41 protein-coding genes (2 of these 41 cut by a window edge) are annotated in these 57,671 nt (G+C 72.3%); 9 read left to right on the forward strand and 32 right to left on the reverse strand.

Features of this window, described 5'->3' with window-relative positions; genetic code table 11:
* From ACZ6S8_RS27315 to ACZ6S8_RS27340, 6 genes are all read right to left on the reverse strand, one after another.
* Positions 1-152 carry the start of a glycoside hydrolase family 13 protein gene (locus ACZ6S8_RS27315; protein WP_469460045.1) on the reverse strand. It extends 1,456 nt beyond the left edge of the window, so the window shows 152 of its 1,608 coding nt (coding positions 1-152); it begins with the start codon at positions 150-152; its stop codon lies off the left edge, out of view.
* Positions 153-210: 58 nt separating this feature from the next.
* Positions 211-1,086 carry a carbohydrate ABC transporter permease gene (locus ACZ6S8_RS27320; protein ID WP_386530598.1) on the reverse strand — a complete coding sequence of 292 codons (876 nt, stop codon included), beginning with the start codon at positions 1,084-1,086 and terminating at the stop codon, positions 211-213.
* Between the two features lie 28 nt (positions 1,087-1,114).
* Complete coding sequence (locus ACZ6S8_RS27325; protein ID WP_469460046.1) at positions 1,115-2,023, reverse strand: carbohydrate ABC transporter permease; 909 nt, start codon at positions 2,021-2,023, stop codon at positions 1,115-1,117.
* Positions 2,024-2,126: 103 nt separating this feature from the next.
* A complete protein-coding gene (locus tag ACZ6S8_RS27330; RefSeq protein ID WP_469460047.1) occupies positions 2,127-3,527 on the reverse strand; it encodes an ABC transporter substrate-binding protein in 1,401 nt (466 codons plus the stop codon).
* A 214-nt stretch (positions 3,528-3,741) separates the two neighbouring features.
* A complete protein-coding gene (locus ACZ6S8_RS27335; RefSeq protein ID WP_469460048.1) occupies positions 3,742-4,752 on the reverse strand; it encodes a LacI family DNA-binding transcriptional regulator in 1,011 nt (336 codons plus the stop codon).
* 204 nt (positions 4,753-4,956) lie between these two features.
* The gene (locus ACZ6S8_RS27340) at positions 4,957-9,243 is read right to left on the reverse strand and encodes a galactose-binding domain-containing protein (protein WP_469460049.1); all 4,287 of its coding nucleotides are present in this window, start codon (positions 9,241-9,243) and stop codon (positions 4,957-4,959) included.
* A gap of 216 nt (positions 9,244-9,459) precedes the next feature.
* On the opposite strand from ACZ6S8_RS27340, the gene ACZ6S8_RS27345 reads away from it, so the two are divergent.
* Entirely contained in the window at positions 9,460-11,076 is a 1,617-nt protein-coding gene (locus tag ACZ6S8_RS27345; protein WP_469460050.1) for a sensor histidine kinase, read from the forward strand.
* Positions 11,073-11,780 (forward strand): response regulator, encoded by a 708-nt coding sequence (locus ACZ6S8_RS27350; protein WP_469460051.1) that lies wholly within the window; start codon positions 11,073-11,075, stop codon positions 11,778-11,780. Before ACZ6S8_RS27345 ends, ACZ6S8_RS27350 begins: the two co-directional genes overlap by 4 nt.
* A 60-nt stretch (positions 11,781-11,840) precedes the next feature.
* On the opposite strand, the gene ACZ6S8_RS27355 is transcribed toward ACZ6S8_RS27350, so the two are convergent.
* The 3 genes from ACZ6S8_RS27355 to ACZ6S8_RS27365 form a co-directional block, all read right to left on the reverse strand.
* The gene (locus ACZ6S8_RS27355) at positions 11,841-13,433 is read right to left on the reverse strand and encodes a solute symporter family protein (RefSeq protein WP_469460052.1); all 1,593 of its coding nucleotides are present in this window, start codon (positions 13,431-13,433) and stop codon (positions 11,841-11,843) included.
* Positions 13,430-13,915: a DUF485 domain-containing protein gene (locus ACZ6S8_RS27360; RefSeq protein WP_469460053.1), complete on the reverse strand. Its 486-nt coding sequence runs from the start codon at positions 13,913-13,915 to the stop codon at positions 13,430-13,432. Before ACZ6S8_RS27360 ends, ACZ6S8_RS27355 begins: the two co-directional genes overlap by 4 nt.
* A 160-nt stretch (positions 13,916-14,075) precedes the next feature.
* The gene (locus ACZ6S8_RS27365; protein WP_469460054.1) at positions 14,076-16,196 is read right to left on the reverse strand and encodes a DNA gyrase/topoisomerase IV subunit B; all 2,121 of its coding nucleotides are present in this window, start codon (positions 16,194-16,196) and stop codon (positions 14,076-14,078) included.
* Positions 16,197-16,643: 447 nt separating this feature from the next.
* Here ACZ6S8_RS27365 and ACZ6S8_RS27370 point away from each other — a divergent pair, with 447 nt between their 5' ends.
* Positions 16,644-16,880, forward strand: a complete 237-nt coding sequence (locus ACZ6S8_RS27370) for a DUF7455 domain-containing protein (protein WP_351273481.1) — start codon at positions 16,644-16,646, stop codon at positions 16,878-16,880.
* 216 nt (positions 16,881-17,096) lie between these two features.
* Here the strand turns inward: ACZ6S8_RS27370 and ACZ6S8_RS27375 are convergent, their stop codons facing one another.
* The 7 genes from ACZ6S8_RS27375 to ACZ6S8_RS27405 all read right to left on the reverse strand — a co-directional run bounded on the left by ACZ6S8_RS27375 (position 17,097) and on the right by ACZ6S8_RS27405 (position 27,753).
* Positions 17,097-18,032, reverse strand: coding sequence for a serine protease (locus ACZ6S8_RS27375; protein ID WP_469460055.1), 936 nt, complete (start codon positions 18,030-18,032; stop codon positions 17,097-17,099).
* A 96-nt stretch (positions 18,033-18,128) separates the two neighbouring features.
* Positions 18,129-19,715 (reverse strand): RNA polymerase sigma factor, encoded by a 1,587-nt coding sequence (locus ACZ6S8_RS27380; RefSeq protein ID WP_469460056.1) that lies wholly within the window; start codon positions 19,713-19,715, stop codon positions 18,129-18,131.
* Positions 19,716-20,179: 464 nt separating this feature from the next.
* Positions 20,180-21,121 (reverse strand): FadR/GntR family transcriptional regulator, encoded by a 942-nt coding sequence (locus ACZ6S8_RS27385; protein WP_469460057.1) that lies wholly within the window; start codon positions 21,119-21,121, stop codon positions 20,180-20,182.
* Positions 21,122-21,258: 137 nt separating this feature from the next.
* Positions 21,259-23,052, reverse strand: coding sequence for an ATP-binding cassette domain-containing protein (locus ACZ6S8_RS27390; RefSeq protein WP_469460058.1), 1,794 nt, complete (start codon positions 23,050-23,052; stop codon positions 21,259-21,261).
* 134 nt (positions 23,053-23,186) lie between these two features.
* Complete coding sequence (locus tag ACZ6S8_RS27395) at positions 23,187-23,930, reverse strand: NUDIX hydrolase (protein WP_469460059.1); 744 nt, start codon at positions 23,928-23,930, stop codon at positions 23,187-23,189.
* 359 nt (positions 23,931-24,289) lie between these two features.
* On the reverse strand, positions 24,290-26,275 hold the full coding sequence (locus ACZ6S8_RS27400) for an amylo-alpha-1,6-glucosidase (RefSeq protein ID WP_469460060.1): 1,986 nt from the start codon (positions 26,273-26,275) through the stop codon (positions 24,290-24,292).
* A 209-nt stretch (positions 26,276-26,484) separates the two neighbouring features.
* The gene (locus ACZ6S8_RS27405) at positions 26,485-27,753 is read right to left on the reverse strand and encodes a DUF4192 domain-containing protein (RefSeq protein ID WP_469460061.1); all 1,269 of its coding nucleotides are present in this window, start codon (positions 27,751-27,753) and stop codon (positions 26,485-26,487) included.
* Positions 27,754-27,983: 230 nt separating this feature from the next.
* On the opposite strand from ACZ6S8_RS27405, the gene ACZ6S8_RS27410 reads away from it, so the two are divergent.
* Both ACZ6S8_RS27410 and ACZ6S8_RS27415 read left to right on the forward strand, forming a co-directional pair.
* Positions 27,984-29,186, forward strand: a complete 1,203-nt coding sequence (locus ACZ6S8_RS27410) for a cytochrome P450 (RefSeq protein ID WP_469460062.1) — start codon at positions 27,984-27,986, stop codon at positions 29,184-29,186.
* A 13-nt stretch (positions 29,187-29,199) separates the two neighbouring features.
* Complete coding sequence (locus ACZ6S8_RS27415; RefSeq protein ID WP_469460063.1) at positions 29,200-30,822, forward strand: (2,3-dihydroxybenzoyl)adenylate synthase; 1,623 nt, start codon at positions 29,200-29,202, stop codon at positions 30,820-30,822.
* A 176-nt stretch (positions 30,823-30,998) separates the two neighbouring features.
* Here ACZ6S8_RS27415 and ACZ6S8_RS27420 read toward each other — a convergent pair whose 3' ends face one another.
* A complete protein-coding gene (locus ACZ6S8_RS27420; protein WP_469460064.1) occupies positions 30,999-31,745 on the reverse strand; it encodes a tryptophan 2,3-dioxygenase in 747 nt (248 codons plus the stop codon).
* Between the two features lie 262 nt (positions 31,746-32,007).
* Here ACZ6S8_RS27420 and ACZ6S8_RS27425 point away from each other — a divergent pair, with 262 nt between their 5' ends.
* Positions 32,008-33,798 carry a non-ribosomal peptide synthetase gene (locus ACZ6S8_RS27425; protein WP_469460065.1) on the forward strand — a complete coding sequence of 597 codons (1,791 nt, stop codon included), beginning with the start codon at positions 32,008-32,010 and terminating at the stop codon, positions 33,796-33,798.
* A 91-nt stretch (positions 33,799-33,889) separates the two neighbouring features.
* Here ACZ6S8_RS27425 and ACZ6S8_RS27430 read toward each other — a convergent pair whose 3' ends face one another.
* A complete protein-coding gene (locus tag ACZ6S8_RS27430) occupies positions 33,890-36,049 on the reverse strand; it encodes a RecQ family ATP-dependent DNA helicase (protein ID WP_469460066.1) in 2,160 nt (719 codons plus the stop codon).
* 359 nt (positions 36,050-36,408) lie between these two features.
* Here ACZ6S8_RS27430 and ACZ6S8_RS27435 point away from each other — a divergent pair, with 359 nt between their 5' ends.
* The gene (locus ACZ6S8_RS27435) at positions 36,409-37,038 is read left to right on the forward strand and encodes a hypothetical protein (RefSeq protein WP_469460067.1); all 630 of its coding nucleotides are present in this window, start codon (positions 36,409-36,411) and stop codon (positions 37,036-37,038) included.
* A gap of 223 nt (positions 37,039-37,261) precedes the next feature.
* On the opposite strand, the gene ACZ6S8_RS27440 is transcribed toward ACZ6S8_RS27435, so the two are convergent.
* From ACZ6S8_RS27440 to ACZ6S8_RS27470, 7 genes are all read right to left on the reverse strand, one after another.
* A complete protein-coding gene (locus ACZ6S8_RS27440) occupies positions 37,262-37,891 on the reverse strand; it encodes a hypothetical protein (protein WP_469460122.1) in 630 nt (209 codons plus the stop codon).
* Between the two features lie 76 nt (positions 37,892-37,967).
* Positions 37,968-38,678, reverse strand: coding sequence for a ribonuclease HII (locus tag ACZ6S8_RS27445; RefSeq protein WP_469460068.1), 711 nt, complete (start codon positions 38,676-38,678; stop codon positions 37,968-37,970).
* A gap of 608 nt (positions 38,679-39,286) precedes the next feature.
* A complete protein-coding gene (locus tag ACZ6S8_RS27450) occupies positions 39,287-41,293 on the reverse strand; it encodes a DUF4153 domain-containing protein (RefSeq protein ID WP_469460069.1) in 2,007 nt (668 codons plus the stop codon).
* Positions 41,294-41,501: 208 nt separating this feature from the next.
* Positions 41,502-42,419 (reverse strand): ADP-ribosylglycohydrolase family protein, encoded by a 918-nt coding sequence (locus ACZ6S8_RS27455; protein ID WP_469460070.1) that lies wholly within the window; start codon positions 42,417-42,419, stop codon positions 41,502-41,504.
* 11 nt (positions 42,420-42,430) lie between these two features.
* Positions 42,431-43,090, reverse strand: coding sequence for a histidine phosphatase family protein (locus tag ACZ6S8_RS27460; RefSeq protein WP_469460071.1), 660 nt, complete (start codon positions 43,088-43,090; stop codon positions 42,431-42,433).
* 72 nt (positions 43,091-43,162) lie between these two features.
* On the reverse strand, positions 43,163-43,768 hold the full coding sequence (locus ACZ6S8_RS27465; RefSeq protein WP_384535621.1) for a YdbC family protein: 606 nt from the start codon (positions 43,766-43,768) through the stop codon (positions 43,163-43,165).
* A gap of 32 nt (positions 43,769-43,800) precedes the next feature.
* Positions 43,801-44,637, reverse strand: a complete 837-nt coding sequence (locus ACZ6S8_RS27470; RefSeq protein ID WP_469460072.1) for an arylamine N-acetyltransferase family protein — start codon at positions 44,635-44,637, stop codon at positions 43,801-43,803.
* Between the two features lie 69 nt (positions 44,638-44,706).
* On the opposite strand from ACZ6S8_RS27470, the gene ACZ6S8_RS27475 reads away from it, so the two are divergent.
* Positions 44,707-45,666 carry a DUF1152 domain-containing protein gene (locus tag ACZ6S8_RS27475; protein ID WP_469460073.1) on the forward strand — a complete coding sequence of 320 codons (960 nt, stop codon included), beginning with the start codon at positions 44,707-44,709 and terminating at the stop codon, positions 45,664-45,666.
* On the opposite strand, the gene ACZ6S8_RS27480 is transcribed toward ACZ6S8_RS27475, so the two are convergent.
* The 3 genes from ACZ6S8_RS27480 to nrdR form a co-directional block, all read right to left on the reverse strand.
* A complete protein-coding gene (locus ACZ6S8_RS27480) occupies positions 45,635-46,771 on the reverse strand; it encodes a hypothetical protein (protein ID WP_469460074.1) in 1,137 nt (378 codons plus the stop codon). The two genes, ACZ6S8_RS27475 and ACZ6S8_RS27480, sit on opposite strands and share 32 nt — an antisense overlap.
* A gap of 191 nt (positions 46,772-46,962) precedes the next feature.
* On the reverse strand, positions 46,963-49,851 hold the full coding sequence (locus ACZ6S8_RS27485) for a vitamin B12-dependent ribonucleotide reductase (RefSeq protein ID WP_469460075.1): 2,889 nt from the start codon (positions 49,849-49,851) through the stop codon (positions 46,963-46,965).
* Between the two features lie 144 nt (positions 49,852-49,995).
* A complete protein-coding gene (gene nrdR / locus ACZ6S8_RS27490; protein ID WP_469460076.1) occupies positions 49,996-50,508 on the reverse strand; it encodes a transcriptional regulator NrdR in 513 nt (170 codons plus the stop codon).
* Between the two features lie 468 nt (positions 50,509-50,976).
* Here nrdR and lexA point away from each other — a divergent pair, with 468 nt between their 5' ends.
* Positions 50,977-51,768: a transcriptional repressor LexA gene (gene lexA, locus ACZ6S8_RS27495; RefSeq protein ID WP_469460077.1), complete on the forward strand. Its 792-nt coding sequence runs from the start codon at positions 50,977-50,979 to the stop codon at positions 51,766-51,768.
* 83 nt (positions 51,769-51,851) lie between these two features.
* Here lexA and ACZ6S8_RS27500 read toward each other — a convergent pair whose 3' ends face one another.
* The 4 genes from ACZ6S8_RS27500 to ACZ6S8_RS27515 form a co-directional block, all read right to left on the reverse strand.
* Positions 51,852-53,822 carry an ATP-dependent DNA helicase gene (locus ACZ6S8_RS27500; RefSeq protein WP_469460078.1) on the reverse strand — a complete coding sequence of 657 codons (1,971 nt, stop codon included), beginning with the start codon at positions 53,820-53,822 and terminating at the stop codon, positions 51,852-51,854.
* Between the two features lie 52 nt (positions 53,823-53,874).
* The gene (locus ACZ6S8_RS27505) at positions 53,875-55,860 is read right to left on the reverse strand and encodes an IucA/IucC family protein (protein WP_469460079.1); all 1,986 of its coding nucleotides are present in this window, start codon (positions 55,858-55,860) and stop codon (positions 53,875-53,877) included.
* 101 nt (positions 55,861-55,961) lie between these two features.
* Entirely contained in the window at positions 55,962-56,645 is a 684-nt protein-coding gene (locus ACZ6S8_RS27510; protein ID WP_469460080.1) for a GNAT family N-acetyltransferase, read from the reverse strand.
* Positions 56,646-56,676: 31 nt separating this feature from the next.
* Positions 56,677-57,671, reverse strand: the 3' portion of a protein-coding gene (locus ACZ6S8_RS27515; protein ID WP_469460123.1) for an IucA/IucC family protein. The gene runs 931 nt beyond the window's last position; only the last 995 of its 1,926 coding nucleotides appear in the window; its start codon lies off the right edge, out of view; the stop codon is at positions 56,677-56,679.

The following is a 57,671-nucleotide window of genomic DNA, read 5'->3' on the forward strand; positions in this document are numbered from 1 at the left end:
AGGTCGGCGAGGTACGGGAGGCGGGCCCGGACGCCTGCGAGGTCACCGGTGCCGTCCCCGTCGCCGTCGGCGAAGCTGCGTACGTACACCTGGTAGATGGCGGCCGTGCGCCACCAGTCGGCGGCGGGTCGGGGCAGGGGAAAGTCAGCCACGGAGGGGTCCTTTCGCAGGGGGCGGCCGGGCGCGGCGGCGGAGATGGGCTCGGGGTGGTCAGCCCTTGAGGGAGCCCGCCGTCAGGCCGCTCATGATGTTGCGCTGGAAGATCAGGAAGATGACGAGCGTGGGCGCCGAGGCCATCGCGAGGGCGGCGATGAGGTGGTTCTCGGGGACGCCCGAGGCCAGCGAGTAGATGCCGACGTTGAGCGTCTGCAGGGCCGGGTCCGGAAGGGTCAGCATGGGCCAGAGGAAGTCCTTCCAGACGCCGACGATCGCGAAGATCGACACGACCCCGAGGATGGGCCGCGACATCGGCAGGACGATGGAGCGCAGGATGCGCAGGGCGCTCGCCCCGTCGATGGCGGCGGCGTCGAGGATCTCCTGCGGGATGGAGTCGAAGAACCGCTTCAGCAGGAAGATGCTGAAGGCGTTGGTGACGGACGGCAGCCAGATCACCCAGGGCGTGTTGAGCAGGTTCCGCTCGATGATCGGCATGTCCAGGACCGTGAGGTACTGCGGTACGACGAGGACCGTCGCCGGGATCATCAGGGTCGCGAGCATCATGCCGAGCACGGCCTTGCCGAAGACGGGCCGCAGCCGGGACAGCGAGTAGGCGGCGGCCACGTCGAGGACGAGCTGGAAGGCGAGGGCTCCGAAAGCGTAGTAGAGGGTGTTGAACAGCAGCTTGGCGAGGTCCATCACCTTCCAGGCGGCTTCGTAGTTGGCGGTGTGCAGGGAATCGGGCACCAGGGTCGGCGGGACCCGGGCGAACTCCTCGGTGCTCTTGAGGCCGCCCGCGACCATCCAGTAGAGGGGGCCGAGGAAGACGAGGGTGAAGCCGGCCACGACCAGGACGAGGACGGTCCAGTAGAGGATCCTGCCCCGGGTGCGGCCGAGTTGGGCCGGCGATATCAGCGTGCGCTCTGCCATGTGAAGTACTCCCCCGGCGGGTTCCTGGTCAGTTCTCGTTGTCGCGGCTGAGGCGGACGTACAGGGCGGAGAAGCCCGCGAGCAGGACGAGCAGGCACAGACCCAGGGCCGCGGCGCCGCCGTACTGGTTGAAGCTGAAGGCGTACTGGTAGATGAGGACGACGACGGTGGTGGTCGAGCCTTCCGGGCCGGCGCCGCCGGTCAGCAGGAAGGGCTCGACGAAGACCTGCATCGTCGCGATGATCTGCATCAGCAGCATGAGCGAGAGGATGAGCTTGGTCTGCGGGATCGTGACGTGCCAGATCTTGCGCAGCAGACCGGCCCCGTCGAGCTCGGCGGCCTCGTACAGCTCGCCCGGGACGCCCTGGAGGGCGGCCAGGTAGATCAGGGTCGCACCGCCCATGTTCATCCACGTGGAGGCGATGACGACCGAGAGCATCGCGGTGTCGGTGGACTGGAGCCAGTCCTGCGGCGGGAGGTGCAGGAACTCCAGCGCCCGGTTGAAGAGGCCGTAACCGGGGTCGTAGAAGTACTTGAAGAGCAGGACCGAGGCCACCGGCGGCATCATCACCGGCAGGTAGACGAGCAGCCGCAGGTACCCCTGCGCGTGGCGGAACTCGTTCAGCACGAGGGAGACCACGAAGGGGACCAGGAACCCGAAGAGCAGGGCGAGGCCGGTGAAGAGCAGGGTGTTGCGCCAGGCCTGCCAGACGTTCGGGTCCGCGAAGACGTAGCGGAAGTTGTCCCAGCCGACCCAGCGGGTGGCGCCGCCCTCGGTCTTCTGGAAGGCCAGCAGGAACTCCCGGACCATCGGGTACCAGGAGAAGAAGGAGAAGCAGAGGACGGCGCCGATCAGGAAGCCGTGGGCCGTGAGGTTGCGCTTGAAGGCCCGCAGGAACTCCGCGCGGGAGTCCCGGGGCAGGGTGGGGGCCGACATCGCCGCTCGCTCCTTGGTGGATCGTCGCCGTTCGGGTGGGGGGAAAAGTGGGGCGGGTGGGACCGGGGGGCGGGGAGGCTCACCGCCGGACCCACCCGGGCCGCTACTGGTTCCCCAGCACCTGGTTGACCGCCTTCTCCGCGTCGCCGAGGAGCTGGGCGGGATCGGCGTCCTTGTTGGTGAGGACGCCCGACATCACCTTGTCGAGGACCTTGTAGACCTCCTGCGCCTTCACCGGCTCGGCCTTGCCGGGCACCGGGTTGTCGAGGAAGGGCTTGAAGTTGGCGACCGGCATGGTGGCGCTCGCCGCCTTCAGCCCGTCGTCCTTGGTCTTGCCCGCGCCGGTGAAGAAGGCGGGCTGGGGCAGACCGACCGGCAGGCCGTCGGCCTTGCTCCGGTCGTACTGGAACTGGCCCTTGCCGATCGTGAGGGTCTTGAAGTTCAGCCACGCGACGGCGGCCTTGACCTTGTCCGGCGAGCTGCCCTTCTTGATCATGTACCCGTTGCCGCCGGCCAGGGTGGCCGCGCCGCCGGGGATGGGGCCCATGCCGAAGTTGTCGTACTTGGCACCGAGCTGCTGGACCATGTACGTGATGTCGTCGGGCGCGGCGAGGAACATGCCGAGCTTGTCCGAGGCCATCTGCTTCTGCAGGTCGCCCCACTTGAGCAGCTGGGTCTTGCCCATGCTGTCGTCCTCCCAGCGCATGGCGCGGAGGTTGTCGACGATCTGCCGGCCGGTGGGGTTGTTGAAGGCCGCCTTCCCGTCGGCGCCGACGATGTCGCCGCCGAGGCCGTACATGGTGGCCGTGTAGTGCCAGCCGCCCGTGTTCTCGACGCTGTACTCGCCGAAGCCGGCGACGCCGTTGCCGAGGGCCGCGATCTTCTTGGCGGCCGCCCGGACCTCCTCCCAGGTGCGCGGCGGGTTGTCGGGGTCGAGGCCCGCCCGCTGGAAGAGCCCCCGGTTGACCAGCAGGCCCATCGTGTAGTTGCTGGTGGGGAGGCCGTAGAGCTTGCCGTCGCGCTTGAGGACGTCCATCACGTTCTTGTCGATGTCGCCGAGCGCCGGGACCGATGCGGGGGTGACGTACGCGGAGATGTCCTGCGCCCCGTCGTTGTCCAGCACCTGCTGGAGGTCGGTGAAGTAGGCGTAGAAGACGTCCGGCTGGGACTTGGCCTTGAGCATCGCGGTGAAGCGCGGGGGCTCCAGGCACTGACCGGGAGTGGAGCGGCCTTCGATGGTGACGTTCGGATAGGTCTTGTTGAACTCCGCCACGTCCTCCTTCCACTCCTTGAGCTCGGCCGCCTTGGCCGCGGGCGGCATGCAGTCGATGGAGAGGGTGACCTTGGCCTTCGGGTCGAGCGGGGCGGTGGCGTCGGCCGAACTCCCGTCGGCCTGGGGCTTGTCGTCGCCGCCGCTGCTGCTCGTACCGCAGGCCGCGAGGGCGGTGACGGCGAGCGTGGAGGCGAGGGCGGCCGCGACGTTGCGGCGGACGTTGGTTCTCATCGGTGGACCCCTTCGAGCATCGGGCAGGAGGCGTGGGGGCGAGCGCGGCACACTCAACCACCACCCACAGATGAACGCAATATCTCGCGCAGATTTCGTAAGTCATTGACAGTGGAACGTCGGACACCGGACGCAAAAAGGGCTCCGGAGCGTCCGAGTGGACGTTCCGAAGCCCTGGTCGCTTCGCCTGCGGGCCGTACGGGCCCTGCGCGCCCTACCGGCGCGGCGCCTGCGCCGTGGAGCCGCGGACCACCAGCTCCGGCTCGAAGAGCAGTTCTCCGGGCTGCACGGCGGCCCCCTGGATCTGCGCGGTGAGCAGTTCGACCGCGGCCCGGCCCATGGCCTCGATGGGCTGCCGGACAGTGGTCAGGGGCGGTTCGGTGCAGTTCATGAACGCGGAGTCGTCGTACCCCACCACGGAGACCTCCCGGGGCACGTCCAGCCCCCGGCGGCGCGCGGCCCGCACCGCCCCCAGGGCCAGCGGGTCGCTCGCACAGATGATGCCGGTGACCCCGCGGTCCAGCAGCCGGGAGGCGGCCGCGTGGCCGCCCTCCAGCGAGAACAGGGTCCGCTCGACGTGGGCGGCGGGCAGCTCGGCGCCGGCGGCGGCGACCACCGCCTGGGCGGCGACCAGCTTGCGCAGCGAGGGCATGTGGTCGGGCGGTCCCAGCACCAGGCCGATCCGCTCGTGCCCGAGGGAGGCCAGGTGGCGCCAGGCCTGTTCGACCGCGACCGCGTCGTCGCAGGCCACGCACGGGAACCCGAGGTCGTCGATGGAGGCGTTGATCAGCACCACCGGCACCTTGCGTTCCGAGAGCAGCCGGTAGTGCTCGTGCGGGGCGTCGGCCTGCGCGAAGAGACCTCCGGCGAAGACGACCCCGGACACCTGCTGCTGGAGCAGCAGCTCGACGTAGTCGGCCTCGGACACGCCGCCGGTGGTCTGGGTGCACAGCACCGGCGTCAGGCCCTGCTGGGCCAGGGCGCCGCCGATGACCTCGGCGAAGGCCGGGAAGATGGGGTTCTGCAGCTCGGGCAGGACCAGTCCGACCAGCCGGGCCCGCTCGCCGCGCAGCTGGGTGGGGCGCTCGTAGCCGAGGACGTCGAGGGCCGTGAGCACGGACTGTCGGGTCGCCTCCGAGACGCCCGGCTTGCCGTTGAGCACCCGGCTGACCGTTGCCTCGCTGACTCCCACCTTCTTCGCCACTTGAGCAAGTCGTCGCGTCATGAACGCAAGAGTAGCGCAAGGAATGCAAGTTCCTTGCAGTTCGATTACAACCAGTTTGACGCACGCGAGGGCGGCTCGGAAGGGGTCGGCTGCGGGCTTGCGGACGCCGGCAGAACACGGTCGGCGGGATGGAACCGATGGGGTGGAACCGGTGGGAGCGACGCGGGCGGGACACCCCCGGAAGGGCACCCCGCCCGCGCACGATCACGGCAGCTGGTTGATCCTGAACGTGGACGTCGTGTTCCGCACGTCCACCGCGTTGTCGCTCATCTTCAGGTTGTGGAAGGTGACCTCGCCGACCGCGGGACCCTGCCCCGCCTCGGGCATCTCGTTCGCCCAGAGACCGAAGCCCGACTTCGCGTCGAAGGCGTCACCGCTCTTCTTCGCGCCGGTGATCGTGATGTCCCTCAGGACGGTGTCCTTGATCGGGTTGACGGGCTGTCCTCCCACGTACTGGGTCTGGAACATGATTCCGCTGTACGTCGGGTCGACGATGTCGACGTTGTTGATGCGGATGCCCTGGAAGACCTTGGAGGCCGAGAAGATCCAGATCCCCGGGAAGGTCTGCGCGCCCCAGAAGTGGCCGCCGGACCGGACGATCGAGATGTTCTCGAAGGTCGTCGGATCGGTCCCGAACCCGTTCATCGGATACCCGAAGTCCAGCGAGCTGATGGTGATGCCCGAGTAGACGAGGGTGTCGGCGATGTGGATGTTGCGGAAGGTGTTGTTGAAGCCGCCGTAGACGGCGACGCCCGCCGCGCGCCAGGTCAGGATCGTGGTCAGGTTCTCGTAGACGTTGTTCTTCATGTCCGCGCCGCCCGCGTCGATCGCGGAGAACAGCGCGAAGCTGTCGTCCCCCGTGGCCCGCGCCTCGTTGTTCGTCACGAGGTTGTCCGTGCTGCCGTTGGTCATGTTGATGCCGTCGGCGAACATGTTGCGGATCCGGGAGTTCTTGATGGTGATCCGGTCGGTGTTGGCGCCCCAGTACAGGCACACCATGTGCTCGTTCCAGATGTTGTCGATGGTGATGTCGGAGACGTTGGCGAAGTCGAAGACCTTGCCGGGGCCGTCGATGCGCGACGTGTAGTTGCCGAAGTAGGCGAAGCCCGTGAACGACGAGCCCTTCGCGGTGCCCTCCGCACGCCAGCCGATGTCGGTGTTGTCCTGGGTCGACGGGGCGTGGAAGCGGGTGAACCACGGCCCGGCCCCGACCACCTGCACGGCCTTGCCGTACACCTGGAACTTGCTGGCCGTCTGGTAGTCGCCGGGCGGCAGGTAGACGCCGACGAGCTTGCCGGTGGTGTCCATCCGGACCTTGTCCAGGGCGTTCTGCACGTCCTGGTGGGTCAGGCCGGCGGGTACGGCGTAGGCCGTCGGGTCCGGGTTGGGGATCGCGGCGGCCTGCTCCAGGCTCACGAAGTCGATCGCGTAGACGGAGGTGTTGGACGCGTCCTTCTGGAGGCGGATCCGGCTGCCCTGCGGGACGGTCTCGCCCAGCAGGATGTTGGCCTCGTCGTAGATGTGCCGGGGGGCGCCGGAGCCGGGCGAGTCGCCCGGGGAGGCCTCGGCCCCGTAGAGCCAGGCGTACTTGGAGGTCAGCGGCAGGGTCTTCTTGAGAACGCCGTTGACGTAGACGTTGATCGTGGAGTCGATGCCTCCGCCGCCCGGCGCGTCGGGGATGGAGAACCGCGTGACCAGCGTGTTCGTGGCGGCCCGGGTGGTGAACTCCACGTACTCGCCGGTCGCGTCGAGGCTGACGGCCTTGCGGCCCGAGGCCTCGCCCGCGATGTCGCCGATCGTCCGGTTGGGGCCGACCACCGCGGCTCCGCCGCCGACGACGCCGTCCTCGGCCTCGTACATGTCGAAGGGCATGTTCGCCCCGCGGCCGACGAAGAACGGCTTGGTGGAGGTGTTGTTGCCGCGCTTGACCGGCAGCTCGTTGGCGTCGGCGGCGAGGACCGTCCTGACGGTGTACTTGCCGTTGGCTGCCGGCCAGCTGCCGAGCGCGATCGGGGCGGTGGAGGCGCCGGCGGCGAGGGCGCCGCTGAAGGAGCCCGTCAGGGTGCGCACGGTGGCGCCGCCCGCGTCCAGCAGGGTGAGGGTGATCTCGTGCGTTCCGGCGGCCGCCGCGACGGTGCCCTGGTTGCGGACGGTGACGGCGAAGTTCACCGGCTGGCCCGCGGACGGGGCACTCGGCGACCAGGTCACGGCCGAGGCGACGAGGTCGGAGCTGTCGACGGGGCGGACCACCAGCGGCGCTCCGGTGAAGGTGTTGTTCGTGTCGTTCTGCTCGACGATCGTGTTCGCCTCGTCGACGATCGCGCTCAGCGGGTACGTACCGGCGTCGCGCGGGCCGATGGCGGCGGTGACGGTGGCCGAGGCACCCGCGGCGAGCGCCGGTACGGCGGCGGAACCGGCCTTCGCGCCGCCGAGCTGGAAGGTGACGGCGGTGGCCGCGGCGGGAGCCGGGCCGGCGTTCTTGACGGTCGCGGACAGGGTGACGGGGTCCGACTCGACCGGGGCGGCGGGGGCCGCGCTCAGCGCGGTGACCACCAGGTCGGGGTTGGGCGCCGGGACGCCGATGACCTGGAACTCCGCGATCTGCCCGTTGGAGGAGCCGGTGTTGGAGGTGAACCGCAGCTGGACGTCCGCGACGCGGGCGGTCAGCGGGATGGTGACGGTGTTCCCGGTCGCCGGGTCGAACGCGTAGTCCTTGGCGGCGACGAGGCTGGTGACGGCCTGGGCGCTCTGCTCGCGGCCGAGGACCTGGATGTTCTGGGTGCGGGCGCCCCAGGAGCTGTCCGGGCTGAGCTTGAGGACGACGCGGTCGGTGTCGGCGTTCGCGCCGAGCCTGACCGTGAGGGTGCTGGGGTAGGCGCCGGCCGCGCCCTCCCAGTAGGTGGCCGTGCTGTTGTCGTTGGCGTTCTCCGCGGCAAAGGTGTGGATCACGGAGGAGCCGGTGATCGGCTTGCCGACGGCCAGGTTGGAGCCGCCGCCCCCGGCACCGTTGCGGGTGACGGAGTTGCTGTCGCCGGAGCGGTTGCCGGCGGCGTCCTTGGCGCGCACGACGTAGGTGACGGTCGCACTGGCCGGCTGGGTGTCGGTGAAGGTGGTCACGGCGCCCGCGACGCTCGTGCGCAGTTGGTTGTTGGCGTAGACCTCGTAACCGGTGACGCCGACGTTGTCGGTGGAGGCCTGCCAGGTGAGCTTGACCTGGCCGGCGGCGGGCTCGGTCAGGGCCAGACCGGACGGGGCGGTCGGAGCCTGCGTGTCGCCGGTGTCACCGGTGCGGGTGACGCTGTTGCTGTTCGGCGACTGGTTGCCGGCGGCGTCCTTGGCGCGCACGAAGTAGGTGACGGTCGCACCGGCCGGCTGGGTGTCGGTGAAGGTGGTCACGGCGCCCGCGACGCTCGTCCGCAGCTGGTTGTCGGCGTACACGTCGTAACCGGTGACGCCGACGTTGTCGGTGGAGGCCTGCCAGGTGAGCTTGACCTGGCCGGTGGCGGGCTCGGTCAGAGCCAGACCGGACGGGGCCGAGGGGGCCTGGGTGTCCCCGGTCTGCGGACCGTAGATCTCCAGCTCGGAGAGCTGTCCGCCGGGCTGGACGGAGTTGAGCGAGATCAGCACGCGCAGGTACCGGGTCGTCGCGGCGTCGAAGGTGACGGACACCGCGTTGCCGCCGGCCGGGGCGAAGTCGTAGGCCTTGGAGGCGGTGAGGTCGGTGAAGTCCGAGCCGTTGGCGCTGCCCTGGATCTTCAGGGTCTGGGTGCGGGCGCCCCAGCCCTCGGGGAGCCGCAGGACCACGCGGTCGACGCGGACGGAGGAGCCGAGGTCGGCCTGGATCCACTGGGGCAGTGCGTTGTTGACGCTCTCCCAGTAGCTCGCGGCGTTTCCGTCGTTGGCGTTGGCCGGTACGTAGGCCTGGGTGTTGCTGCTGGCGGTCAGGGTCTTGCCCAGGGCCAGGTTGGCGGAGGAGCCGCCGGCGGCGCGGACCTCCAGTTCGGAGAGCTGCGCGGCCTGCCAGCCCGTGTTGGCGGTGATGTTGATCCGCACGTGGCGGGTCTGGGTGGCGGGGAAGGTGACGGTCACCGTGTTCCCGCTGCCCTGGCCGAAGGTGTAGGAGGCCGGGTTGACCAGGGTGCTGAAGCTGGTGCCGTCGGCGCTGCCCTGGACGGACAGGGTCTGGCTGCGGGTCTCCCAGGCGGCGGGCAGTTTGAGCACCACCTGGTCGATGCGGGTGGTGGCGCCCAGATCGGTCTGCACCCACTGCGGGAGGGCGGCGCCCGCGCTCTCCCAGTAGGTCGACTGGTTGCCGTCGGTGATGTTGGCGGCGGTGTACGCGCCGTTGGTACTGCTCGCGGCCGCGGGTCGGCCCGCGGCGATGCTCGGACCACCGGCGGCTGCGGCGGTCAGGGCGGGCCAGCCCATCATCAACAGGGCCGTGCTGATGACGGCGGCCAGGACCCGCCCTCTCCAATGAAGCCTTCTCATATGTCCTCGTCCCTCGGGCATGAGTTTTCTGAACCAGGTGAGACAGGAATTTGCGTCGTGCGGTGCGAGAGTTGCAGAGCTTTGCTGACTCGTCTACTGCTCTGACCGCACTTTCATGGCTTCATCTCTTGCGCAAGCTGGGCGCAAATCACGCAAGTGATTTGCGTGCACCGTGGAAATTCCGCTTACGCCCCAGCCGACCTACCGTTGCTCCTCATGCGGTTCCACCTCCTGAGCGCTCGGCGCCTCGGGCTGCCCAGGCGGGCGGTCTCCCAGATCCTGCTGACCCAGCTGGCCATCGCCGGCGGGGTCGTCGTGCTGGCCACGGGCCTGTTCCTGGCCCCGCTCGGCGCTCAGCTCGACGACCAGGCCATGCGGCGCGCGCTGGCCATCGCGCAGAGCGCGGCGGCCGACCCGTCGCTGGCCGCCGACCTCCTCGGCTCGGAGGCCTCGGCGGACGGCCCGGTGCAGGCCTCCGCCGAACGGATCCGCCGGGCGACCGGCGCCGAGTACGTGGTCGTGCTCGGCCTGGACGGCATCCGCCGCTCGCACCCCAGCGCCGAGCGCATCGGGCTGCCCGTCTCCACCGACCCCGCCGACGCCCTGGCGGGCCGCGAGGTGATGGAGATCGACGACGGCACGCTGGGCCGCTCCGCCCGCGGCAAGGTGCCGCTCGTCGCCGCGGACGGCGAGATCGTCGGCGCCGTCTCGGTCGGCATCGCCTACGACAGCGTCCGCGACCGGCTGCTCGGAGCCATCCCAGGCCTGCTCGCCTACGCCGGCGGCGCCCTGGCGGCAGGTGCCCTCGCCGCCTACCTGCTGTCCCGCAGGATCCAGCGGCAGACCCAGGACCTGGCCTTCTCCGACATCGCCGGGCTGCTCGCCGAGCGCGAGGCGATGCTGCACTCCATCCGCGAGGGGGTGATCGCCCTCGACCGCCACGGCCGGGTCCGGCTGGTCAACGACGAGGCCGCCCGTCTGCTGGGGCTCGCCCCGGACTCCGCCGCCTCCCTGGCCGGACGCCCGCTGGACGACGTGCTCGGCACGGGCCGTACCGCCGACGTCCTCTCCGGCCGGGTCACCGGCCGGGACCTGCTGACCGTCCAGGGCCCGCGGGTCCTGGTCGCCAACCGGATGCCCACCGAGGACGGCGGCGCCGTCGCCACGCTGCGCGATCGCACCGAGCTGGAACACCTCGGCCGCGAGCTCGACTCCACGCGGGGCCTGATCGACGCCCTGCGCGCTCAGGACCACGAACACGCGAACCGGCTCCACACCCTCCTCGGCCTGCTGGAGCTGGGCCTGCACGAGGAGGCGGTGGAGTTCGTCACCGAGGTCGCCGGCGTGCACCGGACCACCGCCGAACAGGTCACCGAGAAGGTGCACGACCCGCTGCTGGCCGCCCTCCTGGTGGGCAAGGCCACCGTGGCGGCGGAGCGCGGCGTCCCGCTGCGGCTCGCCGCGGCCACGCTCCTCCCCGACCGGCTGGTCGATCCGGGCGGCCTGGTCACCATCGTCGGCAACCTCGTCGACAACGCGCTGGACGCCGCCACCGGTTCCGCGGAGCCGCTGGTCGAGGTGGAGCTGCGCGCCGAAGGCCGCTCCGCCGTACTGCGGGTGCGCGACAGCGGGCCCGGTGTCCCCGCCGCGCGCCGCGAGGAGATCTTCACCGAGGGCTGGTCGACCAAGCAGCCCCGGGCCCACCGCGAGCGCGGGCTCGGCCTGGCCCTCGTACGTCGCCTCGCGGAGCGGCAGGGCGGTACCGCCCGGGCCGGCGCGGCGGCGGACGGCGGGGCGGAGTTCTCCGTCGTCCTCCCGGAGGCGCTGCGATGACCGGGACCGCCGGCGGTGTCCTGGACGTACTGGTCGTCGACGACGACGTGCGCGTCGCCCGCATCAACGCCGCGTACGTGGCCAAGGTGCCCGGCTTCCGCGTGGCCGCGCAGGCCCACTCCGCCGCCGAGGCCCTCGCCTTCCTCGCGTCCCACCGGGTGGACCTGATCCTCCTCGACCACTACCTGCCGGACGAGAACGGCCTCGACCTGGTGCGCCGCCTGCGCCAGCGCGGCCAGGGCACCGATGTGATCATGGTGACCGCCGCCCGGGACCTGGCGACCGTACAGGCCGCCATGCGCCTCGGCGCGCTCCAGTACCTGGTCAAGCCCTTCACCTTCGCGGGCCTCCGCAGCCGGCTGGAGGCGTACGGGGCGCTGCGCCGCACCCTGGCGACCGGAGGCGAGGCCGAGCAGGACGAGGTGGACCGGATCTTCGGCGCCCTGGCCGCCGCCGGGGCCCCCAACGAACTGCCCAAGGGCCACTCCCCCACCACCGCGGACCTGGTCCGCCGGGTGCTCCGTTCCGCCGGCGGACCGCTGTCCACCCAGCAGATCGCCGACCGCGCGGGCATCAGCCGCCAGACCGCCCAGCGGTACCTGAAGCTCCTCGACCGCGCCGGCCGGGTCACCCTGGCCCTGCGCTACGGCGAGACGGGCCGCCCCGAGCACCGCTACACCTGGCTCCCCTCGGAGGGCGCCTGAGCCCCCGCCTCCGCCGGCACCGGCGGCCCGGGGCGGAGCGCCCGGCGCCGGCCTCCCGGCTCAGACCGCCCCGGCTCCCGTGAGGGAACGGACCTCGGTCTCCGCGTGCCGCTTCTCGTCGGGCTCCTCGCCCGACGTGACCGTGCCCAGCCAGCCCGCCAGGAAGCCCAGCGGGATCGAGACGATCCCGGGGTTCTGGAGCGGGAAGAGCTGGAAGTCCGCCCCCGGGAAGAGCGACTCCGGGCTGCCGGACACCACCGGCGAGACCAGGACCAGCAGTACGGCCGGAACCAGCCCGCCGTACACCGACCAGACGGCCCCCCGCGTGGTGAACCCCCGCCAGAAGAGCGAGTACAGCAGCACCGGCAGGTTGGCCGACGCGGCCACCGCGAAGGCCAGCCCCACCAGGAAGGCCACGTTCAGGTCCTGGGCGAGCAGTCCGAGGGCGATCGCCACCGCCCCGATCCCGACGGCGGCGCCACGGGCCACGGACACCTCGCTGCGCTGCCGGGCGTGCCGGCGCTTCAGCGAGGCGTACAGGTCGTGCGCGACGGACGCCGACGAGGCCAGGGTGATCCCGGCGACCACGGCGAGGATGGTCGCGAAGGCGATGGCCGCCACGAACGCGAAGAGCACCGCGCCCCCGGTGGAACCGGCGCCCCCGCCGAGGAAGGCGGCCAGCAGCGGCACCGCCGTGTTCCCGGAGGCGTTGGAGGCCCGCACCGCGTCGGGTCCCACCAGCGCGGCGGCCCCGAAGCCGAGCACGATGGTCATCAGGTAGAAGCCGCCGATGAGCCCGATCGCCCAGACCACCGACCGGCGGGCCGCCCGCGCGGTGGGCACGGTGTAGAACCGCGACAGGATGTGCGGCAGCCCGGCGGTCCCGAGGACCAGCGCGAGGCCGAGGCTCATGAAGTCGATGCGGGCGGTCCAGTCGCCGCCGTACTTCAGGCCCGGGCCGAGGAAGCGCGCCCCGTGGCCGCTGCGGTCGGCGGCGCTGGTGAGCAGCTGGTCGAAGTTCCCGTGGAAGCGGAGCATGACGAGCACGGTCAGGGTGATCGCCCCGCCCATCAGCAGCACGGCCTTGACGATCTGGATCCAGGTGGTGGCCCGCATCCCGCCGAAGGACACGTAGACCACCATCAGCGCGCCGACGCCGATCACGGTCAGCGTGCGGGCCGCGGCGCTGGAGTTTCCGAGCAGCAGGCCGACCAGGCTGCCCGCGCCGACCATCTGCGCGACGAGGTAGAGCACCGAGACGACGACCGAGGAGGTGCCGGCCGCGATCCGCACCGGCCGCTCGCTCATCCGGGCGGCGACCACGTCGGCGAGGGTGAAGCGGCCGCAGTTGCGGACCAGCTCGGCGACCAGGAACAGCACGACCAGCCAGGCGACGAGGAAGCCCACCGAGTACAGCAGGCCGTCGTAGCCGAAGAGGGCGATCAGTCCGGAGATGCCCAGGAAGGAGGCGGCGGACATGTAGTCGCCCGCGATGGCGAAACCGTTTTCCATGGGCGAGAAGAGCCGCCCGCCCGCGTAGAACTCCTCCGCCGAACCGTGCCGGTTGCGGCTGACCCAGGTGGTGATGCCCAGGGTGACGGCGATGAAGAGGCTGAAGAGGATCAGCGCGAGTGTCTGGTGTTCGGTGGTCACCGGCCGCTTCCCCTCGCCCGGCTGCGCTCCTGGCCGCGTTCCTGCTCGAAGACCGTCCAGCGCAGGTCGAGGGCGGCCCGGTCCCGGCGCAGCCGCGCGTGCCGGGCGTACGCCCAGGTCAGCAGGAAGGTGCTGAGGAACTGCCCGAGCCCCGCCAGCATGGCCACGTTGACCGCGCCCGCCACGGGCCGGGCCATGAAGCCGGGCGCCGCGGTGGCGGCGACCACGTAGGCCACGTACCAGAGGAAGAAGCCGGCGGTCGCGGGGACGACGAACCTGCGGTAGCGGCTGCGGACCTCCTGGAAGGCCGCGCTCCGCTGCACTTCGAGGTAGATGTCGGATGCGCCGGGTGCGGGCCGGCCTCCGGGGGCCGGGCTCGGCGGGGACGTTTCCTCACCCTCGCCCCAGCCGACGGCCAGCGCGTCGTACCAGGGGTCGTCCAGCCGGATCGTTCCGGCATCGCGACCTGCGTGCTTGTCCACCGAACTCTCCTTGTCCGCCGCCGCATTGGCCGCGTGCCCCAAGGATGTGTCGAGTGGCCGCCTTCCGTACTGGTGTCCCGGCGCTCTTCACTCCATCAGGTGATGGGGTGGAGAGCGCCGGTGGACCGTCGCTCGGAGCGCGCCGGTCGCCCGCGCCGGGTCAGGCGTCGATGCGCGAGCGGTCCAGCGTCGCAGCGGAGCTGGTGATGAACTCCTTGCGGGGGGCGACCTCGTTGCCCATGAGCAGGTCGAAGACCTGCTCGGCCCCGTCCAGGTCGCCGATGTTGATCCGGCGCAGGGTACGGAAACGGGGGTCCATGGTGGTCTCCGCCAGCTGGTCCGCGTCCATCTCGCCGAGGCCCTTGTACCGCTGGATCGAGTCCTTGTAGCGGATGTTCTTGCGCTGGTACTCCAGCAGGGTCTGGCGCAGCTCGTTGTCCGAGTAGGTGTAGACGTACTTGTCCTGGCCCTTCTTGGGCTGGACCAGCTCGATCCGGTGCAGCGGCGGCACGGCCGCGAAGACCCGGCCCGCCTGGACCATCGGCCGCATGTACCGCTGGAAGAGCGTGAGCAGCAGGCAGCGGATGTGCGCGCCGTCGACGTCGGCGTCGACGAGGAGGACGATCTTGCCGTAGCGGGCGGCGTCGATGTCGAAGGTCCGGCCCGAGCCGGCTCCTATGACCTGGATGATCGCGCCGCACTCGGTGTTCTTGAGCATGTCCGAGACGGAGGACTTCTGGACGTTGAGGATCTTGCCGCGGATGGGCAGGAGGGCCTGGAACTCGGAGTTGCGTGCGAGCTTGGCGGTGCCCAGGGCGGAGTCGCCCTCCACGATGAAGAGCTCGCTGCGGTCGACGTCGTCGCTGCGGCAGTCGGCCAGCTTGGCGGGCAGCGAGGAGGACTCCAGGGCGGTCTTGCGGCGCTGGGCCTCCTTGTGCTGGCGGGCCGCGATCCGGGTCCGGGCCGCCGCGACGATCTTCTCCATCACGGAGCGTGCCTGCTGCTTGTCGTCGCGCTTGGTGGAGGTCAGGAACGCCTTGAGCTCCTTGGCCACCACCGCGGCGACGATCCGGGCGGCCGCGGAGGTGCCGAGCACCTCCTTGGTCTGGCCCTCGAACTGCGGCTCGGCGAGGCGGACGGTGACGACGGCCGTCATGCCCTCCATCGCGTCGTCCTTGACCACGTCGTCCTCGGCCACGCGCAGCAGCTTCGCCGAGCGCAGCACCTCGTTCACGGTCTTGGCGATCGAGCGCTCGAAGCCGGAGATGTGGGTGCCGCCCTTGGGGGTGGCGATGATGTTCACGAAGGACTTGACGTTGGTCTCGTAGCCCGTGCCCCAGCGCAGGGCGATGTCCACGCCGAGCTCGCGGGTGACCTCGGTGGGCGTCATGTGGCCGCGGTCGTCCAGGACCGGCACGGTCTCCTTGAAGGTGCCGCTGCCGGTCAGGCGCAGCACGTCGCAGACGGCCTTGTCCTGGGCGAGGTACTCGCAGAACTCGCTGATCCCCCCGTCGAAGCGGAAGGTCTCCTCGGTCTTCCCGGAGCCTTCGAGGCCGCGCTCGTCGCGCACGACCAGGGTCAGGCCGGGGACGAGGAAGGCGGTCTGGCGGGCGCGCTGGTAGAGGGTGTCCAGGTTGAGCCGGGCGTCCTTGAGGAAGATCTGCCGGTCCGCCCAGTAGCGGACCCGGGTGCCGGTGCGGCCCTTGGGGACCCGCTTGGCCTTGCGCAGGCCGTTGGCGGGGTCGAAGGGGCTGTCGGGGCCCTGTTCGGTGAACATCCCGGGGACGCCGCGGCGGAAGCTGATGGCGTGCGTCGCGCTGTTGCGGTCGACCTCGACGTCCAGGCGGGCGGAGAGGGCGTTGACCACGGAGGCGCCGACGCCGTGCAGGCCGCCGGAGGCCGCGTACGAGCCGCCCCCGAACTTGCCGCCGGCGTGCAGCTTGGTCATGACGACCTCGACGCCGGACAGGCCGGTCTTGGGCTCGACGTCCACGGGGATGCCGCGGCCGTTGTCCCGGACCTCCACGGAGGCGTCCTCGTGGAGGATGACCTCGATGTGGTCGCAGTAGCCGCCCAGGGCCTCGTCGACCGAGTTGTCGATGATCTCCCACAGGCAGTGCATGAGGCCCCGGCTGTCGGTGGACCCGATGTACATGCCGGGGCGCTTGCGGACGGCCTCCAGCCCCTCGAGGACGAGCAGGTGCCGCGCGGTGTAGTTGGAACCGTCCCGGTCTGCTCCGGACAGCAGCGCGCTGGAAGGCACGGACGTGTCGGCGGTCACGCAGTTCGCTCCTCGCTGAATTTCTTTTCTGGCCCGGTCGGGCGCAGGGGTGGCTTGGTTGCCGGTCGAAGGGTACCGAGGCCTGGTAGAGCCGATGTAACGCCACCCTCGCGCGCCGCTCAGCCTAGTGCAGACCCGCACGGTTGTTCGATCCCCCGTGGGGGTGAAGCAAACATCACGTTCCCTTCCAGGCATGAACCATTTAGTGTTCGGGCACGTCCTCATGAACAACCTGGCACTCACGCCGGGGAGGATGGAACTGCAAGAAGCCAACGACTGACAACGCGAAACCGTAAAGCAACGCAATACGGCTCCTTCGCCGCCAACCGGCAACAGCCGGCCAGCTTCGGAAGGAAGTTTCGAGGAAAAGCCGCGAGCGGGAACGTTTTCGGCCTGGTTGGATGTTGACCCTGGTACGACAGCTCGTCGAGCTAGAGAAGAGGCGACGTGACTACTGTTCTGACACCCGCGACCCCGCTGACGGCCGCTGACCGATGCGACCGTTGCGGCGCCCAGGCATATCTGCGCGTCGTCCTGCTGAGCGGCGGTGAACTGCTCTTCTGCGCCCACCACGGACGCAAGTTCGAGCCGGAACTCAAGAAGATCGCCGCGGAAATACAGGATGAGACCGAGCGGCTCACGTCCGCTCCGGCAGCGACTGCCGCCGAACCCGAGGACCGCTGACACAAGGCCTGCACCTCGCATCCGACGAGCCAGGACCGGCCAGGCCGGTCGACGGGCGCTCCCCCTGTGACCCAGGGGCGGCGCCCGTCCTCATGTCCGGACGCGGACCGTGCCCGGCCCCGCCCCCACGGCGCCCCCGTACGGTCTCGGTACCTCCCCTCGTGGGAGGTATGACGGCGGCCGCCCCCTCGAGGGCGGCCGCCGTCATACGTCCGGCTACTCGCCCTCGCGAGCGGCCTGCCCCCGTACGGCCCCTGCAGCCCCCGCGGAGCCCCCGCGGACGGCTTGCGCGTCCTCCGGGGCACCGGACCGCTCCGAGCCGCTCTCCGGGCCCGTCACGAAGTCGGTCAGCGGTGCGATGCGCGTGTACACCCCCGGGCTGTCCGCCCGCCCGCAACCGCGTCCCCACGACACCAGCCCGATGAGCCGCCCCCCGGCCACCAGCGGCCCGCCGCTGTCGCCCTGGCAGGCGTCCTTGCCGCCCTTCCCGTCCCCCGCGCACACCATGGACTCGGCCCGGTACTGCCCGTCGGCGTCCCCCGGGTAGGCACGCGCGCAGACCTCGTCCGCCAGTACGGTCACCCGCGCCGCCCGGAGCCCGTACGCGTAGTCACCGAAGCCGCTGGTGTCGCCCCAGCCGTAGACGGTCGCCTCGGTCCCGGGCTCGTACGCGGGGTGCCCCGCACCGGCCATCGGCAGCACGTGGTGGGCCGGCACCGCCTCGGCCAGCTCCAGCACGGCGAGGTCTCCGGCGTTGCTGGCGGGATCGTAGGCGGGGTTCACCCGGGCGCCGCGCACCGCGATCTCCCGGCCGTCGGCCGCCCGGAGCTCGGTGCGCCCGGCGACGACCCGCAGGTCGGCGACGGACTCGACGGGACCGCCCAGCACCTCGCGGCCCAGGCAGTGGGCCGCGGTCAGCACCTTGGCCGGGGCCACGATGACTCCCCCGCAGAACTGCCCGCCCCGCGTACCCCCGAACCGGTCACGGCTGGCGAGGGCGACGACCCAGGGGCTGTCCGCGACCTTGACCGGCTTACCGCCGATCACCACGCTGTCCGCGGCCGCCTGCGGCGCCTGGGCCAGCGGCGCCGCGGCCGCGCCCGCCGCCAGGGTCAGCGCGCCCGCCAGAGCGCGGGCAAAGGGACGACGCATGAGGCCTCCTGACTCCGAGTGTGCATGACTCCACCCAGAGTGGGATGCCCGGTGGCCGTGCGCACCCGCGCGACCACCGGCGACCGCCCCGGCCGGTCAGTCCAGGTAGTCGCGCAGCACCTGGGAACGGGAGGGGTGGCGCAGCTTCGACATCGTCTTGGACTCGATCTGGCGGATCCGCTCGCGCGTGACCCCGTAGACCTTGCCGATCTCGTCGAGGGTCTTGGGCTGGCCGTCGGTGAGGCCGAAGCGCATGGAGACCACGCCGGCCTCGCGCTCGCTGAGGGTGTCGAGCACGGAGTGCAGCTGCTCCTGCAGGAGCGTGAAGCTGACGGCGTCGGCCGGGACGACCGCCTCGGAGTCCTCGATCAGGTCACCGAACTCGCTGTCGCCGTCCTCGCCGAGCGGGGTGTGCAGGGAGATGGGCTCGCGGCCGTACTTCTGGACCTCGATGACCTTCTCGGGGGTCATGTCGAGTTCCTTGGCCAGCTCCTCCGGGGTGGGCTCGCGGCCCAGGTCCTGGAGCATCTGGCGCTGCACGCGGGCGAGCTTGTTGATGACCTCGACCATGTGCACCGGGATGCGGATCGTGCGGGCCTGGTCGGCCATGGCCCGGGTGATCGCCTGCCGGATCCACCACGTGGCGTACGTGGAGAACTTGTAGCCCTTGGTGTAGTCGAACTTCTCCACGGCGCGGATCAAGCCCAGGTTGCCCTCCTGGATCAGGTCCAGGAAGAGCATGCCGCGGCCGGTGTAGCGCTTGGCGAGGGAGACCACGAGGCGGAGGTTGGCCTCCAGCAGGTGGTTCTTCGCGCGGCGGCCGTCCTCGGCGATGATCTCCAGCTCGCGCTTGAGCTTGGGCGCCAGCTTGTCGGAGTTCGCCAGCTTGTCCTCGGCGAACAGGCCCGCCTCGATGCGCTTGGCCAGCTCGACCTCCTGCTCGGCGTTGAGGAGCGGCACCTTGCCGATCTGCTTGAGGTAGTCCTTGACCGGGTCGGCCGTCGCGCCGGCGACCACGACCTGCTGGGCGGGGGCGTCGTCCTCGTCGTCGGAGATGACGAAGCCCTTGTTCTCCCCGCCCTCCTCCTCTTCCTCGGACTCGCCCTTGGCGGCCTCGGGCCCGTCTTCCGCGGCCCCGTCCCCGCCGTCGTCGGAGTCCTTCTTGGAGGCGGTCTTCTTCGCCGCGGTCTTCTTGGCAGCGGTCTTCCGGGCGGGCGCGGCCTTCTTGGCGGCGGTCTTCTTCGCCGCCGCCTTCTTCGCCGCGGGCTCGGCTCCGGTCCCGGTCTCCTCCGCCACGGCGTCCGCGGTGTCCGGGTCCGTCGTTCCGGTCGCGGGTGCCCCGGTCGTCGCGGTGGCCGTGGGCTGTGCAGCCGTCGTCTTCGCGGCGACGGTCCTGGTCGCCGTGCGCTTGGCCGGGGTCTTCGCTGCGACGCTCTTGCGGGTGGCGCGCTTGGGCGACTCCGCGGCACTGACCATCAGCGTCACACCCTCTTCCTCGAGGATCTGGTTGAGGCTGCGCAGAACATTCTTCCACTGGGTCGCAGGAATCTGGTCAGCCTCGAAGGCCCGACGCACGTCATCGCCGGCGATCTGCCCCTCGGCCTTGCCCCGCTCGATGAGCGCCATCACGGACTCGGAATCGGCGATCTCCGACGGGAGCGTACGGGATGTGCTGGCCGACACGAACAACCTCTCGGAACGATGGAAACGGCTTCCGACCCCGGGCCTGGTGGTGCTGGACCGGAGCCGACGACCACCGACTGGGGATGGGCCGGCGGCGCGGGCAGGGGCCGGGGAGCTGCGCAGCACCCCCAAGGGCTGCTGCATTCCCTCCGTCGGCCATCACCTCTTAGGTCATCGCGAGACCTCGCGGAGCGTTACGCCCAATCTTCGTGGCCCGAGTCACACCCCGTATGCGCGTACGGAGGTCATACGGTCGTACCCGCCGGTTCCGGCACGGCCACGACCCGGTCACCGCAAGGCCGCGGGCGTACGCGCCCGGCGTGGCCGACGGGGGCCGGCGGGCGCCGCGGGGGTCGGGCTCGGCCGCGGCGGCGTAGGCCGAACGGGGCCGGACGCCCGTGTCGCCGGACCCGACCGGGCCCGGCGACAAGTCGTGCGCCCCCGCGCCCCCGCGCGTGAGCCCGTCAGTGCTCGCGCGGGGCGGGCACCACGCGCTCGACCTCCGGATGCACCGTCAGGAGCTGGCGCATGGCGTTCTCGGCACCGACCGCGTCACCGGCGGCAATGGCGTCGACCATCCGCGCGTGGTGCGCCACGCAGGTCTCGCTCGGGCGGTCGCAGGCGGTGATGGGGCTGCCGGAGACCTGGAGGGCGGAGGAGACGATGCCGGAGAGGTGCTCCAGCATGCGGTTCGCGGCGACCTGGATGAGGAGCGCGTGGAACTCGTTGTCCGCGCGCGCGAAGGTGATCGAGTCGCCCTGGCCGAGGGCGTGGCCCATGATCTCGACCATGTCGGCGAGCCGCTGCTGGATGTCCGGGCGGCCGTGGCCGGCCGCCAGGCGGGCGGCGAGCGGCTCGATGGTCCAGCGGAGCTCGCCCAGCTCGCGGCGCTGCTCGTCGCGCTGGGGACCGAAGGCGCGCCACTCGATGATGTCGGGGTCGAGCAGGTTCCAGTCGGCGACCGGGCGGACCCGGGTGCCGACGTTGGGGCGGGCGCTGACGAGGCCCTTGGCCTCCAGGACCCGCAGCGATTCGCGGACGACCGTGCGGGAGACCTCGAAACGCTGGCCGATCTCCTCCGGAACCAGCGGGCGGTCCGCGCCGAGGTCGCCGGAAACGATCATCTGGCCGAGTTGCTGGACGAGTTGGCCGTGCAGTCCGCGGCCGCGGCTGCCTGCCGCGCGGCGGCCCACGCGGCTCAACTCGACGTCGGCGCCGTCCCAGTGGGGCGCTGCGACGCGGTCGGACCCGGGGGTTTCCGCGTAGGGGTAGCGGTCGAGATCGCCCGGGCCGGCGAGACCGGAGTCGGCATGGCGGGCGGCGGTCATCATGGTGTGCGCAAGGGTACTCACGAATCCTTTGTCGGCCGTGCCTCCATCGCCCTTGAGGTCTTTGGTGAAAAGCACACGAAAGGGTGATCGGTGCCACCTACGCAATTGACGACTTATCGTAAAGAACCGGGCCTTTTATGGAGAGTTGCGATCCGCTGCACGCCGGAGGGGTCGCACCGGGCCGGCCGGCGCCCCGTCCGGCCCGGAAACGATCACCAGCGGACCCGGCTGCGCAACCCCGTGAACCCGTAGGCGCACAGCAGGACGGTCAACGACAACACCAGTGCGGTCCCCACGGGTTGGGCCATCACACGCAGGGCGCCGAGGAGCACCCGGTCCACCTCCGGGGGCCACTGCCCCCAGGTCAGACCGCGCAGCCGGGCCGCGAGTCCGGTCGCCGGGTACGCGGAGGGCCCCTCCAGCACCTTGCGCACCAACGGAACCACCATCACCGGTACGGCGAGGACCGCGGCCAGCCCCGCGGTGGCGGACCGGAAGACCCCGGAGGCCAGGACGCCGGCCCAGGCGCATCCGATGAGCAGTCCGGCCCAACTCACGCCCGGGGAAAACCATTCCGCGGGGGTGCGCAGCGGGCCGCTGTCGAACACGAGGGCCAGCGCGACGGCGTCGGCCGTGACGGCCGCGGCGCCGAGGAGCAGGGCCAGCGCCGCGCAGACCCCGAGCTTGGTGATGAGCAGGCCCATCCTCCGGGGCACGGTGCCGCGGTCGGCGGCGAGCGCGGGATAGCGGTACTCCTCGCCGAAGGCCAGGGCGCCGAGCAGTCCCGCCCCGATCGCGGCGGGCGGCAGCGGCAGCAGTTCCGGCCAGGCGGCGAGCAGCCGGTTCTGCGGGGTGTGGCCGGCCCGCGCCAGCGCGAGGGCGGTGAGGACGGAGGCGACGACGACGAGGGCGGCGGTGAGGACGGGCGTGGCCGTGCCGAAGACCCGCAGCAGCTCGTAGCGGAGCGGCCGCAGCGGGCCGCCGACGCGGCGCACCGCCGAGTCCGGCCGCCGGGCGCGGGAGGCCCGGGCCCCGCTCCCGGCTCGGTCGGGTCCGGACGGGGCCGCCGACGCGGTGCCGGTGCCCGCGCCGGCGCCGGCGCGGGCGTGCGGGAGCGGGGAGGCGGGCGCGCCGGCGTCGCCGGTCTCGTCGGCGAGCTGGTGCACCAGTACGCCGTGCCGGAACGCCGCCTCGCCCACCTCGGCGCAGTTGCTCCCGTACACCGACAGCCGGCTGCCGCTCTCCTCGACGACCTCGACCGCGCGCCGGGCGGCCCGGGCCTCGCGGCCCAGTACGTCCGCCAGCCGGGCGGCGTGCGGGGTCCGGACGGCCACCCGGGGCCGCAGCCGCGTCCGGGCGAAGTCGGCGGCGTCCTGGTCGGCGACGAGGCGGCCGGCTTCGATGCTGACCACGCGGTCGGCGCTGCGGGCGGCCTCCTTGGCGTCGTCGGTGGTGAAGAGCACCGCTCCGCCGAGGGAGGCGTGCCCGCGCAACAGGGCGTGGAGCCAGCCGCGTTCACGGGGGGAGAGTCCGGCGGCGGGTTCGTCCAGGAGCAGGGTGCACGGGTCCGCGAGCAGCGCCGAGGCGAGCGCGACGCGGCGCTCCATGCCGAGGGAGAGGGTTCCGAGCCGCTGGTCCCGCAGCCCGGCGATGCCGACGACCTCCAGCATGGTGTCGGCCCGTGAGGCCGGCACCCCGGCGGCGGCGCACAGCATCCGCAGCTGGTTGCGGACGGTCCTCGACGGGTTCCCGGGGACATCGCCCAGCAGTACGCCGACCTCGCGGCCGGGGTGCGCGATCCGGTGCAGCGGACGGCCGCGGAAGTAGGTGACCCCGCGGCCCGGTTCGAGTTCGAGCATGAGCCGCAGCGCGGTGGTCTTGCCCGAGCCCGGCTCGCCGAGCAGGGCGGTCACGCTGCCGGGGCGGGCCTCGAAGGTGAGGTCGTCCACGACGGGCGGGACGGTGGGACGGGGCGGTGTGCTGGTCAGTCCGATGGCCTGGAGCATCGCTTCTCTCGCGGGGGGTGAGACCGCTCTGCGGCAACGTGGGTACCGCAAGCAAGATAACGCGATATGTCCGATTTTCAGCGCAACCGGTCCGATGGACCGCCGACAGTGCCGCCGGGGCCGGTCGCGGAGCGTCAGACTTCCGGGCGCAGCATCGGCGGATTGAGCAGGGTGGCCCCGCCCGCCCTGAACAGCTGCGCGGGGCGCCCGCCCTGACGGGTCGTGGTGCCTCCGGCGGGCACCAGGAAGCCGGGGGTCCCGGTGACCTTGCGGTGGAAGTTCCGCGGATCGAGGGCGACGCCCCAGACCGCCTCGTAGACCCGGCGCAGCTCGCCCACGGTGAACTCGGGCGGGCAGAAGGCGGTGGCCAGGGAGGAGTACTCGATCTTCGAGCGGGCCCGCTCGACTCCGTCGCCGAGGATCCCCGCGTGGTCGAAGGCGAGGCCCGCGGCCTCGTCGTCCGCGGCCAGGAGCTCGTCGACGGGGGCCCAGCGCGCGCCGTTGGCGTCCCCTCCGGCCCGGGGGGCCGGCAGGTCCGGAGCCAGCACCAGGTGCGCCACGCTGACGACGCGCATCCGCGGATCACGCTTCGGATCGCCGTAGGTCGCCAGCTGTTCGAGGTGCGCGCCGTTGTCCACGCCCGGAGCCGCGGGGTCGTGCGCGCACAGCCCGGTCTCCTCGGCAAGTTCGCGGGCCGCGGCGCCCGCCAGGTCCTCGTCTCCCCGCACGAAGCCTCCGGGCAGCGCCCAGCGTCCTTGGAACGGCTGCTCACCCCGCCGGACGACCAGCGCGCAGAGCGCGTGGCGCCGCACGGTGAGCACGACCAGGTCGACGGTGACGGCAAAGGGCGGAAAGGCCGACGGGTCGTAGGGCGACATGCCGCGATCATAGTCGTCTGCCTGACGATAAACAGCGTTTTGGTGACCTTGAGGGCCGCGGTCCGGAGCACACCCGTCGCCCGGCGGCGGAGCCGGGCCTCCCGGAGCTCATCGATGCCGGGCCCGGCGCCGCGGCCCCCGGGCCGTCCGGCCGGTTCGGCCCGGCCGACGGGGCCCGACCGGGACCCACGGCCCGGGCCGTACCGTCCGCCCCGAAGCCGGGACCGGCGGGGGCCCGCGTGCCCCGGCGAAAGGCGGAGCAGGGCCCGCGGACCGGAGGCGTTGGGGCGGTCCCTCCGCCGCGGCGGGGCACGGAGCCGGACGGCGCGTACCACGCACGCTGCCGGAACGCTGGTTCGTCAGCCCAGTTGGAGCACATCGGCCGCCTCCTCCACCATGCCGAGTCCGAGGCGGCTGACCCGGACGGTGAAGGGTTCGCCCGCGACGCGCAGGCCGGAGAGCCGCAGGGCCCCGAGGGGCGCTCCGGACATCGGGGCGAGGGCGACCGTGGCCCCGGGAGCGTCGGGGCGGATGCCGATCAGCGCGATGAGTACGTGGATCCCGGCGGCGGCGGCCACCGCTGCCGGGCGGCAGGCCGCCGGATGCGGGAGCGGGGCGCTGTCCCGCGTTCTCTGCTCGGCCGCGAACATCTCCGGCAGCCGGTAGCCGAAGCTCTCCGCCGCGTCGAGCAGTCCCCGGAGCAGCCCTGCGGCCTCCTTCTCGAAGCCGGCCTGGGCCAGCCCCGCCACGGCGACGGCGCTCTCGTGGGCCCGTACGGCGCCCGAGCGGTGGCCGAACGGATTATGACCCGGCTCCCTGGCCGCCATGCTGCGCAGCCCCCAGCCGCAGTCCATGCCGGGGGCGCCGAGCAACCGGGCGAGCTGCTCGGTGCGGGTCCGGTCCAGGAGGCCGGGGGCGAGCCGCCCCCCGGCGAGCAGTCCGGTGTCGAGCAGGTGGGCGGCGGCCCCGGTCAGCCGGTGCAGCGGCCGGCCGTCGGGGTGGAGGGCCGCCGCGGGGCGGCCGCCGTCCGGGCCGTCGATCCAGAACCGGCGGCGGAACACCTCCCGCAGCGCGGCCGCCCACTCCTGCCACTCGGCGGCTCCGGGTCGTCCGCACCCGGCGAGGAGGTCCGCGCCGAGCAGGGCGGCCCGGTGGGCGTGGGCCTGGGTCTCGCAGCGCCGCGGCCCCGGATCGGGGTCGGCCAGGAAGCCGTCCTCCCCGAGTGCCCGGCGCAGCCAGTCGAGGCACCGCTCCGCCGCGGGGAGCAGTCGGGCCACCTCTTCCTCCGGCATCCCCCACAGCCGGGCTTCGGCGAGCACCGCGGGGAAGGCCAGAGTCGCCTCCGTACCGGTGCAGCCTGGCGGGAGTTGGGGGCCCGCCCCGCGCAACGGCCCCGGGATCTTCCCGGCGTCGGGCCCGGTACCGCCTTCCTGGGCGCGGGCGAGGATGCGCAGGGTGGCCGCTGCGAGACCGGTGCCGAGCGGCAGCGCCATCCTCGCGGCCCACAGCGATTCGGCGGGGGCCAGCCCCAGCCTCCACGGAACCCCCGCGGCCGCGAACGCATCGCCCGGCGCCCCGGAGTCCCTCAGGAGGAGCGCGCCGAGGTCCTCGACACTGGCGCGGAACCACGCCTCGGCCCTGGGGTCGTCCCCCTCGGCCAGCGCATCGGCCAGCGGGTTGGCCACCCTCCCGGCGCCGGCCCTCGCCGCGCGGTCCTGCGTGGTCCGCAGCTCGATGGTGCGGGACTCCCCCGGGCCCAGTTCGAGCTGCCAGCGCAGCAGTCCGGTCGAGGCGAGCGCGTCGTCCGGGGCGGGTTCGGCGGCGGTGACGGCCTGGGTCCCTCCGGTGCTCCAGCGCAGGCCCGCGGCGTGCACCGCGGCGGGGAGCTCGGGCCCCGCCCGGCCCGCGGCCACCGCGGCCAGTTCGGCCAGGTCGGTACCGAGCAGCAGCTCCACGGGGATCCGTACCGGGCGGGCGCCGTAGCTGCGCAGGGTGATCCGCTCGGTGCCGTCCGCGTGGCGCACCCGCTCCACACCGATGTCCGGATCGGGGCCGGGGTCGGCTCCCGTGCGCACCGTCGCGGTGAAGGAGGCCCGGTCGGCCCCGAGGCTGCGGCCCTGCACGGCGACGGGGTCCCGGCCACCGATCCGCAGGACGCAGCGGGAGAGCAGGCGGCGCCCGGAGCGGTAGATCCCCTCGATCCCCCGCCCGGTCAGCTGGCCGTGTTCGGGCGAGATGACCAGGCAGGGCGCGGCGACGCAGATGACGGCGCCGTGCACGGGCGGCAGCTCGGACCTGCGGGCGGCGGGCACGCCGGGCGGGCGGGGAGGTGCGGGGTGGGACATGTGTCGCCTTGTCTGCGCTCCGGTCGGTTCAGCTGGGCGGCGGCGTGGCCGGGCCCCCACCGCCCCCCAGCTGAACGCCCTCACCCCCGCGCGGGTCACGGGCCCGGGCGAGGGCCGCGCGTGCCGGGGCCGGTAGCGGCGCAGCAGGGGTGTGCCGAGGGCCCTGCGCAGCCGGCTCACGGGGCCGCCCCGGCGGCCCGGGCGGGGGCTCACTGCCCGCTCCCGGCGGAACGGCGGGACGAGCGGCGGGAGGCCGTGCGGTCGCGGCGGCCGGGAGGGCGGGTGTCGCCGGCCGTGGGGCGCCTTCGCCGGGGTTCCCGGCGGCGGCGCTCCTCCCGCAGGCACTGCCTGAGGCCTTCGGGATCGATGCCCTCGTTGCAGGCGTGGTGGAGCAGTTGGGCGAAGCGGTACTCGGCGTCCGCGCGCAGGGCCATGCCCAGCGCGATCCTGGCGGTCGGCTCGTCCCCGGTGGACCAGGAGACCCAGCCGGCGAGGGTGAGGGGGGCGGCCGCGTGCTCGCCGTAGGCCCCGACGCAACGCCGGGCCAGCGCCCGCCACAGTCGCAGGGCCGGGGCGGCTTCCTCGTCCTCCATCCACTCCGCCGCGACGTCCCGGATCTCGCGGTCCTGGAGGCCGAGGATGAGCGTGGCCGCCTCCTCGTGGCCGAGCAGCCCGTCGTCCCGTTCGTCGGCGCCGCGGGGGCCGTCGACGGGTGGGGCGAGGGTGATCCGCCGCATGACGGCCTTGGCCAGGGCGAGGGTTTCGGCGCCGACCTCCTCCCGGGTCGCACCGTCGAGGATCTTCGGCACCAGGGCCGCGGCGGCCCGGTCCAGGGCCCCCTCCATCTCCTCGGCCACGACTCCGCGCAGGGGCGCCAGCCGGCTTTCGATCTCCCTGAGGGATCCCCTGACCTGGAGTCCGGCGAAGGTGGCCGCGGCCGCCATCACCGAGGTGCCGACCGCCGCGAGCCGGCTGCCCTCCGCGGGGCAGCAGCGGGCGTCCGGGCAGACGTAGGACCAGAGGCGTCCGGAGGACAGGCACAGGGCTTCCAGGACCGGCACGTCCAGGGCTCCGCAGGCCAGCCGGATGCGTTGGGCGAGGGGACGCAGCCGGGTCATGACCCGCTGGCCGCTCTCGTCGCCGCGCGGCTCCTGACAGAGGAAGACGACGATGCCGTCGGGCCTTCCGCCGCGCCGCTCGCTGCCGCGGATCAGGCAGTCGGCCGCTTGCCGGGCGGTCTCCTCCCACTCCGCGGGTGCGGCGGGAATGCCGACGCGGAGCCGGCCGCCGAAGCGGCCCCCCTCGCCGTGGACGGCGACCATCACGAGGGAGTCGGTCGGGTGGAAGCCCAGCATGTAGGGCAGTGCGTCGGCCAGTTCGGCCGGGCTGCGCAGGATGATCTGCGGGTCGGTGCCGGACCTGGCCGGGGTGGTGGAGTGGTGGTCGGACGGGACGCGTGATTCGTGATTGTTCGTCATGTCCCGAAGGTCCCGTGCCCGATCCGATCCGAAAACCCCTGTGGATAACTGTCCACCCTTCAACTTCCACAGACTGACAGCCTCGTTGGCGCGCTGCCGGAGGCATCGGGTTACATCGGGACGAGGGCTTGCGCACCCCGGGAAATCACGGGATCCGCGAAAGATGTGGGCAAGACATCACGGACGGTGCGCCGTCCGGCCGTGACGATGCGGGGAAAGGAGGATCCTCGATGAGCCCGTCGCTCGATCTCACCGACCCCGCCACCTTCGTGAAGAACGACCCGTACGCGTTCTGGCACCGGGTGCGCGGGGAGAGCCCCGTCTACTGGCACCCGTCCTCCGCCGGGCGGCCCGGCTTCTGGGTCGTGGCGGGGTACGACGACGTCCGTTCCTGCTACGGCAACTGGCAGCAGCTGGGTTCCGCCCGCGGCACCGTCCTCGACGTCCTGCTCCGGGGAGACGACTCGGCGGGCGGGAAGATGCTGGCCGTCACCGACCGGCCCCTGCACCGCCACCTGCGCAACCTGATGCTCCGCGCGTTCTCTCCCCGCGTCCTGGACGAGGTGGTGCGCAGGGTGGAACGGCGGACGGCGGACCTCATCGGGAAGGTCACGCAGCTCGGTTCCTTCGATTTCGCCACGGAGGTCGCCGAGCACATCCCGCTGAACACCATCTGCGACCTGCTCTCCGTCCCCGGCCAGGACCGCAAGCAGCTGCTCCTGTGGAGCAAGGCCGCCCTGGCGTCCGAGGACGCGGACGGCGTCGCCCTCGACGCGGTCGAAGCGCGCAACGAGATCGTGCTCTACCTGATGGACCTCGCGTTCGAGCGCCGGTCGAATCCCGGCGACGACGTGATCAGCATGATCGCCGGCGCCGAGGTCGACGGTCGCCCGCTCACCCCGGAGGAGATCGCCCTCAACTGCTACAGCCTGGTCCTGGGCGGGGACGAGTCCTCGCGGATGACCGCGATCAGCTCGGTCCTCGCCTTCATCCGGCACCCGGACCAGTGGCGCGGGCTGCGCGAGGGAAGCATCGGCCTGGACACCGCCGTGGAGGAACTGCTGCGGTGGGCGACTCCGAGCATGCACTTCGCGCGCACGGCGCTGTGCGACTTCCCCCTCGGCGGGCAGCGGGTGCGCGCGGGCGACATCGTCACGCTCTGGAACACCTCGGCGAACGACGACGAGAAGGTCTTCACCGACCCGCGGGTCCTCGACCTGTCGCGCCGGCCCAACAAACACCTCACCTTCGGCCACGGCCCCCACTTCTGCGTCGGCGCCGCCCTGGGCCGGGCCGAACTGCGGGCGCTGCTCGTGTCACTGCTCGCCTCCGTGGAGGAGATCGAACTCGACGGCGAGCCGCAGCGCATCTACTCCAACTTCCTCTACGGCCACAGCAGCCTCCCCGTCCGTTTCCATCCGCGGTCCACTTGAAAGGGAACACGTCATGCTCGACGGTTTCGTGCCCTGGCCCGGCCATCTCGCGGCTGAGTACCGCCGGACGGGAATCTGGCCCGGCCGGCCGATCGGTGACCTGCTGCACGAGTCATGCCTGCGGCACGCCGACCGGGTGGCCGTGGTCTGCGACGAGCAGCGGCTGACCTACGCGGAGCTGTCCCGGCGGGCCGACCGGCTGGCCGGCGGCCTGATCCAACGGGGCATCAGACCGCTCGACCGGGTGGTCGTCCATCTCCCCAACATCCCCGAGTTCGTCGTCCTGGTCTTCGCCCTGCTGCGGGCCGGGGCCATCCCGGTCCTCGCACTGCCCGGACACCGCAAGGCCGAGATCTCCCACCTGTGTGCCCATTCCGGCGCCGTGGCCTACGTGGTGAAGGACGAGTTCGGCGGTTTCGACTTCCGTCAGCTGGCCCGGGAGATACCCCCGGTCCCCCACGTGCTCGTCAGCGGCGACGCCCAGGAGTTCACATCGCTGGAGTCCCTGGAGTCCCTGGAGTCCCTGGAATCGCCGGAGCCGTCGGCCGGCGCAGGCGTCCCGCTGCCCCGTGTGGACCCGTCCGATCCGGCGCTGTTCCTGCTGTCCGGGGGCACCACGGGTCTGCCCAAGCTGATCCCCCGGACCCATGACGACTACGTCTACGTCATGCGGGCCACGGCGGAGGCCATGCGCGTCGGCCCCGAGCCCGTCTACCTGGCCGTCAATCCGGTCGCACACCAGGCGGCGCTCGCCTGCCCAGGGGTGCTCGGGAGTCTCCTGCTGGGCGGCAAGGCGGTGTTGACGTCGAGCCTGCGGCCCGACGAGGTGTTCCCGCTGATCCATCGCGAGGGCGTCACCGTGACCACGCTCGTCCCCTCGATCCTGCGGCTGTGGGCCGATTCCGGACGGGAGCCCGGCGAACTGTCCCGGCTGCTCATCCAGGTGGGCAGCGCCCCGCTCGACCCCGCGCTCGCGAGCCGCGCGCGCCGGCTCCTCGGGTGCGGGATCCAGCGGTGGTACGGCATCAGCGAGGGCCTGTTGACCCACACCAGGCTCGACGATCCGGAGGAGGCGGCCGTGAACACGGACGGGCGCCCCATGTCGCCGGACGACGAGGTCCGGGTCGTCGACGAGTCCGGCGAACCGGTGCCCGAGGGCGAGACCGGCGAGATGCTCGTGCGGGGGCCCTACACGATCCGCGGGTACTACCGGGCCCCCGAGGAGAACGCCCGCTCGTTCACCCCGGACGGGTTCTTCCGCACGGGCGATCTCGTACGGCGCTGGCCGGACGGAAACATCATGATCGTCGGCAGGATCAAGGACGTCATCAACCGCGCCGGCGAGAAGGTGTCGGCGGAAGAGGTGGAACGGCAGCTCCGCACCCACCCAGCGGTCGAGGACGCGGCCGTGGTCGGCGCGGCCGACACCGTGCTCGGTGAGCGGACCTACGCGTTCCTCGTGCTGACCGGGGCGGAGGTCCGCTCGTCCGCGATGAAGGACTTCCTCCGGGGATGCGGCCTGGCCACGTACAAGATCCCCGACCGGCTGGTCCGGCTCGACCGGCTGCCGCGCACTCCGATGGGGAAGGTGGACAAGAAGGCCCTGCGTGCCCTCGCCGCCGAGTCGGCGAGGTGAGGGACGGGGAACGCGGCGGCGGTGACCGGCCGCCGGCGCGTTCGCCGGGGCCGATCACCGCGTGAGGGCGCATCGCGCACCGACCGGAAACCGTCACGGGGAATGGGCGCCGAAAAACGGAATATCCCGGAACGCCGTCATCCAGAACAATGAGGCGGCCTTCCGTTCCCCTTCGTTCAGCCGCCGCCGGGAACGTGCCACAATTCAGGGAAGGACGGCGTGAAGATCGCGGCACGCAGATAATCCGCTCCGGACGTCCCACCCGTGCCCATTTTCCCGCCGATGACCCGCTGAACGAGCACCACGTGCCGGTACTGCCACTCCTGAAACGTCTGGTCGAGGTCCACCAGCGCCTGGCGTATCTGTTCCGCCACGCCGTCGTCGCCGTAGAGGCCGCGCAATGCGGCGGGCAGATCGTGCGGTGAATACCCCTCCGCGGAGAGGTACGCGAGGAAGGAGTCGAAGAGGGTGGGCTCCATGGCCCTCGCCTCGATGCGCGCACGGCCCGGGCTGCCCTCGGGGAACTGCTCGGCCACCGTTCCGTCCCGCCGCCCGAGCACCATCTCGATCTCGCGGAACTGCGCCGAGAAGAAGCCGCTTCCCTTGCCCAATGCGCCACGAAACGTACCGAACTGCTCCGTTGTCAGCGTCTCCAGCACGTCGATCTGCGCCGTCAGCGCCCTGAGGACCGCCCGCGTCCGGCGCAGGGTCCGCAGCGCGGGGCCGCTGTCCGCCTTGCGCAGGTTCGCCTGGAGGGCGTCCAGCTCGTGGAGCAGTTCCTTGAACCACAGCTCGTGCGACTGGTGGACGATGACGAAGAGCAGCTCGTCCGGTTCGTCCGTGTGCGGCCGCTGGATGTCGAGCAGGGTGTCGAGAGCCAGGTAATCGTGATAGGAGCTGTAGGCGGAATGGGGATTACGCATGAAGACACAAGCCTCCGCTCGCCGTGGTGACTGTCCTCTTTGATAGCACACCGAAACCGCCCGCGAACGAGACCTTTCAACTCTCATTCATCGCCCACGCACCGGATACCGCCCCTTCATCCACAGGAAAGCATTCGTCTTCTTGTGTGCACCCTCCCGCTCCCCCATGATGGAGAGCGGAAATCGCAGGGAGCAGGGAGACCCCGTCCCGGGCCTACCGACGGGAATCCATAAGCCCAGGAGAAACGGAGGGCCCGGTCTCATGGAGCACGGACACGCAAAGGACGACGCGCAGCGCACCGTCCCGCGTCTTTTCGAAGCGGTCGCCGCCCGGTCGGGGGACGACACCGCCGTCCTGTTCGAGGGCAGGAACGTCAGTTACGCGGATCTGAACGCCGCCGCCAACCGGCTCGCCCGATGTCTGATCAGCCGCGGCGTGGGGCCGGACTCCGTCGTCGCCGTCTCCGTCCCGCGGTCCGTCGACCTCGTCACGGTGCTCCTCGCGGTGCTCAAGGCGGGCGGCGCCTACCTCGCGCTCGATCCGGCGTACCCGGCGCAGCGGCTGGCGCACATGGTGTCCGATGCCCGCCCGGTGCTGCTGGTCCGCGCCTCGGAACACGCCTCACCCGCCCTGCCGGACGAGGGCGTTCCGGACCTCGTGCTCGACGACCCCGCGTTCCGTGCGGAGTGCGGGACGCGCCCCGGTCACGACGTGTCCGACCGTGAGCGCCTCGGCGCGCTGCGCCCCGAGAACCTGATGTACGTCATCTACACCTCGGGGTCGACCGGCCGGCCCAAGGGCGTCGCGGTGACGCACTCCGGTGTCGTCGGCCTGGTGGCCAGCCAGGCCGAGCAGATCGGGGCGGGCCCGGGCGACCGCGTCCTGCAGTGGGCGTCCATCAGCTTCGACGCCGCCTTCTGGGACATCTCGCTGGCCCTGCTGTCCGGTGCGGCCCTGGTCGTGGCGTCGGCCGAAAACCTGCTGCCCGGCCAGCCACTGGCGGACACGCTGGCCGAGAACAAGGTGACCCACGCGACCCTCCCCCCGGTGGCCCTCAGCGTCACCGACCCGGACGGGGTGCTGCCCGGCGGGACGCTCGTGTCCACCGGAGACGCCATCTCGCCCTCCCTCGTGCGGACCTGGTCCGAGGGCAGGTCGGTCTTCAACGGCTACGGTCCCACCGAGGTCACCGTCGGCATCGCCATGGGGCCGATCACCGGGCCCGACGACATCGGCATCGGCCGGCCGTTCTCCGGCAGCACCGTCCACGTCCTCGACGAACGGCTGGCGGAGGCCGGCCCCGCGGACGAGGGCGAGTTCTACCTGGCCGGCCCGGGCCTGGCGCGCGGATACCTGAACCAGCCCGGGCTGACCGCCGTACGCTTCGTGGCCGACCCGGCCGGGCCGCCGGGCAGCCGGATGTACCGCTCGGGCGACCGGGGCCGGCGCCGGGCGGACGGAGAGCTGTTCTTCGCGGGCCGGGCGGACGACCAGGTGAAGGTCCGCGGCTTCCGGATCGAGCTGGGCGAGATCGAGGCCCGGCTGGCTTCGCATCCCGCCGTCGGCCTCGCCTGCGTGGTGGTCGAGGGCGACGTCGCGACGGCCCGCATCGTGGGCTACGTGACCGTACCGCCCGGCAGCGGGACCGGGATCACCGGCGCGGAGCTGCGGGGGTACGTGGCCGGATCCCTCCCGGAGCACATGATGCCCTCCGCCGTCACCGTCCTGGACCGCTTCCCCACCACGCCCAACGGCAAGGTCGACCGCGCGGCCCTGCGCGCAGCGGCCGCCCGCGCGCCCGTGCCGGACGCGGAAGCCGCCGCCCACCCGGACGTGTGCGCACTGGCCGAACGGGTCCTCGGGGTTCCCCAGGCGCGGCCCGAGGACAACTTCTTCGACCTCGGCGGCCATTCCGTCCTGGCCACCCTGTTCGCACGGGAGATCCGCAAGGAGTTCGGCGTCGTGATCCCGATGCGGACGATGTTCGAGGCCGCCACGCTCGGGGAGCTGGCAGCCGTCGTACGGTCTTCCCACAAGCCGGACCGCACCTGAGCCCCGCGCCGCGCCCTCCCCGAACCCGCGCCCTCCCCGGACAACGACCCCGGTAGCGGCCCCGGTACCGGCCCCGGGGAGGGCCCATCGCTCAGCCCGCGGCCGCGAGGACCAGCGGGAGGACCTGCTCGCTGCCCGCCCTCCGCAGCAGGCGGGCGGCCACGGCCAGGGTCCAGCCCGAGTCGGTGTAGTCGTCCACGAGCAGGACGGGACCCGGCGCCCCGGCCAGGGCCGCGGCCAGCTCCTCGGAGACGGCGAAGGCGCCGGACAGCGCCCTGAGGCGCTGGGCGGAGTTGCTGCGGCGCGCCGCGTGGGTGCCGTCCGGCCCGGTGTACGTCAGGGTGCCCAGGAACGGGAGCCGCCCCACGGTCGCGATGCCCTGGGCGAGGGAACCGACCAGCTGGGGACGGGTCAGCGAGGGGACGGCGACGATGCCCACCGGCCGCGCGGAGGGGTCCGCGACGTTCGGCGCCCAGCCGCCCGGGGAGCGCGCCCAGTCGGCGATGACCGCCACGGCGGCGTGCAGGACGTCGTCGGGGACGGGCTGGTCCGGCGCGTTCTCCGCGAGCAGCGGTCGCAGCCGGTTGCCCCAGCCGATGTCCGAGAGCCGGCCCAGTGCGCGCCCGGTGGAGCACTGCTCCTTGACCGGGATGCGCCCCTTGAGGTCGATGCCGAGCGCGGACATCCCCGTCGGCCACATGCGGCGCGGCTCGATCTCCGTCCCCGGGCGGTCCAGCTCCCTGGCCGCCCCCGTCAGCGTCTCCGACGAGACGGAGGAGTCGGCCCAGACGCCCGCGCAGTTGTCGCAGCGGCCGCACGGGACCGCCCCCTCGTCGTCCAGCTGCCGGCGCAGGAACTCCATCCGGCACCCGGTCGTCCCGACGTAGTCGCGCATGGCCTGCTGTTCGGCCGCCCGCTGGCGGGCGACCCAGGCGTACCGCTCGGAGTCGTAGCTCCACGCGGCGCCGGTGGACGCCCAGCCGCCCTTCACCCGCTTGACGGCCCCATCCACGTCGAGGACCTTCAGCATCGTCTCCAGCCGGGTGCGCCGGAGCTCCACCGCTGCTTCCAGGGCCGGTACGGACAGCGGGCGGCCCGCGTCGGCGAGGGCCGCGAGGGTCTGGCGGACCAGGGCCTCGGGCGGGAAGGCCGTATCGGCGAAGTAGCGCCAGATCGCCTCGTCCTCCTTGCCCGGCAGCAGCAGCACGTCGGCGTGCTCGACCCCGCGGCCGGCGCGGCCGACCTGCTGGTAGTAGGCGATCGGCGAGGACGGCGAACCGAGGTGGATCACGAACCCGAGGTCGGGCTTGTCGAAGCCCATGCCGAGCGCGGACGTCGCGACCAGGGCCTTGACCCTGTTCTCCTGGAGGTCGATCTCCGCCTGCAGACGGTCGGCGTTCTCGGTGCGCCCGGTGTACGAGGCCACGTTGAAGCCGCGCTGCCGCAGGAAGGCCGTGGCCTCCTCGGCGGCGGCGACGGTGAGGGTGTAGATGATCCCCGAGCCCTGCAGCTCGTCGAGGTGCTCGGCGAGCCAGCCCAGGCGGTGCGCGGCGTCGGGCAGCCGGACCACGCCGAGCCGCAGGCTCTCGCGCTCCAGAGTGCCGCGCAGTACGAGGGCCTCGCCGGCCCCGGTGCCCAGCTGCTCGGCGACGTCGGCGGTGACGCGGGCGTTGGCCGTGGCGGTCGTGGCCAGCACCGGCACGCCGGGGGCGAGCTCGGCGAGCATCGCCCGCAGCCGCCGGTAGTCCGGGCGGAAGTCGTGGCCCCAGTCGGAGATGCAGTGCGCCTCGTCGACCACCAGCAGGCCGGTCGTGGCCGCGAGCTTGGGCAGCACCTGCTCGCGGAAGTCGACGGAATTGAGGCGTTCGGGGCTGACCAGGAGGACGTCGGTCTCGCCCCGCTCGACCTCCCCGTAGATCGTTTCCCACTCCTCCGGGTTGGCGGAGTTGATGGTGCGCGCCTGGATGCCGGCCCGCGCCGCGGCGTCGACCTGGTTGCGCATCAGGGCGAGCAGCGGCGAGATGATCACCGTGGGTCCGGAGCCGCGGCGGCGCAGCAGGGCGGTGGCCACGAAGTACACCGCGGACTTGCCCCAGCCGGTGCGCTGCACCACCAGGGCCCGCCGGCGGTCCTCGACCAGGGCCGCCACCGCCTGCCACTGGTCCTCCCGCAGCCGCGCCGAACCCCCCGGGTCGCCGACGAGCTCGGCGAGGATGGTGTCGGCTTCAGTGCGGAGCTCCAGGTTGTCCATGCCCCCATGCAACCCGATGGCACGGACAATCGCGCAACTCACCCAGCGTGACACGGGGCTCACGAACGGCCGAGCGGCCCTGCCGCTCCCCGGGCGGGCGGACGGCCCGGAGGCGTTCCCGCCGGTACGGGGGCACCCTCCGGCGCCGAATGCGTCATCTTCGGCGCGGTGGGGCAAGGATATGAACGGCATACCGGCGAATTCCGGTCGGCGGCGGCAATTGCTCGTTGCCGCATGCTCGGGGCCCACGCGAGAATTGGAGTGTTCCCGCCCGGCTCCCCGGTACCTCCCGGGCCCGGCCGCGGCGCGCCCACACTCCAGCCGTGCCCGTTCGCGGGCGTGTACCCGAAGGGAGGACCGTGACCTTCGGATTCGCCCAGCCCTCGACCACGTCCCTGGCCATGCTCACCGGCGGCGCCAGCCGGCACGGCCGACGACTGGAACCCGCCGAGTGGACCGCGGCGGGCATCCCGCTGCTGCGCAATCCGCGCGAGGTCGTCAGCGGGCTGCACTCCCGGCACGGCCCGGTGCCGTCCACCGCGGTGATCGCCGTCCTCGGCCCGGAGGAGCGGCTGGTCGCGAGCGCCTCGTTCGTCCAGCGGTCGCCCTCCGCGGACGGCTGGGAGTACCGCAACGCCCTGCTGTCGCGGTTGCGCCGGGTCCTGCCCCACGACCTGCGGCGCCGGACCCCGGTCCGGACGGCGGTACTGCTCTACTGCCGCGAGGGCGACGAACGCTGGACCGAGGAGGACGGGGCCTGGATGTGGGGGCTGCGGGACGCCTGCACCCTGCACGGGCTGCGCTGCGGCGCCTACATCACCCTGACCCGCGGCGGCTGGCAGGTCCTCGGCGAGGGCCGGGGCGGCCGGCAGCCGAGCTCCGACTCGAAGCCGCAGCGGATCGGCGACACGGGGGCCGAGTTCGCCCCGCTCGCCCTGCACACCGGCGGCGGCGCGGGCGAAGCCCTGCGCCGGACCGCCGCGCGCTGAACCCGGCGCGCGGACCGGACGGAAGCCGGGCCGGCCCCGGTACGCGGGTACGCACGCGGACGGGCGCACGCACCCGGACCCGGGGACACGGCGAAAGCGACCGCGCAACCGAATCCGGCACCCGGCCGAACCGGGCGTACGACGGATCAGGCCCGGGGCTTCGGCGGGGCCGGCTCCGTCGCCCGCCCCGCCCGCCGCCCGTACCGGATCCGGTTACGGTGCGTCAGACGCCCGCACCCAAAGCCGAGTTGACCAGCGCGGTCTCGCCGCACACGACCAGCAGCGCGCCGGCACCGGCCCGCGCGGCCGGCAGCACGGCCGCGAGCGCGTCGTCCGGACCGCCGTTGGCGGCGACGACCACGACGGGACGGCCGCCGGCCCGGCCGGCCTGCGCCGCGTCGGCGTAGAAGACGTCGTCCCCGGCGGCGTGCAGGGCCCAGTACGCGGCCTCGCCGAAGGACAGCTCGTGGGCGGCCCACGGGTGCGGGTCGCCGGTGGTGAGCACCAGGATGTCGCCGGGCGCGCGCCCGGTGTCGAGCAGCAGGTCGACGGCCTCTTCGGCCGCGTCCAGCGCACCCTCGGCCGAGGCCGGGATCAGCTGGACCTGAGGCACCTCCGCCGAGACGGACGGCGCGGCGGGAGCCGGAGCGGGGGCTGCTGCGGGAACGGGTCCGGGGGTGGCCTGCGGCGCACGCTGCGCGGGCGGTGCGGGCCGGACGGGACCGGGGCGTCCGGGCCGCGGTACGGCGGCGGGACGCGGACCAGGTACGGGACGGGGGGTCTGCGCGGTGCGGCTCGCGGCCGGCGTGACGCGGGGACCCTGGGCACTCTCGTGAATCTGAGGCTCCTCGATGGCGGGGTGAGAGGCGGGAGTTGATGTCTATCAAACACCGGTACGAAACGTACCGGCCGGTGGCACATGGGTGCGATCAGAAATCGAAGCCGAGTTGGCCTCCGTTTTCCAGTTCCACGGCTTCCTCGCTGCGGCGCACCTTCTTGAGGTGGCGCCACCGGGGCAGCGCGTCGAGGTACGACCACGAGAGCCGGTGGTAGGGGGTGGGACCCCGTTCTTCCAGCACCGCTCGGTGCACCGGTGAGGGATATCCGGCGTTGGCGGCGAAGGCGAAGTCCTCGATCCCGCCGTCCTGCCGTCCGAGCTCGGCCATCATGCGGTCGCGCCGGACCTTGGCGATGACCGAGGCCGCCGCGACGGCGACGCAGGACTGGTCGCCCTTGATCACCGTCCGGACCCGCCACGGGCGGCCGAGGTAGTCGTGCTTGCCGTCGAGGATCACCGCGTCGGGCCGCACGGGCAGGGCGCCCAGGGCCCGCTCCGCGGCGAGCCGGAGGGCGGCGGTCATTCCCAGCTCGTCGATCTCCTCCGGGGAGGCGTGGCCGAGGGCGTGCGCCGTGACCCACCCCTCCAGGACGTCGAGCAGCGCGTCGCGCCGTTTGGGGGTGAGCAGTTTGGAGTCGGTGAGCCCGGCGGGCGGCCGGCGCAGACCGGTGACCGCGGCGCACACGGTGACGGGACCGGCCCAGGCCCCTCGTCCGACTTCGTCGACCCCGGCGATGACCTTGGCGCCGGTGGTGGCGCGGAGGGAGCGCTCGACGGTGTGGGTGGGTGCTTCGTACGGCATGGCGCCAGCAAGGTTACGCCGCCCCGGGCCGCCTGCACACCCCGGCCCCTCGGAGGCTCCGGCTCCGGGCAGTCGGCAGGCCCTTCCGGACCGCCGAGCGGAACCCGGCGGAGCTCACGCCCGCAGGGGCGGCACCCTCCCGCCGTCGGTCGTCTGCTCGATGCACCGGCCCGCCCGTTCGCACCCGCACACCCTCGTGCGGTACATCGCCACCGCCGGGATCACCCCCATGACACGCGCACCCGCCGCGTCCGGCTCTCTCGTCGCCCCGCCCAATTCTCCTATTGGAGCGCTCGGCGAACTCGGCGAGCTCGGCGATCAGCGGCTACGCGTGCTCGTGCGGCGGCTGCTCGGATGACCTGGTGGAAGCGTTCCGTCTGCGTACAGTCGCATTCGTGAAGCACCGACCGCAGGGCGTGTCCGGCGAGCGAGTGCATGACGTCCCGTATCCGGAAGCACAGCGGGCACCGGTCCTCGCGCACGGATCCACGATCGGGAATCTCACCGATCCGCGGAAGCCCGTGAGTTCCGCCCCACCGCGCCGAGCCGCTCCGAGGCGGCGGCCGCGATCGCCCGTCGCGCCTCGGAGGACGGCCGGCGCGGCGCCCTCACTCGACGCGGCTGCCGAAGGCGCCGAGCCGCGCGCACTCCCGGTAGGAGGCGGTGACCGGGCGCTCCCGCAGGATGCGGCGCGCCCGCTGCTCGCCCAGGCTGGTCGCGTACCAGGGGGACGCGCCGGACCGGGCCAGCCCGTCGGCGATCCCGCGCAGCGCGCAGGACCGCTGGGGTTCCGGCAGGCCGTCGAGGGCGGGCACGGCGTCCGCCGACAGGGACTGGAAGTAGGCCAGGTCGATCTTGCCGTGCTGCTGGAAGCGGGCCGCGTTCCGCTCGGCGACCATGCCGTCCGGGGACAGCAGGCCGAAGACGAGGACGGCGGCCGCGGCGCTGCCCGCGACGGCGCTCGGCAGCCTGCGCGCACCGAGCACACCGGCCGCCATGATCAGTACGATCACCAGCCCGAGCCACAGCTCCATGGCCGCCACCGACACCCGCAGCCGGGTCAGCCCGTACGCGTCCACGTAGAGGTCCATCCGGCGCAGGGCGGCGGCGACCACGATCAGGGTCAGGACGCACAGCGAACCGAGCACGACGCGGACGAACCGCCGGTCGCCGGCGCCGTCGCGCGGGGCCCAGCGCAGGGCGAGCGCGATCACGGCGAGGGTCAGGAGCGTGGCCCACAGCAGCTGCCAGAAGCCCTGGCGGGCGTATTCGGCGTACGTGAGACCGGTGCTGTCCAGGACCTTGTCGTACCCGCCGAACAGGACGGCCAGCTGCACCGCGTTGAAGCCCGCGAAGAGCAGGTTGAGCACGACGAGCGGAAGGGCCCACTCGACACGGGACCGCGGTCTGCCGGGAGTCGTCCTGATCCGGTCCCAGCGCAGCGGCGCCGCGGCGATCCGGGCCGCGGCGAGCGCGAGGACGGTACCGAGCAGGAAGAGCAGGACCCGTACGGGGCCGTCGCCGATGGACACGTCGGGTGTCAGCTCGCCCAGCAGATCGGCGAAGGCGGCGTCGGCGGAGGCGAAGAGGGTGCCGAAGAGGACCAGCAGGACGGCGGCCACGGCGGCGGCCTTGACCACGGGCAGCCAGCGGTCCTTGCCGGCCCCGCTGCGGGAGCGCAGGCCGCTCCAGGCCCAGCCGACGCCGGACACGGCGGCTTCGAGGAAGCCGACCGGGGCGAGCAGGATGCCGGGCCAGGTCCGGCTGCCGTGCAGGGCGAGCGCGCCGAGCAGGACGGCGGCGAGGATCGCGAGCGTGGACGGCCATGCGGAGTCACGCAGGGCGGGTATCGCGAGGAGCGCGAGGCAGCCGACCGCCCAGGCCACGCTCCAGGGCCGAGCGGTACGCAGGGCCGTGCGGGCGGCCGCGTACGCGGCGACGGCGGCGGGCACCACCGCGAGCAGCAGGCCGGGCCCGAGGCCGTCCCCCAGCAGCAGGGCGGCGGCGAGGCCCGCGACGAGGGCGGCGACCAGGGTGGCGGTACCGACCGGGGCCGCCTCGGCGGGCCTGATCCGTACCACCCAGTCGGCCGGTGCGGCGGCCTTGGCCCGGGCGGCGGCGACCCGTTGCTGGTAGAGGTGCTCCTGCCAGGCGTGCCAGGCGGCGGCATCGCCGGGAGTGAGCTGCGGAGGAACGGGCCCGCCGGCGGCGGCAGTCGCGGTGGCAGTCGCGGCCGCGGGACCTCCTGTCGCGGGCGCCCCTGCCGCAACCCCCGTGCCGGATCCGGCAGTCGGGCCGGTGCTCGTACCGGCAGCGGCACCCGGACCTCCACCGGCGGCGCCGACAGCCGGGCGGGTGCCGGCCGGTGCGACCGCGCCCGCCCGGGCGTCCGCCCCCGCGGTGTGGGACGGTGCCGCGGTCGGCTCGGGTGCCGCCCCCGCGGCACCGGCTTCCCCGGCGCGGCCGGTGGTCGGAGCGGGATCCGGCGAAGGATCCGGCGCGGGCGGACCGTCCCCCGCCGCTCCTGCGGCACCCGCGGCGCCCTCGACGCCTGCGCCGCCCGCCGCCCCCGTCCCGGCCTCGGCCCCGTCCGCCCCGTCGGTCTGGTCTGACATCGGGTTCCCCTCCCCTGCCGGCCGCCCCGGACGTGTCCCACGGGTACGGCGAAGCGGACAGGGTAGGCCTGCGACGTGCGGATTCAGCCAGATCCAGCGGAGCCCTGTGGCAGGACCGTGACAATCAGAACGGCTTGATCCCGCCCGTCCGGGGACCCGGGCATGACCGGACCCGGAATGACCGGGACCCCGGGCATACCGCTGTCCCTCAGAGCCCCCCGGACTCCGGCAGCCAGTCCGGCAGGGCCTCGGTGCGCGCCAGCCACGCCTCCGGGAGCACGGCTTCCCCGCGCGCACCCAGCACGCCACCGACGATCGCGCAGGTCGTGTCGACGTCCCCGCCCACCTGCGCGGTGGTCCAGAACGCCCGCTCGTAATCGTCCAGGGAGCGCGCCGCCGACCACAGGGCGAACGGCACGGTGTCGTGGGCGCTGGTGCGGCGCCCGCAGCCGAGGACGGCGGCGACCGTGGTCGCGTCGCCGTAGTCCAGCATGTCCCGCGCCCGCCGTACCCCCGCGCCCACGGCGCTGCGGGGCACCAGCGCGATCACCCCGTCCAGCAGGTCGGCGGGGCTCGGCGGGCCGTCCGGGGCCGCCGCGAGCGCCGCCGCGGCGGCGACGGCCATCGCCCCGCACACGGCCTCGCGGTGCTGGTGGGTGGTGTAGGCGGAGATCTCCGCCTGGTGCGTGGCCTGCTCGGGGTCGTCGGCGTACCAGGCGCCCAGCGGCGCGATCCGCATGGCGGCGCCGTTGCCCCAGGAGCCCTGCCCGTTGAACAGCTCGGCGGCCAGCGTGCGCCAGTCCGCGCCCTCCCGGACCAGGCGCAGCATGCGGTTCACGGCGGGCCCGTAGCCGCGGTCGAAGTCGTGGTGGTGGGCGAAGGAGGAGGCGAGGGCGTCCTGGTCGATGCGGCCGTGCCCGGCCAGCACCGCCACCACCGAGCAGGCCATCTCGGTGTCGTCCGTCCACTGCCAGGTCCCGGCGCCGGCCGGCAGTTCCCGGCGCTTGAGCAGCGGGTAGTTCACGGGGACGAAGTACTGGGAGCCCAGGGCGTCACCCAGGGCCAGCCCTCGGAGGCTGGCCACGGCGCGTGCGTAGCGCCTTTCGGAAGAGGAGTCAGCGGTCATCGCGCGACACTCTAGCCGTCCAGGTCATAAGGCTCGGGTGTGGTCCAGCGCTCAAACGGGCGGTCCATCCGATACCGGCCGTCCGGGCCGGGCAGGAGCACTCTGAATTCGCCGTTCCCCGGATTGGACAGGGCCTCGAATTCGGCCACCGACCAGTGGAACCAGCGCATGCAGAACAGCCGCATCGTCAGCCCGTGCGTCACGAGCAGCACGTTCTGAGGGTGGTCCGGGGCCTCGAAGCTGCGGTAGAGGCTCTCCAGGAAGGAGCCGACCCGGTCGTACACGTCGGCCCCCGACTCGCCCTGGGCGAAGCGGTAGAAGAAGTGGCCGTACGCGTCCCGGTACGCCTTCTGCAGCCGGACGTCGTCCCGGTCCTGCCAGTTGCCCCAGTCCTGCTCGCGCAGCCTCGGCTCCTCGCGCATCCGGACGCGCGCCGGATCCAGTCGCAGCTCCCGGAAGGTCTGCAGGGTCCGGCGGTACGGGGAGACGTACGCGCTGATCGTCTCGTCGCCGAAGAGCTCCCGCAGGCGTTCGCCCGCCTCCGCCGCCTGCTCGTGCCCCTTGCGGGTCAGCCGCAGGGAGTGGTCGGGCTCCCTCTCGTAGACCGAATCGTCGGCGTTCCCCTCCGATTCCCCGTGCCGGACAAGGACGATGCGCCGTGGTCTGACCATCCCACGACCCTATTCGGCCACCGGCGGGCCGCCACGTCGGGCACGCCGGTCAGAGCTGCGGTTGTCCTACGGTCATACCGTCCAGGAGGGTTCGAGGTCGACAACGTCTCCGGTCAGCGCCTCCACGTCGGCCTGGATCTGGGCGCGCAGCGAGAGCCGCTCGACCCGCTCCTGCCGGTACTTGCCGTGCTCGGCGGCCGCGCGCCACATCGACAGCACCAGGAACTCCCGGCCGGGTGCCTCGCCGAACAGCCCGCGAACCATGCCGGGCGAGCCCGCCATGGCCGGATTCCACACCTTCTCCTGCATGAGCGCGAAGTGGTCGACCCGGCCCTCGCGCACCCGGGTGTGGGCGACCCGGACGACGTCGGCGTCGGTGAAGCGCGGCTCGAAGCCGGTCTTCACGTCGAAGCGGTGGTCGAAGAGGGTGGCCCGCAGGTCGGTGTACGTGCCGTTCTGGGCGGCGGCGAGCCGGTCGTGCGCCCGTGCCATGAAGGAGTCGTAGAAGGAACGGCTCTCCCAGAACGTGAAGACGTGCGCGACCCCCTGCCGGCCCCGGCTCCAGCCGCCGCCCTGTCCCCGGAATCCCGGTTCTCCCGGCAGCCCCGCCCATTTGCGCTGCCCGCGCTCGAACCCGCGTCGGTCCGTCACCGTGCAGCGAATCCACTTGACCAGCACGGCGCCATCGTACGGTCCCGACGCGGCCCGGGTCAGTCCTCGGCGCGGTGGATCGCGACCAGTTCCGCGGTCTCCCGATCGGGCAGACGGATGCCGAACTCCCGGTCGAGCACGGCGGCGAGCTCGTCGCGGCCCACCACCCGCTCCTCGGTCCGCCCGTCGGGGTACAGCGAGGTGAGCCGGCTGCCGACCAGGGCCCGCCGGACCTGCGCGCCCGGGTGCTGGACGACGACCCTCCCCACGAAGGAGGAAGCGGGGTGGGAGGAGCTGTAGTGGTTCAGCACGACGTAGTCGACGGGGTGGTAGGGCTGCGGCGAGAACGCGTACAGGTCGCGCCAGTGCCCCGCGCGCAGCGTGCACAGCGCGAGGACGCCCCCCGCTTCCTCGCGCACGCGGAAGCTCCACTCCCCCTGGTGCACCACGGCGCCGGGACGCCCGAGCGGGACGGGTTCCGTGGGACCCGCGTAGCCGAACCCCGCGTCGCACAGCCACGGTTCCCCGTCGACGGTGACCACGAGGACGGCGTGCGTCACCGCGAGCAGGGAGTCACCGCGGGTGCGGTTGCGGGCACCGCGCCCGGAGACCTCGAAGCCGATCCGCTCCAGGGCGGCGGCCAGCAGCGAGTTCTGCTCGTAGCAGTACCCTCCGCGGCGGGAGTGCACGAGCTTGGCCTCGATCGCCTTGACGTCCAGCCCGACGGGGCGGCCGAGCGCGACGTCCAGGTTCTCGAAGGTGACCGCGGCGGTGTGGGCCCGGTGCACTGCGTACAACGTCGTGAGGTCCGCGCGGAGTTCCCCGCCCGCCGGCCCGCCCTCGTACCCGATCCGCGCCAGGTACGCGTCCAGGTCCAGCTCGTCACCGCTCCACATGGCTCCCCCACTCCGACCGGCGCGAAAATTCCGGGGCGCGATTTCCACCCCGCCCCCACAATGATCTGCATGACCGCCCTGCACGCCAACCCGCTCTTCGCCCGTCTCGACCGTGCCGAACGCGTCCTGGTGGCCGGAGCGGGCGGCGGGTTCGACATCTACGCCGGGCTCCCCATCGCCCTCTCCCTCATGCACCAGGGCAAGGACGTCCACCTGGCGAACCTCTCCTTCAGCTCCCTCGCCGGCCTGCCCACCGAGGACTGGGTGGCGCCCGACCTCGCCGCCGTCACCGCCGAGAGCGCGCCCCACCAGGCCTACTTCCCCGAGCGCACCCTCGCCCAGTGGCTCCGCAGACTCGGCTACCCGTCCACGGTGTACGCCTTCCCCCAGGTCGGGGTACAGCCCCTGCGCGCCGCCTACCGGGCGCTGATCGACCTCCACCGCATCGACGCGGTCGTCCTGGTCGACGGGGGTACGGACATCCTGATGCGCGGCGACGAAGCCGGACTCGGCACCCCCGAGGAGGACCTGGCCAGCGTCGCGGCGCTGGCAGCGCTGGACGACGTACCGGAACGCCTCGTCGTGTCGGTCGGCTTCGGCGTGGACGCGTACCACGGGGTCAGCCACGGCCTGGTCCTGGAGAACATCGCGGCGCTGGAACGCGACGGGGCGTACCTCGGGGCGTTCTCGATACCGCGGGCCACCCGCGAGGGCGCCCTCTTCCTGGACGCGGTGGCGCACGCCCAGGAGCACACCCCCGAGCGTCCCAGCATCGTGAACGGCTCCATCGCGGCGGCCGTCCGCGGCGCCTTCGGCGACGTCCGGTTCACCGAGCGCACCCGCGACAGCGAGCTCTTCGTGAACCCGCTGATGTCGCTGTGCTTCGCCTTCGAACTGCCGGCACTGGCGGCCCGCTGCCTCTACCTGGACCGCATCGAGGACACGACGCTGCTGCGGCAGGTCCAGTCCCGGATCGCGGAGTTCCGCGAGGACCTCATCACCCGCCCGGCCCGGCACATCCCCCACTGACCTCCGGCGGCCGGCCGCCGGGAAACGCGCGCAGCGTCATCCGGGATGCCCTGACGTCCGCGAACCACCTCATCCCCTCGTCACCCGCCGCGAGGGCGGCCTGGGCGGTGGCGATCCACTCCTCCCGGTCGAGCAGCGAGGCGTACGCCGTCCTGATGTCCTCCTGACGCCGCGCGCCGCACCCGGAGGCCTTGAGTGGGTGCTCGCCCAGGTGGTGGGCGAGCGACGCGGCCGCGACGAACCGATCGGCGGTCGGACCGAGCGTGCCCACGGCGCGCACGTGGGCTTGCAGCACCACCGCCGCGTGGGGGTAGTGGACGAGGGCGAGTCCCATGCCGTCGCACGCGGTCATGGCATCGAGGAGACGGCCGACGTGGTCGGCCATCTCCCCGTCGGCCCCGAGGCCCCCGAGTTCCCGGTGGAGCCCGGTGGCCACGGCGAGCTCGCCGGCGAAGTACCGGTTCAGGTAGTCGCCGTCGCAGGCCGAGCGCAGCAGCCAGGTCCGGGCCCTCGGATCGTCGATCCGGCCGAGGGCGCCCACGACGTGGACACGCCCCCAGCCGGTGACGCGATCGCCCAGCCACAGCAGGGCCTCCACCCCTCCGGGCATACGGTCGAGGGCACTGATCGCCAGCGGCGCGAACCACCGGGACAGCAGCCCGATCGTCCGGACCAGCGGGATGTCGGCGGCGGTACCCGCGACCGCGAGCATGATGAGGCCCACGGTGACCGTCCTCCGGTCGGTCCCGCGCCGGACCAGCCACCGGCCCGTCCGGCGCACGCGCTCCGGGTCGGCCCGCTCGGCCGCGGCCGCGACGTACGGGTTGTGGTCGATGGGGACGGGCCCGTTCAGCAACGCCTCGGCCAGCTCCTCCGGGCGGGCGGAGCCCCGCGCGAAGTGGGCGTCCACCACGAACGCCGCGTCGAGGCCGACCGGTCGCCGCGGTACCTCGGGGCCGGGCCGGCCGCGATGCCGCTCGTGATCGGGATACGGCTCCCCGTTCCGCGGGAGGGGCCGATCCGGAGCCAGCCGGAGCAGCCGCATCGCGTGGTCGTACAGGGGTGTTCCGGTTGCGGGGAGCTCGGCTCCGGGCGGCGCGGTCACCGGTGGGGGAAGGACTCGATTCGCATGATCATGTCCCCGAGCCTGCCACCGGATCTCCCGCCGCGGCAAGCCCATTCCCCGCGATGCGCGACGAAGGGGACCGGCCCGTGGCCGGTCCCCTTCGTGAGCTGCTCGTCAGCTACCCGTGCGGGCTACGCCGGACCGTACGTCCGGCGCGGTCCCGTGCGGTGTCAGCTGCAGCCGCTGGTGGAGCCGCAGCCCTCGCAGATGTAGCAGGAGCCGGCGCGCTGCATCTTCGTACCGCAGGAGAAGCAGAGCGGGGCGTCGGCGGAGACGCCGAGCTGCATCTCGACCAGTTCGGCGTTGCTGTGCGCCGTCTTCGGAGCCGGGACCGGGGCGACCGCGACCGGCTTCGGCGTGGAGGGCACCGCGGCCAGCGGAGCGGACTGGGCCAGGGCCTCGGTGTCCATCTGCTCTTCCAGCGCCTCGTAGGAGCCGGTCTCCAGGTGACGCTGACGCTCCTCGGCGGAGTGGATGCCGAGGGCCGAGCGGGTCTCGAAGGGCAGGAAGTCGAGCGCCACGCGACGGAAGATGTAGTCGACGATCGACTGCGCCATCCGCACGTCCGGGTCGTCCGTCATGCCGGCCGGCTCGAAGCGCATGTTCGTGAACTTCGAGACGTATGTCTCCAGCGGGACGCCGTACTGCAGACCGACCGAGACGGCGATCGAGAAGGCGTCCATCATGCCCGCGAGGGTCGAGCCCTGCTTGGACATCTTGAGGAAGACCTCGCCCAGACCGTCGTCCGGGTAGGAGTTCGCCGTCATGTAGCCCTCGGCGCCGCCGACCGTGAAGGAGGTGGTGATCCCCGGGCGGCCCTTCGGGAGGCGCTTGCGGACCGGGCGGTACTCGATGACCTTCTCGACCGCCGCGCGGATGGTCTCCTCGGCCTTCTCGGTGACCTCGGTCTTCTCCGCTTCCTTCTTCTTAGCGGAGAGGGGCTGACCGACCTTGCAGTTGTCGCGGTAGATCGCGAGCGCCTTGACGCCCATCTTCCACGCCTCGAAGTAGATCTCCTCGATCTCCTCGACGGTCGCCGTCTCCGGCATGTTGACCGTCTTCGAGATCGCGCCGGAGATCCAGGGCTGGATCGCGGCCATCATGCGGACGTGGCCCATCGCCGAGATGGAACGCTCGCCCATGGCGCAGTCGAACACCGAGTAGTGCTCGGTCTTCAGGCCCGGGGCGTCGACGACCACGCCGTGCTCGGCGATGTGGGAGACGATCGCCTCGATCTGCTCCTCCTGGTAACCCAGGCGGCGCAGGGCCTGCGGGACGGTGCCGTTGACGATCTGCATCGAGCCGCCGCCGACGAGCTTCTTGAACTTGACCAGGGCCAGGTCCGGCTCGACACCGGTGGTGTCACAGGACATCGCGAGGCCGATGGTGCCGGTCGGCGCGAGGACGGAGGCCTGCGCGTTGCGGAAGCCGTTCTTCTCGCCGAGGCGCAGGACGTCCTGCCAGGCCTCGGTGGCCGCGGCCCAGATGGAGTTGTCCAGGTCCTCGGTGCGCGGCGCGACGGCGTTGGCGTCGGCGTGCTGCTTCATGACGCGCTTGTGCGAGTCGGCGTTGCGGGCGTAGCCGTCGTACGGGCCGACGATGGCGGCCAGCTCGGCGGAGCGCTTGTACGCGGTGCCGGTCATCAGCGAGGTGATCGAGGCGGCGAGGGTGCGGCCGCCGTTCGAGTCGTACGCGTGGCCGGTGGCCATCAGCAGGGCGCCGAGGTTGGCGTAGCCGATGCCCAGCTGGCGGAAGGCGCGGGTGTTCTCGCCGATCTTCTGCGTCGGGAAGTCGGCGAAGCAGATGGAGATGTCCATCGCGGTGATGACGAGCTCGACGACCTTGGCGAAGCGCTCGGCGTCGAAGGACTGGTTGCCCTTGCCGTCGTCGCCCAGGAACTTCATCAGGTTGAGCGAGGCGAGGTTGCAGGACGTGTTGTCCAGGTGCATGTACTCGCTGCACGGGTTGGACGCGGTGATGCGGCCGGACTCGGGGCAGGTGTGCCAGTTGTTGATCACACCGTCGTACTGGATGCCCGGGTCGGCACAGGCCCACGCGGCCTCGGCGAGCTTACGGAAGAGCGCCTTGGCGTCGACCTTCTCGATGACCTCGCCGGTCATGCGGGCCCGCAGGCCGAACTCGGTGCCGTTCTCGACGGCCGTCATGAACTCGTCGTTCACGCGGACGGAGTTGTTGGCGTTCTGGTACTGGACGGACGTGATGTCGTCGCCGCCCAGGTCCATGTCGAAGCCCGCGTCGCGCAGGGCGCGGATCTTCTCCTCTTCCTTCACCTTGGTGGCGATGAAGTCCTCGACGTCCGGGTGGTCCACGTCCAGGACGACCATCTTGGCCGCGCGGCGGGTGGCGCCGCCCGACTTGATCGTTCCTGCGGAGGCGTCGGCGCCCCGCATGAAGGAGACCGGGCCGGAGGCGTTGCCGCCGGAGGAGAGGAGCTCCTTGGAGGAGCGGATGCGGGAGAGGTTCAGGCCGGCGCCGGAGCCGCCCTTGAAGATCATGCCCTCTTCCTTGTACCAGTCGAGGATCGACTCCATGGAGTCGTCGACCGCCAGGATGAAGCAGGCGGAGACCTGCTGCGGCTGGGGCGTGCCGACGTTGAACCAGACCGGGGAGTTGAAGCTGAAGATCTGGTGCAGGAGCGCGTAGGTGAGCTCGTGCTCGAAGATCTCCACGTCGGCGGGCGAGGAGAAGTAGTCGAAGTCCTCGCCGGCCTTCGTGTACGTCTTCACGATCCGGTCGATGAGCTGCTTCAGGCCCGTCTCGCGCTGCGGGGTGCCGACCGCGCCGCGGAAGTACTTGCTGGTGACGATGTTCACCGCGTTCACCGACCAGAAGTCGGGGAACTCGACGCCGTGCTGCTCGAAGTTGACCGAGCCGTCGCGCCAGTTGGTCATGACGACGTCACGGCGCTCCCAGCTCACCTCGTCGTACGGGTGCACGCCGGGGGTGGTGTGGATGCGCTCGATCCGCAGGCCGCCCTTGGCAGCCTTGGTTCCCTTGGCGCGGGAACCACGTGCCGAGCCGCTCGCCGTCTCTGTCATGCCAGGCCTCCCATATGCGGGCAAAAACGCCCTAAAGTGCCAGCGTTATTCCGCGGCACGGTGCTGTGTCTTGTATCTACGTGTCTTCGCCGGGCCGGCCGGCCGCACCGCGGGGCGAAACTCTCCCCGGAGCGGGCCGTCCGGTCAGTCGGCGGCGGAGGCGGGCACGGGGACCGGAGCGGTCCGACCGGGCTCGCACTCTTGGGGGTGAGGCCGGTGCACGCGGAGTTCCGCGATGGCGGTCTCGAAGTCTTCGAGTGTGTCGAACGCCTTGTAAACGGACGCGAACCGGAGGTAGGCGACCAGGTCGAGCTCCTGCAACGGGCCGAGTATGGCCAGACCCACGTCGTGGGTGGTCAGCTCGGCGCTCCCGGTGGCGCGCAACGCCTCTTCGACCCGCTGGCCGAGCTTGGCGAGGGCGTCCTCGGTGACCGGCCGCCCCTGGCACGCCTTGCGCACGCCGGAGATGACCTTGGTACGACTGAAGGGTTCGGTCACCCCGCTGCGCTTGATCACCATCAGCGAGGCCGTCTCCACCGTCGTGAAGCGACGGGAGCAGTCGGGGCACTGACGGCGCCTGCGGATCGACGTGCCGTCGTCCGTGGTGCGGCTGTCGACGACGCGGCTGTCGGGGTGCCTGCAGAAGGGGCAGTGCATGGTTCCCTCACCCTCCTTCTCGGCACGGCAGAATCACTCCACGGCGCCCCTCAACGGCAGAGACGCAGCTCTTCCGGGGGCTCGTGAAGCAGCCACCAGCATATGCGATGTCGGGACCCGCGGCGGACCGGGGACCACAACCTCTGGGCGGCAGCGCTCATCCAACCACTAGATCTTGGGTTGTGGGGGATTTTCACGGCTCCGCGTGTCGCGGCGCCCGAAGCGTGGACACGGGGCTTCCCGGTGCCACACTGGGCCCGGCCCGGACGGTGGCGACCCGACCCGGAAGGGTACCGTAGGCACCGGACGCGGAGCCGAACCTTCGTTCGGCAAACCGATCGCCTATACACCTCCACATATAGCCACGCCGGGCGATCTGCGTTTTTTCACTCGAACGTGTGTTTGGCGCAACCTTTCGAAAGCAACTACCGTTGTCCAGCTAGGGAGAACATTTCGAGAGGGGCCGACGTGACCACCACCGCAGACAGTGCCACCATCACTGCCCAGAACCACTCCCAGAGCCGACTTGAGCCGGTGCATGCCATGAATGACGCAAACCTGAACCCGGAGGCGGAGCCCGTACGCCCCGCACGCTCGCTGCCAGGTCGACCTCCAGGCATCCGCGCCGACAGCTCCGGGCTCACGGACCGGCAGCGGAGGGTCATCGAGGTCATCCGCGACTCAGTGCAGCGGCGCGGCTACCCGCCGTCGATGCGTGAGATCGGCCAGGCGGTCGGCCTCTCCAGCACCTCGTCGGTCGCCCACCAGCTGATGGCCCTGGAGCGCAAGGGCTTCCTGCGCCGCGACCCGCACCGCCCGCGGGCCTACGAGGTGCGCGGCTCCGACCAGCCCAGCTCGCAGCCCACCGACACCACCGGCAAGCCCGCCGCGTCCTACGTGCCCCTGGTCGGCCGGATCGCGGCCGGCGGCCCGATCCTCGCCGAGGAGTCGGTCGAGGACGTGTTCCCGCTCCCCCGCCAGCTGGTCGGCGACGGCGAGCTCTTCGTCCTCAAGGTCGTCGGCGACTCGATGATCGAAGCCGCCATCTGTGACGGCGACTGGGTCACGGTCCGCCGCCAGCCCGTCGCGGAGAACGGCGACATCGTCGCGGCCATGCTCGACGGCGAGGCCACGGTCAAGCGCTTCAAGCGCGAGGACGGCCACGTGTGGCTCCTGCCGCACAACGCCGCGTACCAGCCGATTCCGGGTGACGAAGCGACCATCCTCGGCAAGGTCGTCGCCGTACTGCGTCGGATCTGACCTCCGCCGCCTCCATCCAGCCCTGGGACTCACTGCGCCGGTCCCAGGGCTGCTTTGCGTCCTGATCGCCTCCTCGCGGGGGCTTACTTCCCGTCCGCTCGGGCGGTCGCGTCGATGGCGGCCAGGGAACGGCGGACCTGGTTGCGGTCCGTGGTGTACCAGAAGTCCGGCAGGGTCGCCCTGAGGAAGCTTCCGTACCGGGCCGTGGCCAGCCGGGGGTCCAGCACCGCGACGACGCCCCGGTCGCCCGTGGCCCGTACGAGCCGGCCCGCGCCCTGGGCCATCAGCAGGGCCGCGTGCGTGGCGGCCACGGCCATGAAGCCGTTTCCGCCGCGTTCCTCCACCGACTTCTGCCGGGCGCTCATCAGCGGGTCGTCCGGGCGCGGGAACGGGATCCGGTCCATGATCACGAGCTGGCAGCTGGGGCCGGGCACGTCCACTCCCTGCCAGAGGGACAGCGTCCCGAACAGGCAGGTCTTCGGGTCGGCCGCGAACGCCTTGATCAGCTCGCCCAGTGTCTCCTCGCCCTGGAGCAGGATCGGGTTGTCGATCCGGCCGCGCAGCTCTTCGGCTGCCGCCTTGGCTCCGCGCATGGAGGAGAAGAGACCGAGCGTGCGGCCACCGGCGGCCTCGATCAGTTCCGCCAGCTCGTCGATCATGTCGCCCCGGGTCCCCTCGCGCCCCGGTGTGGCCAGGTGCTTGGCGACGTAGAGGATGCCCTGCTTCGGGTAGTCGAAGGGCGAGCCGACGTCCAGGCCCTGCCACTGCGGCACGTCGTCGCCCTCGACCCCCTCGGGGGACAGCCCCATCGAGGCCGCGACCCCGTTGAAGTCGCCGCCGAGCTTGAGGGTCGCCGAGGTCAGGACCACCGAGCGGTCCTCGAACAGCTTCTCCCGCAGCAGGCCCGACACCGAGAGCGGTGCGACGCGGAGGGTGGCGCCGAAGCGGTCGTGGCGCTCGTACCAGACGACGTCGTACTCGGAACCGTTGCTGATCCGCTCCGCCACGCTGTGGACGCCCTCGACCGCGGCCAGGGCCTGCTTGCGCACCGCGTCCTCGTCCTGGACGGACTTGTCCCGGGTGGATCCGATCGCGGAGATCACGTTGCGGGCGGCGTCGCGCAGTGCCATCAGGGCGTAGCCGAGGTCCTCGGGGACCTCCTCCAGGCGGCCCGGGAGCGCCAGCTCCATGACCCGCTCGAAGGACTCGGAGGCGGTCTGCAGGGAGTCGGCGGTCTTCTCGTCGACCAGCTTGGCCGCGCGCTTCACCGCCCGGTTGACCTGGCCCGGGGTGAGCTCGCCGGTGGCGACGCCGGTGACCCGGGAGACCAGCTCGTGGGCCTCGTCCACGATCAGCACCTCGTGCTGCGGCAGCACGGGGGCGCCTTCGATGGCGTCGATGGCGAGCAGGGCGTGGTTGGTGACGACCACGTCGGCCAGCTTGGCGCGCTCGCGGGCCGCTTCGGCGAAGCACTCCGCGCCGTACGCGCACTTCGTCGCGCCCAGGCACTCGCGGGAGGACACGGAGATCTGCGACCAGGCCTTGTCGGACACGCCCGGGGTCAGATCGTCGCGGTCGCCGGTCTCCGTCTCGTCCGCCCAGTCGCGCAGGCGCAGCAGGTCCTTGCCGAGCTTGCTGGTGGGGGTCGCCGCCTCGAACTGGTCGAAGAGGCCCTCCTCCTCGTCCTGCGGCGCGCCCTCGTGCAGGCGGTGGAGGCACAGGTAGTTGGAGCGCCCCTTGAGCATGGCGAACTGCGGGCGGCGGCGCAGCTGCGGATGCAGCGCCTCCACCGTCCGGGGCAGGTCGCGCTCGACGAGCTGGCGCTGGAGGGCCAGGGTGGCGGTGGCCACGACCACGCGCTCGCCGTGGGCCAGCGCCGGCACCAGGTATCCGAGGGACTTTCCGGTGCCGGTGCCGGCCTGGATGAGCCGGTGCGAGCTGTCGTCGATCGCCGCGGCGACGGCTTCGGCCATGGCCACCTGGCCGGGGCGCTCCGTGCCGCCGACGGCGGAGACGGCGGCGTGCAGCAGGTCGGGGAGGGAGGGCTTCGTCATAGCACTGCCAACCCTAAGGGGCGCCACCGACAGTGGCGGCACCGACGAGGATTCACGGCTGGTGGAGGGGATTGGGCACGGTGCCGTGCAGCACGGCGTGCGGACGGTCGGGGCGGTCCCGGTAGCCGTCCTCGTAGAGCCGGTTCCGGTTGAGGCAGAGGCGGCCGATGCGCTCGCCGAGCAGGTCGAAGAGCTCGTAGCGGTCCTTGAGCTCGGGGAACCGGGACTGGTAGCGCAGGATTTCCGCCCGTACGAGGGACCAGAACGCGCCCTCCGGGACGTCGAGCTGGTCGTCGCACAGCACCGCGAGGTAGCGGAAGACGCCGACGAAGAGCCCGGAGTGGATGAACTGGGGCAGGAAGTCGGCGGGCTCGGTGAGCAGGACCCCCCGGACCTCGTCGGGCAGCGCGTCCAGCTCGGGGAGCGGTTCGGCGGTGATGTTGACGTCGTCCACGAAGTCCTTGACCGCGAGGCGGACGGGGACGTCGTGCTCGTCGAAGACCACGATGGCGTTCTCGCCGTGCGGGGAGAAGACGGTGCCGTAGCGGTAGAGGAAGTGGAGCAGCGGGGGCAGCAGCGCGTCGAGGAGCCGCTGCAGCCAGACGGCGGGGGTCAGGCCGGACCGGGCGACGAGCTCGGCCGTGAAGGACCGGCCTCGGGGGTCGGTGTGCAGGAGCGAGGCGAGCGTGCGGGCGCGCTCGCCCGGCGCGAGGAGGCCGGTCAGGGGCTGGCGCCAGATCGCTCCGAGGAGCTCCTTGTACTGGTAGGGCACCTCGGGGAGCTGCGCGTACACCGGGTGGCGGACGGTGACGGAGGCGACCTCGCCGAGCAGGATCACCCGGCACTCGTCGCGGAGGAAGGGGTCGGCGTCGCGCAGCGAGTGGATCCAGGCGGTGACGGCGGGGGCGGCGAGGGCGAGCTCGGTGGGCAGGCCCCGCCAGACCATGGTGTTGAACACGGACAGCGGGAGTTTGACGCTGTGGCGGTCGGGGCGGCTGAGGTTGAGGAAGGTGCGGATCGACTGCTGGGGCAGGCGCACGTCGGGGTCGGCGGGGAGCGGTACGAGGGACCCGGACGCGAGGGCGGGGGCGAAGAGGGGGAGGACGACCTCGTCCCACTGCCAGGGGTGGACGGGGAGATAGAGGTAGCGGAGGGGGTCCAGGCCCCGGTCGCGCAGGGTGCGGTCGAAGGCGGCGCGGGTGGCCGGGTCCAGTTCCGCCGCGTAGAGGAGGTCGGGGTCTTCGACGCCGGCGGTGCCCCGGTAGGCGGCGAGGGAGGTGTGGGCGGCGAGCCAGGGCAGGCGCTGCCGGGTGCGCGCCTCGGGGGCCCAGGCGGCGGTGTCGGAGGCGGAGAGCCCGATCCGGCCCTTGTTGAGGACGAGCCAGGGGTGGCCGGTCTGGTGGCCTTCGAGGGCGGCGTAGTCCAGGTCGGCGAGGGCGTCCGCGGTGAGCGCCGTGTGCGCGATCCGCGCGTCGGCGGAGAGGGTGGCGCTGAGCTCGCGGACGAGGTGGCCGAGGGTGGGCCCGTCGAGGCGGAGGAGGGCTCGGGCGCGGATCAGGAACGCGTACGGGTCCCCGAAGGGGGTCGGGGGCTGCTCGGAGGGCGGGGCCGGGGTGAGGGTGATGGAGTCCGGGTCCACCTGCCAGCTCTCGTACGCGCGGCGGCGGGCGCGGAAGGCGAGGGTGGCGCCGTCGTCGAGGGTCAGGGTCCAGGTGTCGCCGGCGGTGGAGGGGACGGGCGACGGGGCAGGGACCGCCGGGGCGGGTGATGGGGCGGCGGCCGGGGCGGGTGAGGGGGAGGCGGCCGTGGAGGGCGACGGGGAGGCGGCCGGGGCGGGTCGCAGGGAGGCGGCCGGGGCGGGGGCGCGGACCGGGGTGAGGACTTCCTCGTAGGCGAACTCGGCGAGCATCTTGGCGAGCAGCCGACGGGCGGCGGCGGCCCAGATGGCGCGGGTCAGCTCGGGAGGTGTGCGGGGGTCACGGGGAGACGGCGGCACGGAGGGTTCCGCGGAGTCGGGGGCAGCGGGGCGATTCGACACGGAACTCCTCGAAGATCGGGAACTTTGCTGCGTCGCGCAGAGTTTTCGAAGGGAGAGGTGTGAGCGAGCGGTGAGGGTCGCCGGGAGACGCGGAGCGGCATTCAGAGGAGATTGCGCAGCGCCCGCTCCCGGACCATCAGTGCCGCCCGCTTGTCGGGTAGGTCGATTTCCGCGGAGCAGCGGAAACCGGAGTTCAGGAAGGCTGTCACGGAGGGGGTGTTGTGGATGTCCGGTTCGGCAATGACCCGCGTGCAGCGGGGGCGGTTGTCCAGGACGAGGTCGGCGACGGCGCGCAGCAGCGTGGTGCCGAGACCGCGGCCGCGGTTCGTGCCGTCTCCGATCAGCAGGTGGATACCCGTGTCGTGGGGGCGCGCCGGATAGTGCCGGGCGAGCGGGTCGAGGTCGGCCCGGTAGATCTCCCAGTAGCTCATCGGCGTGCCGTCGAGGAGGCCCAGGCAGGGGATGCTGCTGCTGTCCTCGTCGAGCTGGGGCCGCAGGTGGGCGGCGGTGACGGCGGCGGGACCGGCGAGCTCCCAGTAGGTGTGGACCTCGGGGTCGTTCATCCAGCGGGTGAGGAGTTCCAGGTCCCGCGCCGGGCGTACGGGTTCGAGACGGAAGGCTCCGGCCGGGGTGGCGGTGCTGCCCCAGGACGCCGGGGAGTCGAGGAGGTCCGCCTCGGCGAGCAGGGGCAGCAGCCGGGCGGTGAGGCGGGGGGCGCCGATGCGGCCGAGTCCGTGGGTGGTTGCCGTGTCCGCGGGGTGCGTGGGGGTGTCGGTGGAGGGCATCGGGGCTCTTCTCCGCGTCGGTGGTGGCGTGTCAGTCGTGAAGGGGGTTGGCGATGGTGACGTAGACGGACTGGGTGTCGACGGGGCCGACGAGTTCGTCGAGGCCGCCCAGGCGGGTGAGCAGGTTGGCCTTGCACCGCAGGGTCGGTGAGTCGAGGAGCCGTGCGGGAAGCGGGCCGAGGCCCGCGGCCTTGCCGAGGAAGCGGCGGAAGGCGGCGAGGAGCACGCGCTCGTCGGCGAGTTGCTGGGATCCGAAGGCACCGATGAGCCCGAGCACGTTGTTGATGCCGAGGTAGTAGGCGAAGCGTTCGTCGGTGACGGCGTCGGAGACGAAGGTGTCGCTGGCGCCGCCGATGCCGGGGAGCCGCTGCTCCAGTTCCGCGCGGTGGGACTCGCGGAAGTAGTAGCCCTGGTTGTCGCGGTAGCGGCCGCCGACCGGCCAGCCGGCCGGGTCGAGGAGGACCAGGGTGTTCTGCTGGTGCGCCTCGAGGGCGATTCCGGCGAGGGCGTCGAAGGCGAGGACCGGCAGGACCACGTGGTCGAGGTAGCGCAGGAACCACTCGGCGGCGACGGCGGACGTGGTGTGCCCGGTGCTGACGGCGAGGCCGCGAACGATGTCGGCGAGCCGGGAGCGCATGCCGGTCCGGCCCGGCCACGGGCGGGGGGAGGTCAGCGCGGCGACGCAGACGGCGTCGTCGCCGGAGCGGAAGGGATTGTGGCGCAGCAGGGCGTCGAGTCCGGGCACGGGCGTGCCGTCGGGAGCGTCGACGCCGACCCAGGCGGGGTCGCGCACGATGTCGAAGCCGGGGTGGGCCGCCTGCCACTGCTCGGCGAGGCCGGTACGGAGCAGCCGGTGCACCTCGACGCCGCGGTGGAGTTCCTTGCGGAGGTTCTCCCGGCGGGAGTTGGTGATGCGCAGGCCCAGGGAGAGCTTGAGCATCGCCGGGGCGCCGGGGCGGTGGACGGTGCGGATGGAGGAGGTGGGGTACCAGGGGGCGCCGTACGGGCCCAGGTCGTGCAGGAGTC

It is taken from the genome of Streptomyces sp. NPDC048461 (genome assembly GCF_055587105.1).

Excerpts from the sequence above, each read along its gene's own strand:
- ACZ6S8_RS27320 (WP_386530598.1), bottom strand. The coding sequence starts at position 1,086 with ATGGCAGAGCGCACGCTGATATCGCCGGCCCAACTCGGCCGCACCCGG.
- ACZ6S8_RS27325 (WP_469460046.1), bottom strand. The coding sequence starts at position 2,023 with ATGTCGGCCCCCACCCTGCCCCGGGACTCCCGCGCGGAGTTCCTGCGG.
- ACZ6S8_RS27330 (WP_469460047.1), bottom strand. The coding sequence starts at position 3,527 with ATGAGAACCAACGTCCGCCGCAACGTCGCGGCCGCCCTCGCCTCCACG.
- ACZ6S8_RS27335 (WP_469460048.1), bottom strand. The coding sequence starts at position 4,752 with ATGACGCGACGACTTGCTCAAGTGGCGAAGAAGGTGGGAGTCAGCGAG.
- ACZ6S8_RS27340 (WP_469460049.1), bottom strand. The coding sequence starts at position 9,243 with ATGAGAAGGCTTCATTGGAGAGGGCGGGTCCTGGCCGCCGTCATCAGC.
- ACZ6S8_RS27345 (WP_469460050.1), top strand. The coding sequence starts at position 9,460 with ATGCGGTTCCACCTCCTGAGCGCTCGGCGCCTCGGGCTGCCCAGGCGG.
- ACZ6S8_RS27350 (WP_469460051.1), top strand. The coding sequence starts at position 11,073 with ATGACCGGGACCGCCGGCGGTGTCCTGGACGTACTGGTCGTCGACGAC.
- ACZ6S8_RS27375 (WP_469460055.1), bottom strand. The coding sequence starts at position 18,032 with ATGCGTCGTCCCTTTGCCCGCGCTCTGGCGGGCGCGCTGACCCTGGCG.
- ACZ6S8_RS27390 (WP_469460058.1), bottom strand. The coding sequence starts at position 23,052 with ATGCTCCAGGCCATCGGACTGACCAGCACACCGCCCCGTCCCACCGTC.
- ACZ6S8_RS27395 (WP_469460059.1), bottom strand. The coding sequence starts at position 23,930 with ATGTCGCCCTACGACCCGTCGGCCTTTCCGCCCTTTGCCGTCACCGTC.
- ACZ6S8_RS27400 (WP_469460060.1), bottom strand. The coding sequence starts at position 26,275 with ATGTCCCACCCCGCACCTCCCCGCCCGCCCGGCGTGCCCGCCGCCCGC.
- ACZ6S8_RS27405 (WP_469460061.1), bottom strand. The coding sequence starts at position 27,753 with ATGACGAACAATCACGAATCACGCGTCCCGTCCGACCACCACTCCACC.
- ACZ6S8_RS27410 (WP_469460062.1), top strand. The coding sequence starts at position 27,984 with ATGAGCCCGTCGCTCGATCTCACCGACCCCGCCACCTTCGTGAAGAAC.
- ACZ6S8_RS27415 (WP_469460063.1), top strand. The coding sequence starts at position 29,200 with ATGCTCGACGGTTTCGTGCCCTGGCCCGGCCATCTCGCGGCTGAGTAC.
- ACZ6S8_RS27420 (WP_469460064.1), bottom strand. The coding sequence starts at position 31,745 with ATGCGTAATCCCCATTCCGCCTACAGCTCCTATCACGATTACCTGGCT.
- ACZ6S8_RS27425 (WP_469460065.1), top strand. The coding sequence starts at position 32,008 with ATGGAGCACGGACACGCAAAGGACGACGCGCAGCGCACCGTCCCGCGT.
- ACZ6S8_RS27430 (WP_469460066.1), bottom strand. The coding sequence starts at position 36,049 with ATGGACAACCTGGAGCTCCGCACTGAAGCCGACACCATCCTCGCCGAG.
- ACZ6S8_RS27445 (WP_469460068.1), bottom strand. The coding sequence starts at position 38,678 with ATGCCGTACGAAGCACCCACCCACACCGTCGAGCGCTCCCTCCGCGCC.
- ACZ6S8_RS27450 (WP_469460069.1), bottom strand. The coding sequence starts at position 41,293 with ATGTCAGACCAGACCGACGGGGCGGACGGGGCCGAGGCCGGGACGGGG.
- ACZ6S8_RS27455 (WP_469460070.1), bottom strand. The coding sequence starts at position 42,419 with ATGACCGCTGACTCCTCTTCCGAAAGGCGCTACGCACGCGCCGTGGCC.
- ACZ6S8_RS27460 (WP_469460071.1), bottom strand. The coding sequence starts at position 43,090 with ATGGTCAGACCACGGCGCATCGTCCTTGTCCGGCACGGGGAATCGGAG.
- ACZ6S8_RS27470 (WP_469460072.1), bottom strand. The coding sequence starts at position 44,637 with ATGTGGAGCGGTGACGAGCTGGACCTGGACGCGTACCTGGCGCGGATC.
- ACZ6S8_RS27475 (WP_469460073.1), top strand. The coding sequence starts at position 44,707 with ATGACCGCCCTGCACGCCAACCCGCTCTTCGCCCGTCTCGACCGTGCC.
- ACZ6S8_RS27485 (WP_469460075.1), bottom strand. The coding sequence starts at position 49,851 with ATGACAGAGACGGCGAGCGGCTCGGCACGTGGTTCCCGCGCCAAGGGA.
- nrdR (WP_469460076.1), bottom strand. The coding sequence starts at position 50,508 with ATGCACTGCCCCTTCTGCAGGCACCCCGACAGCCGCGTCGTCGACAGC.
- ACZ6S8_RS27500 (WP_469460078.1), bottom strand. The coding sequence starts at position 53,822 with ATGACGAAGCCCTCCCTCCCCGACCTGCTGCACGCCGCCGTCTCCGCC.
- ACZ6S8_RS27510 (WP_469460080.1), bottom strand. The coding sequence starts at position 56,645 with ATGCCCTCCACCGACACCCCCACGCACCCCGCGGACACGGCAACCACC.